The organism is Micromonospora sp. NPDC126480 (genome assembly GCF_040302465.1).
In the GTDB taxonomy this organism is placed as follows: Bacteria; Actinomycetota; Actinomycetes; order Mycobacteriales; family Micromonosporaceae; genus Micromonospora.
The window spans coordinates 54,089-110,688 of record NZ_JBEORU010000018.1 but is presented as its reverse complement, the minus strand read 5'-3'; the positions used below and the strand labels follow the sequence as shown (position 1 = coordinate 110,688).

At 74.0% G+C, this 56,600-nt stretch carries 54 protein-coding genes and 2 riboswitches (2 of these 56 running past the window's edge); of the genes, 32 read left to right on the top strand and 22 right to left on the bottom strand.

Annotated elements, in window-relative coordinates:
* Positions 1–15, bottom strand: partial view of a phosphatase PAP2 family protein gene (locus ABTW87_RS18395; protein WP_350652046.1) — the beginning only. It extends 723 nt beyond the left edge of the window; the window shows 15 of its 738 coding nt (coding positions 1–15); it begins with the start codon at positions 13–15; its stop codon lies beyond the left edge, outside the window.
* Between the two features lie 142 nt (positions 16–157).
* Between ABTW87_RS18395 and ABTW87_RS18390 the strand changes: the two genes are divergently transcribed.
* Entirely contained in the window at positions 158–1,369 is a 1,212-nt protein-coding gene (locus ABTW87_RS18390; RefSeq protein ID WP_350652021.1) for a DUF4032 domain-containing protein, read from the top strand.
* Between the two features lie 345 nt (positions 1,370–1,714).
* On the opposite strand, the gene nagA is transcribed toward ABTW87_RS18390, so the two are convergent.
* Genes nagA through ABTW87_RS18375 form a run of 3 tightly spaced genes read right to left on the bottom strand, consistent with a single transcriptional unit; the run spans position 1,715 to position 4,676 of the window.
* Positions 1,715–2,824 (bottom strand): N-acetylglucosamine-6-phosphate deacetylase, encoded by a 1,110-nt coding sequence (gene nagA / locus ABTW87_RS18385; RefSeq protein WP_350652020.1) that lies wholly within the window; start codon positions 2,822–2,824, stop codon positions 1,715–1,717.
* Positions 2,821–3,750, bottom strand: coding sequence for an ROK family protein (locus tag ABTW87_RS18380; protein ID WP_350652019.1), 930 nt, complete (start codon positions 3,748–3,750; stop codon positions 2,821–2,823). Before ABTW87_RS18380 ends, nagA begins: the two co-directional genes overlap by 4 nt.
* Positions 3,747–4,676: an SIS domain-containing protein gene (locus ABTW87_RS18375; RefSeq protein WP_350652018.1), complete on the bottom strand. Its 930-nt coding sequence runs from the start codon at positions 4,674–4,676 to the stop codon at positions 3,747–3,749. The genes ABTW87_RS18380 and ABTW87_RS18375 overlap by 4 nt, the downstream gene beginning before the upstream one ends.
* A gap of 191 nt (positions 4,677–4,867) precedes the next feature.
* On the opposite strand from ABTW87_RS18375, the gene ABTW87_RS18370 reads away from it, so the two are divergent.
* The 4 genes from ABTW87_RS18370 to ABTW87_RS18355 all read left to right on the top strand — a co-directional run bounded on the left by ABTW87_RS18370 (position 4,868) and on the right by ABTW87_RS18355 (position 8,378).
* Positions 4,868–5,653, top strand: coding sequence for a DeoR/GlpR family DNA-binding transcription regulator (locus tag ABTW87_RS18370; RefSeq protein ID WP_350652017.1), 786 nt, complete (start codon positions 4,868–4,870; stop codon positions 5,651–5,653).
* Positions 5,654–5,832: 179 nt separating this feature from the next.
* Positions 5,833–6,783: an ATP-binding cassette domain-containing protein gene (locus ABTW87_RS18365; RefSeq protein WP_350652045.1), complete on the top strand. Its 951-nt coding sequence runs from the start codon at positions 5,833–5,835 to the stop codon at positions 6,781–6,783.
* Positions 6,780–7,796, top strand: a complete 1,017-nt coding sequence (locus ABTW87_RS18360) for an ABC transporter permease subunit (RefSeq protein WP_350652016.1) — start codon at positions 6,780–6,782, stop codon at positions 7,794–7,796. The genes ABTW87_RS18365 and ABTW87_RS18360 overlap by 4 nt, the downstream gene beginning before the upstream one ends.
* A gap of 171 nt (positions 7,797–7,967) precedes the next feature.
* The gene (locus ABTW87_RS18355; RefSeq protein ID WP_350652015.1) at positions 7,968–8,378 is read left to right on the top strand and encodes a DUF3263 domain-containing protein; all 411 of its coding nucleotides are present in this window, start codon (positions 7,968–7,970) and stop codon (positions 8,376–8,378) included.
* Positions 8,379–8,424: 46 nt separating this feature from the next.
* Here the strand turns inward: ABTW87_RS18355 and ABTW87_RS18350 are convergent, their stop codons facing one another.
* A complete protein-coding gene (locus tag ABTW87_RS18350) occupies positions 8,425–8,640 on the bottom strand; it encodes a hypothetical protein (RefSeq protein ID WP_350652014.1) in 216 nt (71 codons plus the stop codon).
* 208 nt (positions 8,641–8,848) lie between these two features.
* Between ABTW87_RS18350 and ABTW87_RS18345 the strand changes: the two genes are divergently transcribed.
* The 12 genes from ABTW87_RS18345 (at position 8,849) to ABTW87_RS18290 (ending at position 16,190) form a co-directional block, all read left to right on the top strand.
* On the top strand, positions 8,849–9,916 hold the full coding sequence (locus ABTW87_RS18345) for a hypothetical protein (RefSeq protein ID WP_502891606.1): 1,068 nt from the start codon (positions 8,849–8,851) through the stop codon (positions 9,914–9,916).
* Positions 9,917–10,019: 103 nt separating this feature from the next.
* Positions 10,020–10,529: a GNAT family N-acetyltransferase gene (locus ABTW87_RS18340; protein ID WP_350652013.1), complete on the top strand. Its 510-nt coding sequence runs from the start codon at positions 10,020–10,022 to the stop codon at positions 10,527–10,529.
* A gap of 266 nt (positions 10,530–10,795) precedes the next feature.
* Positions 10,796–11,266 carry a hypothetical protein gene (locus tag ABTW87_RS18335; RefSeq protein WP_350652012.1) on the top strand — a complete coding sequence of 157 codons (471 nt, stop codon included), beginning with the start codon at positions 10,796–10,798 and terminating at the stop codon, positions 11,264–11,266.
* 2 nt (positions 11,267–11,268) lie between these two features.
* On the top strand, positions 11,269–12,528 hold the full coding sequence (locus ABTW87_RS18330) for an SRPBCC family protein (RefSeq protein ID WP_350652011.1): 1,260 nt from the start codon (positions 11,269–11,271) through the stop codon (positions 12,526–12,528).
* Positions 12,525–12,950, top strand: a complete 426-nt coding sequence (gene gvpJ, locus ABTW87_RS30240; RefSeq protein ID WP_502891605.1) for a gas vesicle protein GvpJ — start codon at positions 12,525–12,527, stop codon at positions 12,948–12,950. Before ABTW87_RS18330 ends, gvpJ (ABTW87_RS30240) begins: the two co-directional genes overlap by 4 nt.
* Before the next feature lies 1 nt (position 12,951).
* Entirely contained in the window at positions 12,952–13,728 is a 777-nt protein-coding gene (locus ABTW87_RS18320) for a GvpL/GvpF family gas vesicle protein (protein WP_350652010.1), read from the top strand.
* A 3-nt stretch (positions 13,729–13,731) separates the two neighbouring features.
* Positions 13,732–14,085: a gas vesicle protein GvpG gene (locus ABTW87_RS18315; protein WP_350652009.1), complete on the top strand. Its 354-nt coding sequence runs from the start codon at positions 13,732–13,734 to the stop codon at positions 14,083–14,085.
* 1 nt (position 14,086) lies between these two features.
* The gene (locus ABTW87_RS18310) at positions 14,087–14,404 is read left to right on the top strand and encodes a gas vesicle protein GvpO (RefSeq protein WP_350652008.1); all 318 of its coding nucleotides are present in this window, start codon (positions 14,087–14,089) and stop codon (positions 14,402–14,404) included.
* Between the two features lie 5 nt (positions 14,405–14,409).
* Entirely contained in the window at positions 14,410–14,781 is a 372-nt protein-coding gene (gvpJ, locus tag ABTW87_RS18305; protein WP_350652007.1) for a gas vesicle protein GvpJ, read from the top strand.
* Complete coding sequence (locus ABTW87_RS18300; RefSeq protein WP_350652006.1) at positions 14,765–15,592, top strand: GvpL/GvpF family gas vesicle protein; 828 nt, start codon at positions 14,765–14,767, stop codon at positions 15,590–15,592. Before gvpJ (ABTW87_RS18305) ends, ABTW87_RS18300 begins: the two co-directional genes overlap by 17 nt.
* A complete protein-coding gene (locus tag ABTW87_RS18295) occupies positions 15,589–15,840 on the top strand; it encodes a gas vesicle protein (protein WP_350652005.1) in 252 nt (83 codons plus the stop codon). The genes ABTW87_RS18300 and ABTW87_RS18295 overlap by 4 nt, the downstream gene beginning before the upstream one ends.
* Complete coding sequence (locus ABTW87_RS18290) at positions 15,837–16,190, top strand: gas vesicle protein K (RefSeq protein WP_350652004.1); 354 nt, start codon at positions 15,837–15,839, stop codon at positions 16,188–16,190. Before ABTW87_RS18295 ends, ABTW87_RS18290 begins: the two co-directional genes overlap by 4 nt.
* A 6-nt stretch (positions 16,191–16,196) precedes the next feature.
* Here the strand turns inward: ABTW87_RS18290 and ABTW87_RS18285 are convergent, their stop codons facing one another.
* The 7 genes from ABTW87_RS18285 to ABTW87_RS18255 form a co-directional block, all read right to left on the bottom strand.
* Positions 16,197–18,467 (bottom strand): AAA family ATPase, encoded by a 2,271-nt coding sequence (locus tag ABTW87_RS18285; RefSeq protein WP_350652003.1) that lies wholly within the window; start codon positions 18,465–18,467, stop codon positions 16,197–16,199.
* An 84-nt stretch (positions 18,468–18,551) separates the two neighbouring features.
* The gene (locus tag ABTW87_RS18280) at positions 18,552–19,097 is read right to left on the bottom strand and encodes a hypothetical protein (RefSeq protein WP_350652002.1); all 546 of its coding nucleotides are present in this window, start codon (positions 19,095–19,097) and stop codon (positions 18,552–18,554) included.
* A gap of 45 nt (positions 19,098–19,142) precedes the next feature.
* Positions 19,143–19,931, bottom strand: a complete 789-nt coding sequence (locus ABTW87_RS18275; RefSeq protein WP_350652001.1) for a GTP-binding protein — start codon at positions 19,929–19,931, stop codon at positions 19,143–19,145.
* A complete protein-coding gene (locus ABTW87_RS18270; protein ID WP_350652000.1) occupies positions 19,909–20,385 on the bottom strand; it encodes a DUF742 domain-containing protein in 477 nt (158 codons plus the stop codon). Before ABTW87_RS18270 ends, ABTW87_RS18275 begins: the two co-directional genes overlap by 23 nt.
* A complete protein-coding gene (locus ABTW87_RS18265) occupies positions 20,382–20,858 on the bottom strand; it encodes a roadblock/LC7 domain-containing protein (RefSeq protein ID WP_350651999.1) in 477 nt (158 codons plus the stop codon). Before ABTW87_RS18265 ends, ABTW87_RS18270 begins: the two co-directional genes overlap by 4 nt.
* Positions 20,855–23,638 carry a sensor histidine kinase gene (locus ABTW87_RS18260; RefSeq protein WP_350651998.1) on the bottom strand — a complete coding sequence of 928 codons (2,784 nt, stop codon included), beginning with the start codon at positions 23,636–23,638 and terminating at the stop codon, positions 20,855–20,857. Before ABTW87_RS18260 ends, ABTW87_RS18265 begins: the two co-directional genes overlap by 4 nt.
* Positions 23,625–24,791, bottom strand: a complete 1,167-nt coding sequence (locus ABTW87_RS18255; protein ID WP_350651997.1) for a hypothetical protein — start codon at positions 24,789–24,791, stop codon at positions 23,625–23,627. The genes ABTW87_RS18260 and ABTW87_RS18255 overlap by 14 nt, the downstream gene beginning before the upstream one ends.
* Before the next feature lie 374 nt (positions 24,792–25,165).
* On the opposite strand from ABTW87_RS18255, the gene ABTW87_RS18250 reads away from it, so the two are divergent.
* The 6 genes from ABTW87_RS18250 (at position 25,166) to paaN (ending at position 35,141) form a co-directional block, all read left to right on the top strand.
* Positions 25,166–28,033, top strand: coding sequence for an alpha/beta fold hydrolase (locus ABTW87_RS18250; protein WP_350651996.1), 2,868 nt, complete (start codon positions 25,166–25,168; stop codon positions 28,031–28,033).
* Complete coding sequence (locus tag ABTW87_RS18245; protein WP_350651995.1) at positions 28,033–28,926, top strand: DUF2705 family protein; 894 nt, start codon at positions 28,033–28,035, stop codon at positions 28,924–28,926. Before ABTW87_RS18250 ends, ABTW87_RS18245 begins: the two co-directional genes overlap by 1 nt.
* A 443-nt stretch (positions 28,927–29,369) precedes the next feature.
* Positions 29,370–29,505: riboswitch (SAM riboswitch) on the top strand.
* A gap of 10 nt (positions 29,506–29,515) precedes the next feature.
* The gene (thrC, locus tag ABTW87_RS18240) at positions 29,516–30,802 is read left to right on the top strand and encodes a threonine synthase (RefSeq protein ID WP_350651994.1); all 1,287 of its coding nucleotides are present in this window, start codon (positions 29,516–29,518) and stop codon (positions 30,800–30,802) included.
* A gap of 257 nt (positions 30,803–31,059) precedes the next feature.
* Positions 31,060–32,112: an IS110 family RNA-guided transposase gene (locus tag ABTW87_RS18235; RefSeq protein WP_350651993.1), complete on the top strand. Its 1,053-nt coding sequence runs from the start codon at positions 31,060–31,062 to the stop codon at positions 32,110–32,112.
* A 283-nt stretch (positions 32,113–32,395) separates the two neighbouring features.
* Positions 32,396–33,415 (top strand): GNAT family N-acetyltransferase, encoded by a 1,020-nt coding sequence (locus ABTW87_RS18230; protein ID WP_350651992.1) that lies wholly within the window; start codon positions 32,396–32,398, stop codon positions 33,413–33,415.
* A gap of 52 nt (positions 33,416–33,467) precedes the next feature.
* A complete protein-coding gene (gene paaN / locus ABTW87_RS18225; RefSeq protein WP_350651991.1) occupies positions 33,468–35,141 on the top strand; it encodes a phenylacetic acid degradation protein PaaN in 1,674 nt (557 codons plus the stop codon).
* 111 nt (positions 35,142–35,252) lie between these two features.
* Here the strand turns inward: paaN and ABTW87_RS18220 are convergent, their stop codons facing one another.
* Positions 35,253–35,798, bottom strand: coding sequence for a GNAT family N-acetyltransferase (locus ABTW87_RS18220; protein ID WP_350651990.1), 546 nt, complete (start codon positions 35,796–35,798; stop codon positions 35,253–35,255).
* 213 nt (positions 35,799–36,011) lie between these two features.
* On the opposite strand from ABTW87_RS18220, the gene ABTW87_RS18215 reads away from it, so the two are divergent.
* The 3 genes from ABTW87_RS18215 (at position 36,012) to groL (ending at position 39,460) form a co-directional block, all read left to right on the top strand.
* The gene (locus ABTW87_RS18215) at positions 36,012–36,215 is read left to right on the top strand and encodes a cold-shock protein (protein ID WP_013288855.1); all 204 of its coding nucleotides are present in this window, start codon (positions 36,012–36,014) and stop codon (positions 36,213–36,215) included.
* Positions 36,216–36,426: 211 nt separating this feature from the next.
* Positions 36,427–37,563, top strand: a complete 1,137-nt coding sequence (locus ABTW87_RS18210) for a hypothetical protein (RefSeq protein WP_350651989.1) — start codon at positions 36,427–36,429, stop codon at positions 37,561–37,563.
* Between the two features lie 274 nt (positions 37,564–37,837).
* A complete protein-coding gene (gene groL, locus ABTW87_RS18205) occupies positions 37,838–39,460 on the top strand; it encodes a chaperonin GroEL (protein WP_350651988.1) in 1,623 nt (540 codons plus the stop codon).
* Between the two features lie 63 nt (positions 39,461–39,523).
* Here the strand turns inward: groL and ABTW87_RS18200 are convergent, their stop codons facing one another.
* The 3 genes from ABTW87_RS18200 to ABTW87_RS18190 all read right to left on the bottom strand — a co-directional run bounded on the left by ABTW87_RS18200 (position 39,524) and on the right by ABTW87_RS18190 (position 43,220).
* Positions 39,524–39,724, bottom strand: coding sequence for a hypothetical protein (locus ABTW87_RS18200; RefSeq protein ID WP_350651987.1), 201 nt, complete (start codon positions 39,722–39,724; stop codon positions 39,524–39,526).
* A gap of 85 nt (positions 39,725–39,809) precedes the next feature.
* Entirely contained in the window at positions 39,810–40,739 is a 930-nt protein-coding gene (locus ABTW87_RS18195) for a GNAT family N-acetyltransferase (protein WP_350651986.1), read from the bottom strand.
* An 84-nt stretch (positions 40,740–40,823) separates the two neighbouring features.
* Positions 40,824–43,220 carry a S8 family serine peptidase gene (locus tag ABTW87_RS18190; protein WP_502891604.1) on the bottom strand — a complete coding sequence of 799 codons (2,397 nt, stop codon included), beginning with the start codon at positions 43,218–43,220 and terminating at the stop codon, positions 40,824–40,826.
* Positions 43,221–43,347: 127 nt separating this feature from the next.
* On the opposite strand from ABTW87_RS18190, the gene ABTW87_RS18185 reads away from it, so the two are divergent.
* Positions 43,348–45,162, top strand: coding sequence for a glycerol-3-phosphate dehydrogenase/oxidase (locus ABTW87_RS18185; RefSeq protein ID WP_350652042.1), 1,815 nt, complete (start codon positions 43,348–43,350; stop codon positions 45,160–45,162).
* An 86-nt stretch (positions 45,163–45,248) separates the two neighbouring features.
* Complete coding sequence (locus tag ABTW87_RS18180; protein ID WP_350651985.1) at positions 45,249–45,767, top strand: hypothetical protein; 519 nt, start codon at positions 45,249–45,251, stop codon at positions 45,765–45,767.
* Between the two features lie 13 nt (positions 45,768–45,780).
* Here the strand turns inward: ABTW87_RS18180 and ABTW87_RS18175 are convergent, their stop codons facing one another.
* Both ABTW87_RS18175 and ABTW87_RS18170 read right to left on the bottom strand, forming a co-directional pair.
* Positions 45,781–47,175 (bottom strand): FAD-binding oxidoreductase, encoded by a 1,395-nt coding sequence (locus ABTW87_RS18175; protein ID WP_350651984.1) that lies wholly within the window; start codon positions 47,173–47,175, stop codon positions 45,781–45,783.
* Positions 47,176–47,360: 185 nt separating this feature from the next.
* The gene (locus tag ABTW87_RS18170) at positions 47,361–47,798 is read right to left on the bottom strand and encodes an HD domain-containing protein (RefSeq protein WP_350651983.1); all 438 of its coding nucleotides are present in this window, start codon (positions 47,796–47,798) and stop codon (positions 47,361–47,363) included.
* 198 nt (positions 47,799–47,996) lie between these two features.
* Between ABTW87_RS18170 and ABTW87_RS18165 the strand changes: the two genes are divergently transcribed.
* Positions 47,997–49,196 carry an FUSC family protein gene (locus tag ABTW87_RS18165; protein ID WP_350652041.1) on the top strand — a complete coding sequence of 400 codons (1,200 nt, stop codon included), beginning with the start codon at positions 47,997–47,999 and terminating at the stop codon, positions 49,194–49,196.
* Positions 49,197–49,203: 7 nt separating this feature from the next.
* On the opposite strand, the gene ABTW87_RS18160 is transcribed toward ABTW87_RS18165, so the two are convergent.
* A complete protein-coding gene (locus ABTW87_RS18160; RefSeq protein WP_350651982.1) occupies positions 49,204–50,460 on the bottom strand; it encodes an aminotransferase class V-fold PLP-dependent enzyme in 1,257 nt (418 codons plus the stop codon).
* Positions 50,461–50,503: 43 nt separating this feature from the next.
* Positions 50,504–50,625, bottom strand: a riboswitch (SAM riboswitch).
* Positions 50,626–50,645: 20 nt separating this feature from the next.
* Between ABTW87_RS18160 and ABTW87_RS18155 the strand changes: the two genes are divergently transcribed.
* Positions 50,646–52,124 carry a PrsW family intramembrane metalloprotease gene (locus ABTW87_RS18155; RefSeq protein ID WP_350651981.1) on the top strand — a complete coding sequence of 493 codons (1,479 nt, stop codon included), beginning with the start codon at positions 50,646–50,648 and terminating at the stop codon, positions 52,122–52,124.
* Between the two features lies 1 nt (position 52,125).
* Here the strand turns inward: ABTW87_RS18155 and ABTW87_RS18150 are convergent, their stop codons facing one another.
* On the bottom strand, positions 52,126–52,293 hold the full coding sequence (locus ABTW87_RS18150) for a hypothetical protein (protein ID WP_350651980.1): 168 nt from the start codon (positions 52,291–52,293) through the stop codon (positions 52,126–52,128).
* A 61-nt stretch (positions 52,294–52,354) separates the two neighbouring features.
* Entirely contained in the window at positions 52,355–52,693 is a 339-nt protein-coding gene (locus tag ABTW87_RS18145) for a GroES family chaperonin (RefSeq protein ID WP_350651979.1), read from the bottom strand.
* A 158-nt stretch (positions 52,694–52,851) separates the two neighbouring features.
* Between ABTW87_RS18145 and ABTW87_RS18140 the strand changes: the two genes are divergently transcribed.
* Complete coding sequence (locus tag ABTW87_RS18140) at positions 52,852–54,162, top strand: AI-2E family transporter (RefSeq protein WP_350651978.1); 1,311 nt, start codon at positions 52,852–52,854, stop codon at positions 54,160–54,162.
* Between the two features lie 143 nt (positions 54,163–54,305).
* Here the strand turns inward: ABTW87_RS18140 and ABTW87_RS18135 are convergent, their stop codons facing one another.
* Positions 54,306–56,420, bottom strand: a complete 2,115-nt coding sequence (locus ABTW87_RS18135; RefSeq protein ID WP_350651977.1) for an ATP-dependent DNA helicase — start codon at positions 56,418–56,420, stop codon at positions 54,306–54,308.
* A gap of 138 nt (positions 56,421–56,558) precedes the next feature.
* Between ABTW87_RS18135 and ABTW87_RS18130 the strand changes: the two genes are divergently transcribed.
* Positions 56,559–56,600 carry the beginning of a DUF402 domain-containing protein gene (locus ABTW87_RS18130; RefSeq protein WP_350651976.1) on the top strand. Its footprint extends 465 nt past the window's final position, so the window shows 42 of its 507 coding nt (coding positions 1–42); it begins with the start codon at positions 56,559–56,561; its stop codon lies off the right edge, out of view.

Below are 56,600 nucleotides of genomic sequence, written 5' to 3'. Positions count from 1 at the left end.
CGGCCGGAGGCGCAACGTTCGCCGTACCGTCGTGGTCTCCCGCACGCCGGTCACGCTACCGGCCCGTCGTGGTGGCCGGCCGGCACGGTCCGGGGCGGCTGTGTGCCCAGCCACGTGGGGAGGCGCTCCGGCGGGGGTAGGGGTCAGACTTGACCCCGTGCGGATCACCTCGGCCCTCGTCGACCCGGCGCTGCTCGACCTCCCCTGGTCGACCCCACTGGCGGAGTGGCCCGCGCAGCACCTGGTGGCGCTGCCGCAGGGCATCTCCCGGCACATCGTCCGGTTCGTCCGCCTCGGTGACTACGTGTACGCCGTCAAGGAGACCGGCGAGCGCGTCGCCGAGCGGGAGTACGACCTGCTGCGCGCCCTGGAGCGGATCGACTTCCCGGCCGTCGAGGCGGTGGCCATCGTCGCCGACCGGCAGACCGACGATGGTGAGCCGCTGGATCCGGTGCTGATCACCCGGCACCTCCAGTTCTCGTTGCCGTACCGGGCGCTCTTCTCGCGCACGCTACGGCCCGAGACGATGACCCGGTTGCTGGACGCCCTGGCGCTGCTGCTGGTGCGGATGCACCTGACCGGCTTCTTCTGGGGTGACTGCTCGCTGTCGAACACGCTGTTCCGGCGGGACGCGGGTGCGTTCGCGGCGTACCTGGTGGACGCCGAGACCGGCGCGCTGCGCAACTCGCTGTCCAACGGGCAGCGCGGCGAGGACCTGGAGATCGCCCGGGTGAACATCTTCGGCGAGGCGCTGGACCTCCAGGCCGCCGGGCTGCTGCACGAGTCGATCGACCCCGAGGTGGTGTGCGAGGAGGTCGTGCGGCGCTACCAGCGACTGTGGCACGAGATCACCTACGAGCAGCAGGTCGAGCGGGACGCCCGGCACGACATCGAGGGCCGCATCCGGCGCCTCAACGAGCTGGGCTTCGACGTCGCCGAGATCGCCGTGTCGACGATCGACGACGGCCGGTATCTGCTGCGGCCGAAGGTGGTCGACGCCGGCTACCACACCCGGCGGCTGATCCGCCTCACCGGATTGGACGCCGAGGAGAACCAGGCCCGCCGGCTGCTCAACGACCTGGACGCGTACCGGGCCGAGAGCGACCTGACCGACGAGCAGCAGGCGGCGCACCGCTGGCTGACGGAGGTGTTCGAGCCGGTGGTCCGCGCCGTGCCCGCGCACCTACGCCGGAAGCTGGAGCCGCAGGAGATCTTCGCGCAGATCATCGAGCACAAGTGGCTGCTCTCGGAGCAGGCCGGGCGGGACGTGGGCATGGCGCCGGCGGTGCAGTCGTACCTCGCCGACGTGCTGGCGCACCGCCCCGACGAGCAGGCCGTGCTCGGCGTGGCGATCCCGAGCCCGCGCTGACCCGTCCCGCGTGGGGCGGAGGGCACTCTGTGGTTGACCGCCTTTGGAGCTGATGTCGTGGGTGGATCGGCGACGTGGCCGCGGGAGGCCCACCTTGGCGGGCCAGCTCGGCGGGTCACTTCGGCGGGCCATCGTCGGCGGGCCACCTCGGCGGGGGAGGCGGGACGACCCGCTGGGCCGGCTGCGCGTGGGCCGGCTGGCTCCGCAGCGCTGACGACGTGAACGAGTCAAATCCAAAGGCGATCGTTGGTTCCCGTCCACGTCGAAAGGCTGATACTTCGGCTGGCCGCGATCGGCGGGTCCGCCCAGCGACGGTCAGTCCAGTGGCGGTCAGTCCAGCGGCGGTCAGTCCAGCCAGGAGCCGGCGCGCATCACGCGGACCACGTTCAGGTCGTCGTCGAGGACGACCAGGTCGGCGCGGAGCCCGACGTGGAGCGCACCCACCTTGTCGCCGAGGCCGATCGCCCGGGCGGGCGTGGTGGCGACCATCCGGGCCGCGTCCGGCACCGGGATGCCGGCGGCGACCGCGTGCCGCAGCGCGGCGTCCATGGTCAGCGTGCTGCCGGCGATCGCGCCGTCGCGGGCCAGCCGGGCGACGCCGTCGGCCACGACGACCGCCTGGCCGCCCAGCTCGTACTCGCCGTCCGGCATGCCGGCCGCGGCCATCGCGTCGGTGACCAGCGCGGCCCGGTCGGGACCGGCCGTGGTCGCCGCGAACGCGAGCATCCCGTCGTGCAGGTGCACACCGTCGGCGACCAGCTCGCAGACCACGTTCGGCGCGTCCAGCAGCGCGACCACCGGCCCGGGCTCGCGGTGGTGCACCGGCCGCATGCCGTTGAACAGGTGCGTGCCGACGCTCGCTCCCGCCGCGACGGCCGCCCGGGTCTGGTCGTACGTGGCGTCCGTGTGGCCGACCGCCGCCACCACCCCGTGACCGGCGAGCAGCTTCACCGCCGCCACCGCGCCGTCCCGCTCCGGGGCCAGGGTCACCATCCGGACCGCTCCGCCGCCCAGCCCGATCAGCTCGGTCAGCTCCTCGGTGGACGGGTCACGCAGGTACTCCGGGTTCTGCGCGCCGCAGCGGGCCGCCGACAGGTACGGACCCTCGAAGTGGATCCCGGCCAGCACGCCCTCCGCGACCAGCGGTCGGTACGCGCTGGTGGCGGCGCGCATCAACTCGAACGGCGAACTCACCAGGCTGGCCAGCAGCGTGGTGGTGCCGTGCCGCAGGTGGAACGCGGCGGCGGCCCGAGCCGCCTCGGCGTCCCCGGTGGTGAAGGTGTGCCCGCCGCCGCCATGGGTGTGCATGTCCACGAAGCCGGGGAGGATCCAGTGACCGTCCCGCACCGAGGGGTACTCCGCGACCGCAGTGATCCGCTCGCCGCTGATCTCCACGCAGCCCTGACGGATCACCCCGGTCGGGGTCACCACCTTGCCGGTCACCCGTACGGTCATCGCTTCTCCAGACTGTCGAGGGCGAGCAGGGCGGCGCCGAGGCAGCCGGCCTCGTCGCCGAGGGCCGCCGCCACCAGGCGCGGCTCGCGGTGGAACGTCATGCGCTCGTGCAGCGCGGCGCGTACCGGGTCGAGCAGTTGGGCGCCGGCCTGGGCCAGCCCGCCGCCCAGCACGATCGTCTCCACGTCGTACAGGGCCTGACCGGTGGCGAGGCCGTCGGCGAGCGCCTCGACCGCCTCCGTCCAGACCCGCCCGGCCGCCGGCTCACCGGCGGCGGCCCGCGTGGCCACCTCGGCCGCGCTCACCACGGCCGTGCCGGCGGTGACCTCCGCGTAGCGCCGGGCCACCGCCGACGCCGACGCGAGCGCCTCAAGGCAGCCGGGCCGGCCGCAGCCGCAGCGCGGGCCCCCGGGGCGTACCTGGATGTGACCGATCTCCCCGGCGGCGCCGTGGGCGCCGACGGCGGCCGTGCCGTCGACCACGTGCGCGGCGGCGATGCCGGTGCCGATGGCGACGAAGAGGACGTGCCGGGCGTCCCGGCCGGCACCGAGCCGGGCCTCGGCCAGGCCGCCGACGCGCACGTCGTGGCCGAGCGCCGCCGGCAGCCCGAGCCGCGCCTCGGCCAGGGCCCGCAGGGGTACGTCGCGGAAGCCGACGTTCGCCGACCAGACCGCCACGCCCCGCGCCTCGTCGACGACGCCCGGGACGGCGACGCCGAGGGCGACCGGGGTCAGCCCGTCCAGGCGGGCCTTGCCGGCCAGGGCGTCGGCCACGTCCAGGATGGTCTCCACGACCGCGGCGGGTCCCCGCGCGGCGTCGGTGGGGTGGCGCTCGGCGTGCGCGACCGTGCCGTCGCGGTGGACCAGGGCGCACTTCATCCCGGTGCCGCCGACGTCGAGCGCGACGACGACGTGACCCGCGCTCACGCGAGGACCACGGACCGGCTGAGGTGCCGCGGCGCGTCCGGGTCGAGACCCCGGCTGGTGGCCAGCGTGACGGCGAAGCGCTGCGCCAGGATGAGGTCGGCCATCGGGTCCAGCGGTGTGCGGCCGGCCGCCCAGTTTCCGATCACGCTGCGGCACCCGTGCGTGCGGCTGTGCGCGAACGCGGCACCGGTGGCGGCCACGTCCTCGGCGAGCCCGTCGGGCAGGTCGCCGAAGGCCCAGACCAGCCGGCCCGGCGCGGCGACCGAGATCGGGCCGTGCCGGTAGTCCATGGCCGGGTACGCCTCGGCCCAGAAGGTGGCCGCCTCCCGGCACTTCAACGCGGCCTCGTGGGCCAGGCCGACCGTCCAGCCCCGCCCGAGGAAGGTGACCTGCTCGACGCGGGTCGGGTCGATCGGCAGTGGCGCGCGCACCGCCACCTCGGCGTCGGCGGAGAGCGCGGCGACGTTGTCGCCCAGGTGCGCCCGGAGCAGGGCCAGCGCGGTGGTCGCGAACCGGGTCTGCACCACCGCGCGCTCGTCGGCGAAGGGCAGGGGGACCGCCGCGTCGGCCAGGTCGACGGTCGGCGAGGTCGGGTCGCCGACCAGCACGGTGGTGGGCAGCGTTCCGCGTACCGCGGCGAGCAGGTCGGTCACCTCGGTCGTGGTGCCGGAGCGGGTGATCGCGACCAGCCGGTCGTACCGGCGGCCGGTGGGGAACTCGCTGGCCTGGAAGGCGTCGGTCTCGCCCTGGCCGGTGTGCTCGCGGCGGGCCGCGTACGCCATCGCCATGAACCACGACGTGCCGCAGCCGACAACGGCGACCCGCTCGCCGCGGCGGGGCAGGTCATCGGTCCTCGTGGCGGCCAGTTGCGCCGCCTCCCGCCAGCAGTCGGGCTGGCTCGCGATCTCCGCGTCGACGTACGACATGAGAACTCTCCAGAGAGCGGTGCGCAATACGGCTCGTTAGACCCGTCTTTCGCGCGTCATTCTGCGCGAGCCCCGGTCGCCGTGGCAACCGCGACCGCGATCGAGCAGACCGGGGTTTTGCCTCCTCATAGTTTCGCGCACTAGTGTGCACGCAATCAATCACCGACCGCGCAGTAACTGGAGGACCTGGGGTGGACCGGTACGCCAGATGGAACTCCCTGCTCGAGATGCTCACCGAAAGTGGCCGGGTCACCGTCGAGGAGGCCGCCGAGCGCCTGGACGTCTCGCAGGCCACCATTCGCCGTGACTTCGACCAGCTCGCCCAGCAGCAGATGATCACGCGTACGCGGGGCGGCGCGGTCGCCAACGGTGTCTCGTACGACCTCCCGCTGCGGTACAAGACCGCCAAGCACTCGGCCGAGAAGCAGCGCATCGGCGCGGCGGCCGCGGCCCTGGTGTCGCCGGGCACGGTGGTCGGCCTCAACGGCGGGACCACAAGCACCGAGGTGGCCCGGGCGCTTGCGGTCCGGCCGGACTTGAACACCAGCGCCGAGGGCGCACAGCTCACCGTGGTCACCAACGCCCTCAACATCGCCAATGAACTGCTGGTCCGGTCGCGGATGAAGGTGGTGGTGGCCGGCGGCGTCGTGCGGCCGAAGTCGTTCGAGCTGGTCGGCCCGTTGGGTGGTGCCCTGCTGCGCGAGGTCACCCTGGACGTCGCCCTGCTCGGCGTGGACGCGATCGACCCGCAGCTCGGTGCCGCCGCCCATCACGAGGGCGAGGCGGCGATGAACAGCCTCATGGTGGCGCGTGCCAAGCGGGTCGTGGTGATCGCGGACTCGTCCAAGCTGGGCGGTCACGCCTTCGCCCGGATCTGCCCGGTGGACCGGGTGGAGACCCTGGTCACCGACTCAGGCGCGGCGCCCGAGGTGGTCGAGGCCTTCCGCGCCGCCGGCGTCCACGTCATCTGCGCCTGAGGCGTAAGGAAGGGCCCCCTATTAACGCCTGGTGCACTAAAAGGGCCCCTTCCTAACACCTCGTGAGCGTGTCGTATGCATACCGGGTATTGCGACTCGATGCATACCGCGTATGGTGTCCCCGACACGCCCATCATCGGGGGAGGTGCAGCTTGGCAGCTGTCCTTGAGATCGAAGGTCTGCGAAAGACCTACAAGAGTCGACGACGCGGCACCCGCAACGCGCTCGACGGCTTCGACATGCGGGTCGAGGCGGGCCAGGTGCACGGCTTCCTCGGCCCGAACGGGTCGGGCAAGACGACGACCCTCCGTACGCTGCTCGGCCTCATCCGGCCCGACGGCGGGCGGATGACCCTGCTCGGCCACGAGGTGCCGGCCGCCCTGCCGGTGGTCGCCGGCCAGGTCGGCGCGATCGTGGAGAGCCCTCAGTTCTTCCCGCACTTCAGCGCCCGGGACACGCTGTCCCTGCTCGCCGGCGCGGGTGACGTGCCCGGCCGGCGCGTCGACGAGGTGCTGGAGCTGGTCGGGCTGCGCGACCGGGCCGGCGAGCGGGTGAAGACCTACTCGCTCGGCATGAAGCAGCGGTTGGCCGTGGCGTCCGCCCTGCTGAAGAACCCGCAGCTGCTCATTCTGGACGAGCCGGCGAACGGCCTGGACCCAGGTGGCATCCGCGAGATGCGCACGCTCATGCGCGACCTGGCCGGTGCCGGCATGACCGTGGTGCTGTCCAGCCACATCCTCGGCGAGATCCAGCTGATCTGCGACTCGGTCACCATCATCTCGCTGGGCCGGCGGGTCGCGTTCGGTCCGGTCGATCAGGTGCTGGCGGCCCACTCGTCCGGCGCCGTCCGGGTACGCCTGGAGGCGGTCACGGACCTGTCGGCGGCCGCCGAGGCGCTGACCCGGGCCGGGATCCGGGTCACCAGCGAGACCGACCACCTGATGCTCACCGGGGTCGACAAGCCCGCCACCGTGACCCGGCTCCTCGCCGAGCAGGGCCTCTACGTCAGCGAGCTCTCACCGGTCGCCGCCGACCTGGAGAGCGTCTTCCTCGAACTGACCGCCACCGCCCCGGTTCCCGGCCAGCACCGGCAGGTCGACCAGTCCACGAAGGTCGGTGAGGGCGCGTGAGTCTCTACCGTACGGAACTGCGCCGGCTGGCGAAGCGGCGCTTCACCCGCTGGATGACCCTGCTCGGGCTGCTGGTGCTGGCGACCGTGGTCGTCGGGACGTTCCTGTCGAACCAGAAGATCGACGACGCGGCGATGGCGAAGGCCGAGCGCGCCGCGGAGCAGCAGTGGCAGCGGGACGTGCGCAGCACCGAGCAGTTCCGGGCCGAGTGCGAGCGGGTGAAGGCGGCCGGCACGGCCGAGCCCGGCCAGTTCCCCGCGGACTGTTCGGAGATCACGCCCCCGCCGCGCGAGGCGGTCGAGGCGCAGTGGTTCCTGCCGTCAACGTTCGACTTCCGCGAGAACTTCGGCGTCACGCTGTTGACGCTGGCGGCGATCCTGGCGCTTGTCGGGTACGTCGTCGGCGCCTCCTTCGTCGGCGCCGAGTGGAGCACCGGCGGCATGATGAACCTGCTGCTGTGGCGGCCCAAGCGGCTCACCGTACTGCTGACGAAGCTGGCGGCGCTGCTCACCGGCGTACTCGCGCTGGCGGTGACCACGACGGCGCTCTGGTTCGGCAGCTTCTGGCTGATCGCCGTGCTGCGCGGCAGCACGGCGAGGATGACCTCGGGCGCGTGGCAGTCCTTCGCGCTGACCGGGCTGCGCGGGGTGGCGCTGGTCCTGGTCGGTGCCACTCTCGGTTTCGCGCTCGCGTCACTCGGCCGGCACACCGCGATGGCGCTGGGCGGGGCGATCGCCGTGATGGTGGTGGGCCAGTTCGCGGTCGCCGTGCTGCTCGACCTGGCCGGGGTGAAGTTCTTCCAGGCGTGGCTGCTGCCCACGTACATCGCGGCGTGGATGGAGAAGAAGGTCACCCTGGAGAACTGGGAGGCCTGCCAGGCCGTCTACTTCGGCGAGTGCAAGCCGGAGACGCTGGACATCACCTGGCAGCAGTCGTCCGTGCTGCTGGCTGTCTCGCTGGTGGTGATCCTCGGCGGGGCGCTGTGGGCGATGCGCCGGCGGGACGTCTCCTGACGGACGGTGGCGGGCCCGGGAAGCCCTGGGCCCGCCGCCACCCGCACCGCCACCACCCGCACCGCACCGCCGCCACCCGCGGCGGTCGCGCCGTGCGGCCGTCGGAGGCGGCAACTAGGCTGGTCCTCCCGGGCCGGCGCCGCCGGGCCGACCGCCCTCGCGAGGAGTTCCATGTCGCCCGACGCCGCCCCCACCGCCGCCGAGCCGTCCGGGGACGGCCCGGCCGGAGGCCGGACGTCGGGCGAGCCGCGCGGCCGGGGCCCCGTACCGCCGCCGCGGCCCGCGCCCCCGGTGGAGGCCGTCCCGGCGGACGGCGACGAGGCCGACGCCCCGGTGGCCGGAGCGCGTGCGGACGGGCTGACCGAACGCGAGTGGGCGATCCTCGAGTTCGAGCAGCAGTGGTGGCGGCATGCCGGGGCGAAGGAGCAGGCCATCCGGGACCGCTTCGGCCTTTCGACCACCCGGTACTACCAGCTGTTGAACACGCTTCTGGACAACCCCGTCGCGCTGGCCGCCGAGCCGGTGCTGGTCGGTCGGCTGCGCCGGCTGCGCTCCTCCCGAGCCCGCAACCGCCGCCGCTGACGGGCGGTGAACGCCGCCGTCGCGGTCCCCGTCCGGAGGAGCGCCGTCAGTGCTTCTCGTAGGTGCGCAGTCCGTTGCCGATGGCGAAGAACGTCGGAGCCCATTCGCCGATGAAGATCCCCCACCGGTCGGCTCGCGCCACCCCCGCCCTCTCCAGGCTCTTCGAGAGGAACCAACTGGTGAATGCCAGGCCGATGCTGGCGAAGCCCGCCAGATAGGCATGCTCCGCCCGAAGGCCGGCCTCGTGCAAGCGCTCCAACATCTGCGATCCCCCTGTCGCGGACGGGCGGCCGGTGCCGCCGGACGGCCGGAGGCCGACCGATGCTGACGCTACCTGCCATTCGGGTGCTGGGCCGTCGGGTTGGCCGGACGCCGTCCGCACCGGAATGCGGGCGAGCGGTGCGGGTACGCCGGATCGTCGCACCGGACGCCGGTCGGGCCGGAGAAACCGGGGCAGAGGGGAGCGGACCATGGTGGGGACGGATCCGACGGGTCGCGGTCCGGCTGGTCGGCGGGCGCGTCCCGCCACGCCGGCCCCGGCGCCGGCGACCGGCCCGCAGCCGCACGAGTGGGTGGTCGACGCCCCGTACGTCGCCGAGGACCTGCGTACCGGGGAGCGTCGGGTGCGCGACCCGGCCGCCGCAGGGGTGGGTGACCGGGCGCCGGAGGCGTTGGGGGAGCCGCGCCGGTCCGCGGTGGCGCGGACGATGCGGGTCCGTTCGGCGTCGGCCCCGTCGCCCGGCCGGCCCTACAACGAGGACGTGGTGTTCCGGTTCGGGCCGCTGGTCGGCGTCCTGGACGGCGCGACGGTGCCGGAGGGCTTCGACACCGGCTGCGTGCACGGGCCGACGTGGTACGTGCGGCACCTCGCGGCCCGGATCGTCGTGGCCGAGGCGGCCCGGCCGGCGGCGACGCTGATGAGCAACCTCGCGGCGGCGATCCTGGCCGTCCGCGCCGACCACGGCGACCAGTGCGACCTGGACCATCCGGGCACGCCGTCGAGCACGGTGTGCCTGCTGCGGGACGGTGGCGACCAGGTCGACTGGCTTGTGCTCTGCGACAGTCCGCTGGTGTTGGACGTCGGCGGCCGGGTGAGCGTGGTGACCGACGACCGCCTGGACGCCGCACTGGCCGACCTGCGGGTCGCCGCCGAAGGTCTCCCCGCCGGGGTCGACCGGGAGACCCGGTTCCGGCACGCGGTGACCCTGCAACGCGAGCGGATGAACCGGACGCACGGCTACTGGGTGGCGGCGTCGGACCCGGACGCCGCGTACCACGCGCTCGCCGGGACGGTGCCTCTCGGCGGGCCGGACGGGCTGCGCCGCGCGGCGTTGCTCAGCGACGGGGCGTCCGCGGCGGTGGAGCACTTCGGCCTGTTCGACTGGGCGGGGCTGCTGGACATGGTGACCGCCGAGGGCCCGGAGGCGCTTGTCGACCGCGTACGCGCCGCCGAGCGGGATCTCGCCGACCGCCTCCGGCGGCACAAGCCGGCCGACGACGCCTCGGTGGTCCTCTGCGAATTTGGCGACGGAGCGTGAGGAGGAACACGATGGGGGCCGACCGGCCGATACCTGCGTCCAGACCGCCAGTCGGCACCGAACGGGGTGGACTCAGGCCGGTGGGCCCGGCAGACTGCGGCACGTGGCGAGTGCGGTACGGCTGGAGCCGGTGAGCGAACGAAACCTGGAGTCGTTGCTCTCCGTAGCGGCTGCCGAGGCGGAGCCGGCCGACGTCATGCCCCCGGTCGAGGCCCCGGCGGGCTGGTCGCACGCGCGTCGGGAGGCTTTCCGCGAGTTCCACCGGGCGAGCTTCCCGGGGCTGGACGGCCCGACCCGTACCCAGATGTTCGCGATCCTCGCGGGCGGCGAGGTGGTCGGGATGATCCGCATGACCCGGTGCGATGAGCCGGGCACGGTTGAGACCGGCCTGTGGCTGGGGCGCTCGGCGCGGGGTCAGGGGATCGGCCCGGCAGCGTTGCGTGAGTTGCTGAACGTGGCGGCAGCCGCGGGCATGCGCCAGGTCGTCGCCGCCACCACTCCCGACAATTCCGGTGCCCTGTCCGTCCTTTCCAAGTGCGGTGCGAAATTGCGCGAGGAGGGTGGCCGGATGTACGCCGAAATATGTCTCGACTCAACCCCTCCGGCTCTTTGAGGCTTCCTCCTCCGAGTCGCGTACTCCCTGCTCAAGACAGGATCAACGTCCCCTTTGCGACGATGGGATCCGCAATTCTGATTAGCTTTGTGAGGCGCGGCGCCAGCTACCGGACATAGGTTTTGCCGAACGGTCGCCGGGTACTGCCCGCCGGGTCCGCAAAACCGGGCACCTGATCGCGGGCCTTCCACGTGCCAATCCCCGGTGGCTGTACCTCGGCCCACTGTCGATCAGGTGTCTCCGCTCCGGGGAGCGAAGGAGAACTGATGAACAGCGGAGCACGGATCGGGCTCGCGGTGGGGGCCGGCTACCTGCTGGGGCGCCGGCGCAAGCTGCGTAAGGCCCTGATCATCGCGGCCGCCGTCGCCGCCGGCCGCGCCAGCAAGGAGTCCGGCGGGCTGCTCGCGGCGGGCAGCCGACTGCTGCAGTCGTCCCCCCAGTTGAGGAACCTCGGGAAGCTCGGCGGGCCGCTCGCCGCGGCCGGCAAGGCCGCCGCCACGGCCGCCGCCGGGAGCGGCATCGACGCGGTCAGCGGCAAGCTGCGCGGGTCCGCCGACGCCCTGCGCCGCCGTTCGGCCGGTGACGGTGCCGGCGAGGAACCCGCGAAGCCGGTGGCCGGCGCCGGGGACGAGCGGGCCGACGGGGACGAGCGGGCCGGCGGGGACGTGCGGGCCGACGGGAACGAGCGGGCCGGCGAGGACCGGCCGGCGGGCACCCAGCGGCGGCGGGGGCGGTGACCGTGGCGAACGAGACGCAGCCGGGCGGGCTGGGCCGGAAGGCCCGTGACCAGCTCGGTGACGACCTGAGGGACCTGGTGGCCGCGCTCGGCGAGCGGGCCGTCGCGGTGGTGACCGAGCGGGTCACCGGTGCCACCGGCCGGCTCAGCGAGTACGCGAAACAGGGCGGCGGGCCGGGGCTTATCGCTGCCGCGACCGGCGCGCAGCGGCTCGCCGAGGGCAGTTCACCGATGAAGGCGATGGTCCAGGCCGGAGTGGCCGGCGGTAAGGAGAAGATCATGTCGGCCCTCGGCGGTCGCAAGGGCGGCAAGGGTGGCGGCAAGAAGCTGAAGGTCACCAACATCGTCGAGGCGATCGAGGTCGGCGTGCCGGTGCGGGTCGCGTACAACCAGTGGACGCAGTTCGGTGACTTCCCGAGCTTCATGAAGAAGGTCGAGCAGGCCGAGAACGACTCCGACGAGAAGATGACCTGGAAGGCGCAGGTCTTCTGGTCGCACCGTAGCTGGGAGTCCACGATCGTCCGGCAGATCCCGGACAAACTGATCCACTGGCGGTCGAAGGGCGAGAAGGGCTCGGTGGACGGCACCGTCAGCTTCCACGAGCTGACGCCGGACCTGACCCGGATCCTGGTGGTGCTCGAGTACCACCCGCAGGGTCTGTTCGAGCACACCGGCAACCTGTGGCGGGCCCAGGGCCGCCGGGTCCGGCTGGAGTTGAAGCACTTCGTCCGGCACGTGATGACGCAGACCGTGCTCGACCCGGACTCGGTGCAGGGCTGGCGCGGCGAGATCGAGGACTCGCAGGTGGTCAGGGACCACGAAACCGCGCTGCGCGAGGAGCAGGAGCAGCGCGAGCGCGAGCAGCAGGAGCGGGAGCCGGAGGAGGGGCGTGCGCGTGCCGAACGCGGCCCGGGCGGCCCGGAGCCGGAGGAGGAGCCGGAAGAGGCCGAGGAGGAGCCGCGCGAGGAGCGCCAGCCGGTCCAGCGCGGCCGGCGTCGCCCGCCCGCCCGCCGCCGTCCGCCCGAGGAGGAGGAGTACGAGGCCTACGACGAGGGCGAGGACTTCGACGAGGGGTACGACGAGGAGGAGTACGAGGAGGAGCAGCCGCCGCCACGACGCCGGCAGCCCGCCCGTACCCGCCGGACCCAGCCGCGCGAGGAGGCCCGCGAGGAGCCCCCGGCGCGGCCCCGCCCGGTCCGCCGTGCCCCCGAGGCACCCCGTCGGCCGGTGGTCCGCCGTCGCCGTGAGGAGCGTGACGAGTGACGGTCGCGACCAGCACGGCGGGTCAGCAGGGCAGCGCGCTGGAGCGCACCGGCGGTGGCGGCGGCAATCTCGCCGACGTCGTGGAGACGGTGCTCGACAAGGGCGTCGTGATCGACGCGCAGGTGTCGGTCGCGGTGGTCGGCATCCAGCTCCTGGAGATCAACGCGCGGATCGTGATCGCCAGCATCGAGACGTACCTGCGGTTCGCCGAGACGGTGGACCGGCTGGGCATCCTCCCGGAGGGCCAGAAGGGGCTGCCCGACCTGGTGGAGGGCGCCTCCGGCGCGGTCACCAAGGGCACGGCGGTCGGTGGGCTCGGCAAGGCCGCCAGGGAGATCAGCGGCGCCGTCGTGGATTCGCTCAGCGACCGCGGGTCCGAGGAACGGGACCGGCCACGCCGGCGGCGGAACGAGGAGCGGTGAGATGAGCGACGAGAACGTGCCGGCGCGTGGTGAAACCGGCCTGTTCGTCTACGGCATCGTGCCCTCCGACGTGGAGCCGACCCCCGACGCGCAGGGGGTCGGCGACCCGTCCGGCGAGGTGGCCGCGATCCAGCACGACGACCTGGCCGCGCTGGTCAGCGAGGTGGGGTTGGAGAAGCCGCTGGGCCACCCGGCGGACCTGGCCGCGTACGAGACGCTGCTGGACGGCACGGCGGCGGTGGCCCCGGTGCTGCCGGTGCGCTTCGGCACGGTGGTGACCGGCCCGGACGCGGTGCGCGACCTGCTGGAGGCGCACCACGACCGGTTCGCCGCCGCCCTCGACGAGTTCGAGGGCCGGCTCCAGTACACGGTGCACGGCCGCTTCGACGAGCAGGCGGTGATCGGTGACATCCTCGCGGCCGACCGACGTGCGGCCGAGCTGGCCGGGCAGGTACGCGGCCGGCCTGAGGCGGAGACGAGGGAGCAGCGGATCCGGCTCGGTGAGCTGATCAGCCAGGCGGTGGAACTGCGCCGGGAGGCGGCCAACCGGGAGCTGATCGAGGCGCTCGCCCCGTACGCGGTGCTGAACGCACCCCGGCCGCCGAGCCACGAGCTGGACGCGGTGAACGTCGCCTTCCTGGTCGACGTGGAGGACGAGAAGGACTTCGACCGGACGCTTGAGGACTTCGCCGAGCAGCGGCGGGACTTGATGCGGCTGCGTCTTCTCGGGCCGCTCGCCCCGTACGACTTCGTCAGCGCACACCAGTTGGTGGAGTGACCGGTGGACATCCTCTGGGCGCTGCTCACCCTGCCGTACGCACCCGTGCGGGGGCTGACGGCGGTGGTCAAGGTGATCGCCCGGGAGGCGGAGTCCCAGCAGCACAACCCGGTCAACATCCGGCGCGAGCTGGAGGAGTTGGACCGGGCGGCGGCGGCCGGCGAGATCACGCCGGAGCAGCGGGACCGGGGGCAGCAGCAGGTGTTGAACCGGCTGGTGCCACCCGCCGGCGGCGCTGGGGACACGGCTCTCGGCGCCGCCGGCACCGGCCGGCGGCCACCCCCGAGGGGCCGACGGCGGACAGCCGGGCGACCGGTCGAGCGGCGGCGTGGCGACGATCGTGGGCGAGGGGGATGAGATGGCACCAGGACGGATCCGTGCCGACGACGACCGGTACGCCGACGAGGAGGAGTACGAGGAGATCACGGCGGCCGAGGCGGCCCGCGCGGGACTGCGGCAGATCGTCTCACTGACCGGCAAGGACGCGCTCGGCATCACCTCGGTCGAGCCCTCCGACGACGGCTGGCTGGTCGGCGTCGAGTTGGTCGAGGACCACCGGATCCCGGCCTCCACCGACCTTCTCGGCATGTACGAGGTGGAGCTGGATCTGGCCGGCAGCCTGCTGGGCTACCGGCGGACGCGCCGCTACCAGCGCGGCAAGGGGGACGGGGGTTGAATGAGATGACCACTGCGCGGCCACCCTCGGTGGTGCAGAACTCCGGGCAGGTCCTGCCCGCCGGACACGAGCCGGCGAACCTCGGCGACATCCTGGAACGAGTCCTCGACCGGGGCATCGTGATCGCCGGCGACATCCGGGTCAGCCTGCTCGACATCGAGTTGCTGACGCTCAAACTGCGACTGGTCGTCGCCTCGGTCGACACCGCACGGCAGATCGGCATCGACTGGTGGGAGCACGACCCGTGGCTCAGCTCCCGGGCCAGGCCGCCGGTCGAACCCGGCCCCCGTGACCCGGAGGAGGTCGAGGCGGAGCGCCGGCCCCGCGTCGCCCGGCGGGCCGCCCGGAGGGAGGTGTGGGATGAGTTCGACGGCTGAGCGGGTCGGCGCCGGGGCGGAGGTCGGCGTGGGGACGTGGCTGCACGGTGTCGTCCGGGACGTGGGGGCGGCGGTGCTGGCCGCCACCGCGGGCATGGACGGCGCACCGGTCCGCGCCGTGCGGGCCGCCGGGCTGACCGCGGTGGTCAGCACCGCGCCCTTGACCGAGTACGGCGAGGAGGCGCTGCGCCGCAACCTGGAGAACCTGGCCTGGCTGGAGCGGGCGGCCCGGGCGCACCACGCGGTGGTGGCGGCGCTGGCCGAGGCCGGGCCGGTGGTGCCGGCCCGGCTGGCGACCGTGCATCACGGAGACGGCCGCGTCGCCGGGCTGCTCGCCGACCGGCGGGCCGAACTGGCCGCCGTGCTGGACCGGCTGGCGGGTCGCAGCGAGTGGGGCGTCAAGGGGTACCTGGTGCCCGGGGTCATCCCCCGGACGGCGGAGTCGGCCGGGTCGGGCGGGGCCGGGGCGGCGTACCTGCGGCGACGCCGGGCCCAGCTCACCGCCCGGGAGGAGGGGCAGCGGATCTCCGGGGAGGCCGCGGCGGCGGTGCACGCGGCGCTGGACGGGTTGGCCGTGGCCGCCCGCCGGCACCCGCCGCAGGACCGGCGGCTCTCCGGTGCGCCGACCACGATGGTCCTCAACGGCGCGTACCTGGTCGATGCCGGGGCGCTGGCAGACTTCACCGCACTGGTCGGGGCGCTCGGCGAGCGGCACCCGGAGATCCGGTTGGAGCTGACCGGCCCGTGGCCGGCGTACTCCTTCGCCGAGGAAGGGCCGGCAGAGCCGGCCGCTCCGGGGGTGGTCCGGTGACCACCCAGCTCGCGCCGGACAGCGCCGACGGCCTGGACTACCAGCCGGTGGCCCTGGTGGACCTGCTCGACCGGGTGCTCGCCAGCGGTGTGGTGATCAGCGGCGACATCACGATCGCCATCGCCGACATCGACCTGGTACGCGTCTCGCTGCGTGCCCTGGTCGCCTCGGTCGGCGCGCTCGCCCCGCCCGAGCTGCGCGACGCCGTGCCGGAGCCCGGTCCCGTGCTCACCGGGGAGATGGCGTGACCGAACGGGACGAGGCGGCCGAGCTTGCGGCCGCGCTGGACGGGTCGACCTGGCAGCCGCCCCGGGTGACGCCCCTGGACCGGCGGCTCGCCGTCGACCGGGACTCCGTCGAGCGGGGACTGGCCAGCCTCGTGCTCACCGTGATCGAGCTGCTCCGGCAGCTGATGGAACGGCAGGCGCTGCGCCGGGTCGACCTCGGCGACCTCACCGAGGAGCAGGTCGAGCGGGTCGGGACGACGCTGATGGCCCTGGAGGAGCAGATGGCGGCGCTGCGGACCTACTTCGGTCTCGCCCCGGAGGACCTCAATCTCGACCTCGGCCCGCTCGGGCCGCTGCTCCCGACCGACTGAACCCGGTCAGGGGGCGTGCTTCTCGGCGTACGCGGCCAGCCAGGCGACCTGGACCGGGTCCAGCGAGGGGCGCACCCGGGCACGGGCCGTCGCGACGTGGTCGGCGGTGACCGTGGCGGCGGCCAGCGACTCACGCATCGCGGCGAGGGCCGCCTCCCGGACCAGCGCCGCGCAGTCCGCCGCCGAGAAACCGTCCAGATCCTCGGCCAGCCCGGCGAGGTCCACGTCCGGCGCGAGCGGCACCGTGCGGGAGGCGGCCCGCAGGATCTCCGCCCTCGCCGGCCCGTCCGGTGGCGGGACGTGGACCAGCCGCTCCAGCCGTCCGGGGCGCAGCAGGGCCGGGTCGACCAGGTCCGGCCGGTTGGTCGCGCCGACCACCACCACGTTGCGCAGCGCCTCCACGCCGTCCAGTTCGGTGAGCAGGGCGGCCACCACCCGGTCGGTCGTGCCGCCGTCGCTGGCCTGGCCGCGTACCGGGGCGAGGGCGTCCACCTCGTCGAGGAAGACCAGGGTCGGCGCGGCCTGCCGGGCGCGGCGGAACAGTTCCCGCACCGCGCGCTCGCTCTCGCCCACCCACTTCGACAGCAGCTCGGCACCCTTCACCGAGAGCACGTTCGCGCGGCCGGAGCCGGCCAGCGCCGTCACCAGGAAGGTCTTGCCGCAGCCCGGCGGGCCGTAGAGCAGGACCCCGCGCGGCGGCTGCACGCCCAGCCGCGCGAACGTGTCCGGGTAGGTGAGTGGCCACAGCACGGACTCGGTCAACGTCTGCTTGACCTCGACCAGGTCCCCTACGTCGTCGAGGGTGACCGACGCCAGCTCCAGGGTGGACGACGCCATCGTGGTCGGGCGGACCACTTCCAACGCGGCGGCGAAGTCGGCCATCGCGACGCTCGGGCGCTCCGCCGTCTTCTGCCGCAGCGCCGCCCGCACCCCGGCCTCGCGGACCAGCGCCGCCAGATCGGCGGCGACGAAACCGGGGGTACGCGCGGCGACCTCGTCGAGCCGTACGTCCTCGTCGAGCGGCACCTGCCGGGTCAGCACGGTCAGCTGCTCCCGCCGCAGGGCGGTGTCCGGCAGCGGCACCGTGATCCGTAGCGCGAGCAGGTCGGGGCCACGCAGGGCCGGGTCCACCGACTCGGGGCGGCCGGTGGTGCACACCACGGCGGCACCCGCCGCGACGGTCTCGGCGATCACCTGACGGAACACGGTGGCCACCGGGCCGGGCGCCTCGGCGGGTGCGAGCGCCTCGACGTCCGTGACCAGCAGGACGGACGGGCCGTCAGCGCGTACCGCTGCCGCGGCCGTACGCAGCCGCTCCGCAGCCGCCGAGTTGGTCAGCGCGGCCAGCTCGGGCCCCCACAGCGGGCGTACCCGCGCTCCGACCCGGGCGGCGACCGCGCGGACCAGTGCCGACTTGCCGGAACCGGCCGGGCCGTCGAGCAGGACGCCGAGCGCGACCGTGGTGCCGAGCCGGCGGAGCACCTCACGATGGTGGAAGCCGAGGTCGAGCAGCTCGGTCAGCTCCTCCGCCTGGGCCCGCAGCCCGGGCAGCTCCTCGACGGACGGCCCCTCCCCGCCGGCCTCGTCCACCTCCCGCAACTTCGGGGAAGATGCTGCCTCCCGTGTCCTGGAGGCAGCACCTTCCGGGAAAGTGCGCAGATCTTGGGCGGTGGCGGTGGCGGTGGCGGTGAGCGTCGAGCCGTGCGTGGCGCCGCCGTGCTCCCAGGCGACGACCGTGTCCATCGTGACCATCGCCGCCGTCTCCGGGTCTGCGGCGACGACGGTGAGCAGAGTGCTGGTCCAGGCGAAGCCGACCCGGTTGGAGAGGCTGTGCCGGGCCGCCTCCACGAGGCTGCGCACCGACGCGTCCGGCACCACGTCCTGGGGCAGCAGCGACACGTCGTCCCCGGCGGTGACGACCTTGCCGAGCAGCGCGAGCCGCAGCATCTCCGGGGAGACGGCCGCGACCACCTGCGGCGGGCCGGTCAGCACCACCCGCGCCGCGGCGGCGACCGGCACCGGGCCGACGGTGACCTGCCCACCGTCACGGACGCCGAGGTTGCCCAGCGTCAGGTCGTCGGCGTACAGCAGGCCGGGGCCCGCGCCCGGTTCGGCCGCCGCGGCGATCCCGGCGGTGACCCGGCGGCCGGCGAGCCGCACCGGGTCGCCGGGGCGCAGCCCTAGCGCCGTGAGCACCTCCGGGTGCAGGCGCACGATCCCCCGCCGGGCGTCCAGCGCCGCCGGCCGCAGGCTGGCGGTGAGTGTCAGCTCCCCCACCTGAGGAACCCTAGCCGGTGCAAGGAAGGGCCCCCTCTTAACGCCTGCGGTAGAGGAAGGGTCCCTTCTTAACAGCCGCGCCGGCTACCACGAGGGCTCGCCGTCGAGCAGGGACGGATCGTGCCGGATCAGCTCGGCGAGTCGGGCCGCCGGGTCCGGGTCCAGGCCGTCCCGGTCCGACCAGGCGGGCACGGTGTGCGCCGACAGCGGCCACGGCGGCGGTACGGCCGAGGGCTCCGCGGTGACCGTCACGTCCCCGCCCGACCGGGCCACCCGCAGCGGGAACACCCGGCCCCCGTGCTCCACCCGCAGCGCGACGGCCAGCTCGGGGTACCGCTCCACCACCCGGCGTACCGCCTCGACGACCTCCTCCACCGGGTCACGCCCGGGCGGATCCGCCCGGTGCTGGCCGGCCGACCTGGCGGGCCCGCCGTCGTGGCTGTCCGGCCACGCCGGTCCGGCGTTGCGGGCCGGCTCCCCGCGCCCGGGCTCCCCGTCGCGGCGCCCGGCCGCGTCGGTACCTGGCAGCGGAACCGTGTCCCCCTCCGCCGCCGGGTCGGTGCCCCGCCGCCGCATCGCCTCCTCGCGACGCGCCAGCCGGGCCAGCGTCTCGTCCAGACCACCCCTCATCACGACCACCCCTCTTCGATGAAACGGGTCCGACCGTCCGTCGGTTCAGGTCCTCCTCGCCTGCGTGGCCCGGTCCAGCGCCCGGTCCAGAACGACCAGCAGGGCGTCCCGTACGGAGAGCCGGTCCCGGGCGTCGAACTGCACAAGCGGCACGTGGTCCCCGATCGCCAGGGCCCACCGGATCGCGCCGAGGTCGTGGGCCAGCCGCCCGTCGAACGCGTTGACCCCGACCACGAACGGCAACCCCGACCGCTCGAAGAAGTCGATCGCCGGGTAGCAGTCGTCCATCCGGCTGCTGTCCACGACGACGAGCGCGCCGAGCGCGCCTCGGGCCAGGTCGTCCCACATGAAGCCGAACCGGGCCTGGCCGGGGGTTCCGAACAGGTACAGCTTCAGGCTGCGGTCGATGGTGACGCAGCCGAAGTCCATGGCCACGGTGGTGGTCGTCTTCCCGGAACGGCCGCCGGGGTCGTCGACGCCGATTCCGGCGGTGGTCATCTCCGCCTCGGTCGTCAGCGGCGCGATCTCGGAGATCGAGCCGACCGTGGTGGTCTTGCCGACACCGAAGCCGCCGGCGATGAGGATCTTGACCGGGATCGGCGGTGCGGCCGGGGACGCCACCCGCGGCCGTACCGCGGCGTCCGGCGCGGCCGGTGGGTGGTACGGCGGCGGGGGCACCGCGGCCTGTCCTCGGGCGTCGGCCGGGTGTGCGGCCGGCCCGCGGGTGTCGGCCGGGTGGGGCGCCGGCGTGCCGCCGTACCGGTTCGCGGCGCTGTTGGCGGCGAGCCCGCCCAGCGGGGCGACCGGCCAGTCAGGAGATCGCACGGAGTCCATCCATCACTCGCAGGATGAGGTCGGGGTCGAGGGCGTCGTCGTCGCTGGTGACGTGCACGTCGAGGTGGCCGGCGGCCCGGAGGTCACCGACCAGCACGCGAGTCACGTTGAAGTGCATCCGGGTCCGGGCGGAGATCTCCGCGACGGAGATGGGTGTGGCGCACAGCGCGACGATGGCCTGGAGTTCGGGTGCCAGCCGGGCGACCGGCGCCGTCCAGTCGTTGGGCGGGCGGGCGGTCACCTGCGTCTCCAGCCCGATCGCCGGGTCACCGCCGGTGACCCGGCCGGAGGTGAGAATGAAGGGACGCGGCCCGGCCGGCTCGTCCGGCTCCGGCTCGGGCGTCGCCGCCGGTACGCCCGCCGCGTCCCCGGCCGGGCTGGGCCCCCGCAGGTAGGGGCGGATCCGGATCCCGGGCTCCGGGTCCGGATCCTCGCCGGCGACGTCGGGTCTCACTGCTGGACGGCGTTCTTCAGTTCGGCGATCAGCTTGGGCGTGAGCGCCCCGCCGGCACGCCCGGCGAACAGCGTCATCTCGTACGCGACGGTGCCCAGGTTCGCCGACCGGTCGGCGACCACGCCCAGCACCGACCCGCTGCTGATGGCGCTGATCAGCAGGTACCCCTCGGCCATGTCGACCACCACCCGGTTCAACCCGCCGAGGGCGTACCAGCTCGCCGCGCCGCCGGCCAGGCTGGTCATGCCGGAGACCACGGCGGCGAGGCGCTCGGCGTTGGACCGGTCCTTGATCGCGGACATGGCCATCAGCAGGCCGTCCGAGGAGACGGCGATGGCCTCCAGCACCCCGGCCGTGCTGGAGGTGAACGAGTCCAGCAGCCAGTTGAAGGTGCGGGCCTCCGGGCTGAGGTCCGTACCCGTCGCCGGGCCGGCCTGGTTTTCGACGTTGTCGTGCAGGAAGGGGCTGGTCACCGTGATGATTCCTCTTCGTCGCGGCGGTCTGGACTGGCTTCACGCAGGGCGCGGGCGACGCCCGCCTCGAACTCGGTGAGGAGGTCGCGGACCTCGGCGGGATCACCGGGGCGGGTGTCCCCCGCCGGCGGGGACGGGGTGGCGGCCAGGTTCGCCCCGGGCACCCGGCGGGTCAGCCCGGGCGGGGTGCCCGCCGCGTTGACGGCGTCGGTGCCGCCGAAGGTGGGCGGCGGGGCGCCGGGCCGGGTCGCCTCGGCGCGGCGTACCCCGGACTCGACGGCCTCGACAAGTGCCCGCGCGGCGGCCGGGTCCGCGCCGACGGCGTCGACCGGCCCGACCCTTGGCCCGGGCGGCGGCAGATTCGCTCCCGGCACCCGCTGCCGGATGCCCGGCACCAAGGGCCCGGCCGGACGAGCCGGCGCTCCCGCCGGCTCGTGCCGGGTCGCCGGCGGCGGTCCACCGGGGTTCGCGGCGCCGCCGGGTGGGACCACGGGGCCGGGCGGGGGAGCGCCCGGCCCCGCGGGGATCGGCCGGCGGGGCAGCCCCTTGACCGTGGTCCCCGGCGCGGCGGCCGCGGCACCGCCCGGCGGCTGCGCGGTGGCCGGCGGCGCGAGGAGGGCCGGCGGGTGCCCGGCGGTCGGCAGATCGACCCGGCCGGCCGGGACCGGAGCGGTGATCTCCAGGTACGCGGTGGCGCCGCTCGGTTGGGCCTCGGGGAGGTTGAACGCGTCCCATGACCCGCCCGACTCCACCGTGTGGCTGGCCCGGCTGAGCAGCGCCGGGTCGAAGCCGGACGGCTCGCCGGCGACGGCCGCGGGCGCGTCGGTGGCCGCCGCCACCACGGCGGGGACGGCGGGACCGGCGGGGGAGCGCCGGTCCCGGTCCGGCACGGCCGCCCGGGCCACCGCCACGCCGGCCCGCTCCAGTCGCCGCACCAGCAGGTGCGACTGCGGAACGTCCAGTTGAGCGGTCACCCCGCCGCCCGCGGTGGCGGCGAGCCGTACCGTCCAGCCGTGCCGCCGCGCCAGCCGGCCCACCACGAAGAGCCCGAGCACCTCGGTGGGGGCGAGGTCCAGCCGTTCCCGCCGGGTGAGTCGGGCGTTCTCCTCGGCCAGCCGTTCCTCGGTCATGCCGATGCCCCGGTCCACCACACTCAGCCGGGCGCCGGCGCCGGTCAGCTCACCGGCAACGACGACCCGGGTGTGCGGCGGGGAGAAGACGGTCGCGTTCTCCATCAGCTCGGCCAGCGCCAGCACCAGGTCGCCGACCGTGCCCGGCGCGACCGAGACGTCCGTCGGGACCTGCACGTCCACCCGGGTGTAGTCCTCGATCTCGCCGAGCGCGAGCCGCACCACGTCACCCAACGGCACCGGTGCCACGTGGGGGTCGTCGCCGGCCGACCCGGAGAGCACCACCAGGCTGCTCGCGTTGCGGCGCAGCCGGCTGGAGATGTGGTCCAGCCGGTACAGGTGCTCCAGTCGGGACGGGTCGGTTTCCTGGCGCTCCAGCCGGTCGATGAGCGCGAGCTGCCGGCCGACCAGGTTCTGCGTACGGCGGCCGACGTGGCCGAACATCTGGGCCACGTTGCGCCGGCCGGCCACCTGGCGCTCCACCAGCCGCGCCGCGGTGCTCTGCACCCGCTCGAAGGCCCGGGCGAGGTCCCCGATCTCGTCGCGGGCCCGCACGTCCACCGGGTCGAGCCGGACGGCATGGACGCTCTCGGACTCGTCGTCGGAGACCCGGATCAGCTCGGCCTCGGCGACCCGGGCGACCCGGTCGGCCGAGCGGGTGAGCCGGGTCAGCGGCCGGGCGACCATGCGGGCGACCACCGCACTGAGCAGCACCACCACGGTCAGCACCAGCAGCGCCGCGCCACCGACCAGGTACGCGGCGGTGAGCGCCCGGCGCTGCTCGTCGGTCACCTCCGCGATGACGTCCGCGACGATTTTCTTCTCCACGAACTGCCCGAGGGTGATCATCGATCGGGCGGACGGGAAGAGCGCGTCGAGCGGGACGTCCCGCACCGCGCCCGCCGGGTCGAGCGGGCTGGCGATGAGGAAGTCGGGGCTGGTCCGCGCCGCCACCGCCGCGTCGTTGAGCTGTGCCACGGCGAGCTGCTCGGGGGTGATGAGACTCCGGAACCGCCGGTTGTCCACCCCCAGCGAGGCCATGCAGGCGACGAAGCGGGCGATCACCCTCGGGTCGTCCGTCGCCTTCACCAGCACGATGAGCGTGGCGCAGGCACCCAGTCCCTCGTCGGAGCGGAGCAGCCCGTCCAGCGCGAGCACCTGGCGGCCGGCCGCGGTGTCGGTGTCCACGTCGAACGGCAACCGCAGCGACTCGATCAGGCCCATGTTGACCGGCCCGTACGCGTCCATGACCTGGGCGGGCGTCGCGGTGCCGGCGAGCACCGCGGTGCGCAGGTCGGTGAGTTCGCGTACCCGGTCGAGGGCGGCGGCGACCCCGGACGGCAGTGCGTCGCCGCGGGTGAGGCGCAGGTCGGCGACCCGGTCGTCCACCGCGGCCGACCTCTGCACCAGCTCGCCCCGGGCGACCCGGCCGAGCAGCAGGCCGACCGACAGGATGCGTTCCTGTTGCAGGTCCTGGACGAGGCTGCCGACGCGGCTGGCCACGCGTACCCGGTCGGCGATGTCGGCCGCGCGCTGCGCCGCGGCCACCCGGTCGAGCACCACCGGCACCGCCAGGACCACCATGCTGAGCAGCGGGAGGACCACCAGCAGCGCGAGCTTGGCCCGGATCCGGAGCCTACCGAGCAGCATCGAACGGCCCCCAGGTCGTCTCCGCGGCGCGTGCCGGTCCGACCGGCTGGAGCACGAGCGGCTCGCCGGGCGGCTGCCAGTCGGCGGGAGCCACCGGTACGACCTGCCCGCCCGGCGTGGCGGGGGCACGGGCGGCCCGGCGGGACCGGTGGCGGTGGGCGGCGAGCAGCGCCAGCGCCGCCATCAGGAGTACGGCCGTCGCGCCGGCACCCACGGTGAGCCAGCGGTCCCGGTCGAGCCGGTCGAGCCGGTCGGCGAGCAGGGCGTCCAGCTCGGCGAGGATGACCGGCTGCAGCTGGCGGGCGGCGGCCTGGGCGGCCGACCGGGCGGCGGCGAGCCGGATCGGGTTCACGGTTCCGTCGGCGCCGGCGGGCGTGGAGTACGCCGCGAGCGCCTCCACCGCCCGCTGGTAGGTGTCCAGCGGGTCGAGCACGGTGGCGCCCAGGTTGGTGCTCTCCGAGCGGTCGACCGCCGCGCGCAGGTTCGCCACCAGGGTGTCGGCGGCGGCGATGGCGGCGTACCGGAGGGCGGCGAGCTCGGCCGAGGTCCGGGGCTGCTGGTCCTCGGGCCGGCGGGTGGCGAGCACGGTCAGGTCGGCGAGCCGCCCGGCGGCCACGACCGCCTCGGGCAACTCCTCGCCGATGCCGTCCTGGAGGAAGTACGAGTCCGTCTCCGGGGTGTGGATCAGCCCGGACGTCTCGCGCACCTTGCGTTGCAGGGCCAGCAGCAGGTCGGCGACCTCCCCGTACGCGGAGTACGCCGTCTCCGGGTCGGCGGGTTTCCGGTCGCGCAGCCCTTCGATCTTGGCCCGTAGGCCGGCCCACCGTTCCTGGGTGCGCAGTTCGCCGCCGATCCGGGCGTCGACCGTGGCGACCGTCTCGACCGACCGGGTGAGCGCGTCGCCGGAGACCGGCCGGCCGGTGACCGCCGCCGTCTGGGCGTCCACAAGCGCGTCGGTGACCGGGGCTAGGGCACGCAGGTACTCGACGCCGAGGCGTTCGGCGGCGACCTGTTCGCGGGCGTCCGAGGTGGATCGCCAGGACTGGCCGAAGAGGACGGCGAGCGGTACGAGGAGTGCCGGCACGAGCAGCATCGGCAGCAGGCGGCCCGCCGTGGAGGGTCGCCGACGGGCCCGCGACGCGGGGACGGTCATGGTGGTGTGCTCCTCCGACACGGGCGGGGTGGATCGGTGCGCGTGATCGACGTCGGTCCCGTGCACCGGACCCGGAACGTAACCGACCGGCTGTGGGGTCTTCCTCTCGTCAATCAGTCAGTTTTTGGTCACTTAGCGCAAAGTCACGCCTGGTTCACACGATCGGCACCCTGCGTGTGAGACGCCGGGACGGTCTGGACCGATCGGGGCGGTTTCTGATGAAGGTTCGGAATTTACGTGATACGAATTCATCTCGCTGGATGGGTCGGCCGGGATCGCCGTCGCCCCGACCACCGTTCGCCGACCGGACCAACCGGACGGACGTACGGCGGATCTCAGGTAACGCTCAGGATCCGGGCCGTACCGTGTGCCGCATGAAATCGCCGTCGCCGGCCGCGTGGATCCGGCGTGCCCTGCCCGACCGTCGGCGGGCGCTGGCCGCCGCGACCGCCGTCGTCCTGCTCGCCGCCGCCCTGGCCTGGGCGGTCCGGCCGCAGGGGCCGGACCTGCGCACCGAATCGGCGATGCTCACCGTCCGGTCCGGGCCGGCCGGCGACGAGCCGGTCGATCTGGACACCACGCTCTACCTGCCGGCGGGCGCCTCGGCCGCCGCCAAGGTGCCGGCGGTGCTGCTCGCGCACGGCTTCGGCGGCACCAAGGACTCGGTGCGCGCCGACGCCGAGGAGATCACCGGCCAGGGGTACGCCGTGCTGACCTGGACGGCGCGCGGTTTCGGCCGCAGCGGCGGGCAGATCCACCTGGACCACCCGGACTACGAGGTCCGTGACGCGCAGCGCCTGCTGGACTGGCTGGCGGCCCGACCGGAGGTCGCCACGGACGCGGCCGGCGACCCGAAGGTGGGTGTGGTCGGCGGCTCGTACGGCGGCGGGCTGGCGCTGCTGCTCGCGGCACAGGACCGGCGGGTCGACGCGATCGTGCCGATGATCACCTGGAACGACCTGTCCCGCGCGTTCCTCCCGGAGAGCACCGGCCGGGAGCCGGTCGACGGGGTGTTCAAGAAGGGCTGGGCGGGGCTCTTCTTCGGCGGCGGCGGCAACGTCGGCTCCGGCCCGGCCGGCATCTCCGGCGCGACCGGCGCCCAGCCGGAGGGCGCTCCCGCCTCGGCCGGCCCGCCGAGCCCCGGCCCGGGCGCCGGTCCCGGCACCGGCCCGGGCCGCGCGCCGGGCGGCGCGGCGGACCCGGCGTGCGGGCGGTTCGCCGCCGACGTCTGCGCCGCGTACCTGCGCATCGCCACCACGGGCCGGGCCGACCAGGCGGCCGTCGACCTGCTGAGGCGGTCCAGTCCGGCCGGCGTGCTCGACCGGATCGAGGCACCGACCCTGCTGGTGCAGGGCGCGGCGGACACCCTCTTCCCGCTCGCCGAGGCGGACGCCAACGCGCGCGGGATCGCCGCGAACGGCACCCCCGTGCGGGTGGCCTGGTTCACCGGCGGTCACGACGGCGGCGAGGGGCCGACGACCGACTCGGACCGGGTGAAGTTCCTGACCGTGCAGTGGCTCGACCACTACGTCAAGGGCGAGGGCCGGGCGCCGGGCGACGACTTCACCTTCTCCCGGATCGCCGGCTTCGACGCGCTCGACCGGGGCCTGGTCGCCACCGGCTACCGCACCACCGACTATCCGGGCGTCAGCGGCGCCGGCCGCCGGGTGGTGGCGGTGGCCGGTCCGGCGCAGCCGATCGCCAACCCGCCGGCCGGCAACCCGGCCGCGATCTCCTCGGTGCCGTTCGCCGGGGAGCTCTCCGCGCTGCTCGGCGGTGTCGCCGGGGACATTCCCGGCCAGCACGCCCGCTTCGAGTCCGCGCCGCTGCCGGAGGCGGTGGACGTGGTCGGCTCGCCGAGCGTCGCCATCCGCGCCGCGTCCCCGACGGGTGAGGCGGTGCTCTTCGTCAAGCTCTACGACGTCGACGGCAACGGCGCGGCCACCCTGCCGAACGGGCTGGTCGCCCCGGTCCGGCTCACCGGCCTGCCGCGGGCGGTTCAGGAGGCCGCGCCGGTCACGGTCACCCTGCCGGCGATCGTCCGCCGGATCGAGGCCGGGCACCGGCTGCGGGTCGTCGTGGCGACCTCCGACCAGGCGTACGCGACCCCGGTCGAGCCGGCCGTGCACACCGTGGCGCTCGGCGACGGCTCGGTCGTGCTGCCGACCGTGGCCAGCGAGCCGATTCCCACCACGGCTACCGTCTGGCGCTGGGCGCTCGTCGTCCTGCTCGCCGCGATCGCGGTGGGGCTCGTCGTGCTCGTCGCCGTCGTCCGCCGCCGGCACCGCCGCCAGGAGAGCAGCGTCCATCCCGCGTACGCGGACGTCCCGCTTGTGGTCCGGGAGCTCCGCAAGGAGTACGCGGACGGCTTCGTCGCGGTGTCCAACGTGGACTTCGAGGTGCACCCGGGCCAGGTGGTGGGTCTGCTCGGGCCGAACGGCGCCGGCAAGACCACCACGCTGCGGGTGCTGATGGGGCTGACCCAGCCCACCGCGGGCGAGATCTACGTCTTCGGGCACCGGCTGGTGCCGGGTTCGCCGGTGCTCTCGCGGATCGGGGCGCTTGTGGAGGGTCCCGGCTTCCTGCCGCACCTCTCCGGCCTGGACAACCTGAAGGCGTACTGGCGGGCGACCGGCCGGCCCTGGGCGGACGCGCACTTCGACGAGGCGCTGGAGATCGCCGGGCTGGGCACCTCCGTCCACCGGAAGATCAAGACGTACAGCCACGGCATGAAGCAACGCCTGGCGATCGCGCAGGCCATGCTCGGCCTGCCGGAGCTGCTGGTGCTCGACGAGCCGACGGACGGCTTGGACCCGCCGCAGATCGCCGAGATGCGCCGGGTCCTCCAGCGGTACGCCACCGGCGGCCGCGCGGTCCTGGTCTCCAGCCACCTGCTCGCCGAGGTGGAGCAGACCTGCACGCACGCCGTGGTGGTCAACAAGGGCCGGATCGTGGCGGCCGGCCCGGTCGAGGAGATCGTCGGCGAGTCGCCGAGCGTCCTCGTCGAGGTCACCGACCCGGCGGCCGCGCGCGAGGTGCTGGACCGCCTGGCGGGTGTCCGGGTGCTGCCCGACGGCGACGGCCAGTTGGTCGTGGACACCAACGGCACCGCCCGCAGCGAGGTGGTGGCCGAACTGGTCCGGGCGGGCATCGGAGTGGACCGGGTGGTGCCCCGGCGTCGCCTGGAGGACGCGTTCCTCGCCCTGGTCGGCGAGAACTCTCGGGGAAGCGGGGACCGGTGATGGTCGGTACGTCGTCCAGGAGCGGTGCCGGCGGCGCGCCCTCCGGCGCCGCGGCGGGTTACCGCCCGTCCGCCACGCTGCCGTTCGCCGCCGAGTTCCGACGGCAGGCGGCCCGGCGGCGGACCCAGCTCGCGCTCGCCTTCATGGTGCTGCTGCCGCTGATCATCCTGATCGCGTTCCAGTTCGACTCGGGGGACGACGACGACAACGGGCGGGGCGAGTTCGGCAGTTTGATCGAGTTCGCCACCACGGGCGGGCTGAACTTCACGCTGTTCACCATCTTCGTCTCCGCGTCCTTCCTGCTGGTCGTCGTGGTGGCGCTGTTCTGCGGCGACACGGTGGCCAGCGAGGCGAGCTGGGGCAGCCTGCGGTACCTGCTGGCGGTGCCGGTGCCCCGGGCCCGGCTGCTCGCGGTGAAGCTGCTGGTGGCGCTCGCGTACTCGGCTCTGGCGCTGCTGACGCTCGCCGGAACCGCACTGCTGCTGGGCACCCTGCGGTACGGGTGGGCGCCGCTGCGCAGCACGGTCGCCGCCCAACTGGAACCGGGCGAGGGGTTGTTGCGGCTGTTGGCGGTGCTCGGGTACCTGGCCGTCGTACTCCTGGTGGTGGCCGGCCTGGCGTTCCTGCTCTCCGTCACGACGGACGCCGCGTTGGGCGCGGTCGGCGGTGCCGTTCTGCTCTGGATCCTGTCCAGCATCCTCGACCAGATCACGGCCCTTGGCGTGCTGCGCGACTTCCTGCCGACGCACTACAGCACGGCCTGGCTCGGTCTGCTGTCCACGCCGGTGCAGTCCGACGACGTGGTCCGCGGGACGATCTCGGCGGTCTGCTACGCGACCCTGTTCTGGGGGCTGGCCTTCTGGCGCTTCACGCGGAAGGACGTCGTGTCGTAGCAGCGCCCGTTCCGTCGCCTGTCGAGCTGCCTGATGGTGAGACCAGCCGAAAGTGGCCCCGTGCGCGGTCGGGTGGGGCGGGACCGGCGGCGAACCGGAGAGGTGGGTCGCGGATCGGTGGGTTTGGAGCTGAGCCGGATATGTCATCAGGGCGCCGAGCAGTCGCCTGGATGGTCGGCGCGGCGGGTGCAGCGGAGGCCCGCCGCTCCGCGATGCTGATTCTGCGAGCCGAGGGCTTGGTGGAGGGCCACCAAGGGCGGGGCGTCTACGTTCGCGAGCGCGCCAAGTAGCTTCGAGGCTCGGCTGATCGCACAGATGGATCAGTTCCAAAGCGCGCCAGCCGCGGTCTTCGTTCCTGCGGAGTAGGTCACATCTGGCCACAGGATGGGAATGCGAGTTCGGCAGCGCGCGGCCTCTGCCTAGACTCGGCGGCACAACTGAATACCTCATCCAGAGGGGCTGAGGGATACGGCCCGACGACGCCCCGGCAACCACCCCGCGCGCTCACCGCAGAGCGACCGGCGGGGCAGGTGCCAATTCCGTCCCCGCCGCAGAGTGCGACGCGGGGGAAGATGAGAGGACTTCCGACATGACGTCGACGCTCGTCCCGTCCGGCATCGACACCGCCACCAGCCCCGCCCGCGCCCTGGTCTGCCGCGCCTGTTCGGCCCGGTACCCGCTGGCCGCGCAGCACGCCTGTTACGAGTGCTTCGGCCCGCTCGAGGTCGACTACGACACCGCCGCCCTCGCCGCCGTCACCCGTGAGCAGATCGAGGCGGGCCCGAAGAACATCTGGCGGTACGCGGCGCTGCTGCCCGCCGGCCAGGACCCGGCCGCCCGCGTCACCCTCGACCCGGGCCTCACCCCGCTGGTCGCCGCCCCGCACCTCGCCGCCGAGCTGGGCATCACCGCCCCGCTCTGGGTCAAGGACGACAGCGCCAACCCGACCCACTCCTTCAAGGACCGGGTGGTCTCGGTGGCGCTGACCGCAGCCCGGGCCCTCGGCTTCACCCGGTTCGCCTGCGCCTCGACCGGCAACCTGGCCAACTCCGTCGCCGCGCACGCCGCCCGCGCGGGCACGCCGTCGGTGGTCTTCATCCCCAGCGACCTGGAGCAGGGCAAGGTGGTCACCACCGCCGTGTACGGCGGCGACCTGGTCGCCATCGACGGGTCGTACGACGACGTGAACCGGCTCTGCGGTGAGCTGGTGGAGACCGACGAGTTCGAGGACACCGCGTTCGTCAACGTGAACGTCCGCCCCTACTACGCGGAGGGGTCGAAGACGCTCGGTTACGAGGTCGCCGAGCAGCTCGGCTGGCGGATCCCCGCCCAGGTGGTGATCCCGATGGCCTCCGGTGAGCTGCTGACGAAGATCGACAAGGCGTTCAGCGAGCTGGTCGAGATCGGCCTGGTCGAGGCGCCGGCGGACGGCTGGAAGGTGTTCGGCGCCCAGTCCGCCGGCTGCAACCCCATCGCCACCGCCCTGCACGACGGCACCGACACCATCACCCCGGTCAAGCCGACCGGCATCGCGAAGTCGCTGAACATCGGCGACCCCGCCGCCGGCCTGTACGCCCTCGAAGCGGTCCGCCGCACCGGCGGTTGGATGGAGTACGTGGACGACGAGGAGATCCGCGCCGGCATCCGGCTGCTGGCCCGTACCACCGGGGTGTTCGCCGAGACCGCCGGTGGCGTGACCGTCGCGGTGCTGCGCAAGCTCGTCGAGTCCGGGCGTCTCGACCCGGCCGCCGAGACGGTCGTGTTCAACACCGGCGAGGGCCTGAAGACGCTGGACGCCGTCGCGAGCGAGGTCGGCCCCACCCACCGCATCAAGCCCTCCCTCCGCGCCGCCCGCGACGCCGGCCTCCTGACCTGACTGTGAGGCTGGCCGGGTCGGCCCGAGGGTGATGGGCTGATGGCTGGTAGCAGCGGACGTGACTCTTGCCCTGACTGGCTTCGTGCCTTTGGCGGGACTTGTCCGTCCGCTGCTGCCGGCGCCGGCCCGGCGGGAGACGTTTGGCCTGATCAGGAGCTTGACCGCCAGTTAGTGGCTGGCGTGTCTCATCACAGTCCTGCCATCTCCGCACCGGACCGGACCTGTGCGTCCCCACGGTGAGGAGAGAACGCATGTCCATGCTGGCAGATCTGGTCGAGGTCGTCATCGGCGTCGACACCCACAAAGACACCCATACCGCCGCGTTACTCGACACCCGCACCGGCGGGGTCCTGGCCCGAGCCACGGTGAGCGCCGATCCGGACGGCTATGCGGAGCTGCTGGTAATGGCCGGGCAACACTCAGGGCTGCGGGCGTGGGCGCTGGAAGGCTCCGGCGGCTACGGCGCCGGCCTGGCCCGGCACCTGGCCGACGCCGGTGAGCTGGTCGTCGAACTCGACCGGCCGGTGCGCCCGGCCCGCCGTGCCGGGGCGAAGTCCGACTCGATCGACGCCGAACGCGCCGCCCGCGATGCCCTGGCCCGTACACGGCTGGCGCAGCCCAAGACCGGCGCGCAACGAGCAGCGCTGCAGGTGCGGCTGACCGCCCGCCGCGCGGCCGTGGAAGCCAGCGCAGACGCCCAACGACAGCTGCACGCCTTGGTGATCACCGCCCCCGAGGTGGTGCGGGCCCGCTTCCGCGGCCAGAGCACCCGAATCATGCTCACCACCGCCACCCGACTACGCCCCACCACCAACACGGACGTTGAGGTATTCACCTGCCTGACCGTGTTGCGCGACCTCGCCCGCCGCGTCCGCTTCCTCGAAGCCGAAGCCGCCGAACACGAGAACGCGATCCGCACAATCGTCCGCGCCTGGCGACCGGACCTGCTGCAGCTGACCGGCGTCGGGCCGATCGTCGCCGCCACCGTGCTCACCGCCTGGTCCCATCCCGGACGATGCCGCGACGACGCCGCGTTCGCCATGCTCGCCGGCACCGCCCCGATCCCAGCGTCCTCCGGCAAAACCGTCCGCTACCGCCTCAACCGCTCCGGCGACCGCCAACTCAACCGGGCCTTGCACACCATCGTCCTGACCCGCCTGCAACGCGACGAACGCACCCGCACCTACGCCGACCGCCGCCGCGCCCAAGGCAAGACCGACCGCGAAATCAAACGCTGCCTCAAACGCTACGTCGCCCGCGAACTCTACCGACGCCTCGAAACCCCACCCCAACCACTTGACGCGGCATAGGAGCGTCCGACCCGCCCACCCACCCGTGCATCGTTGGCGGGTTGGGGGGAATCGGACGGTAGTCGGGGTTTCGCGCTCAGTGCGGAAAACGCGCCGTGAAGGACTTGACGTCGGCAATTGAGCGGCGCAAGATGCTCCGTGCGGGAGGGCGTGTCGCCGAAGACCTTGTTCTTACGACCCAACGCCGGAGGCGTTGTGCGATCGTCCCTCCCGACCAACGTCCGATCGGGGCCAGCGGAAAAACCGCTGGCCCCGATCGTGTTTTCCGCGCACGCTCGGACCCATGAGCATCGCCGTCACGCCGTACGACGCCGCCGACCCGGCCGCGATCGACGAGGCGCACCGGATCGCGTTCGCGGCCACCGCCGCCGACGAGCCCGACTTCCCGAACCAGACGCGGGACGAGTTCGCGGCGTACGCGGCCAACCCGATGCCCGGGTACGTGTTGGTCCGCGCCCTCGGCCGGCTCGACGGTGTCGCCGCCGGCCACCTCGAACTGCGGCTGCCGCAACTGGACAACACCGACAACGCAAGCGTCACCCTGGCCGTCCACCCCGAGCACCGGCGCCGGGGCGTGGGCCGGGCGCTGCTCGCGTACGCCGTGGAGGTGGCCAGGGAGCACGGCCGCAAGCGGCTGTTCGGCGACACGGTGGTGGCGCTGCCGGGTGGGCCGGCCCGTCCGGAGGCCGGCGGCGCCTTCGCCGCGGCCGCCGGCGCGCACGCGGCGCTGACCGAGATCCGCCGCCGGCTCGACGTGGCGGCCGTCGACCACGCCGTCCTGGACGCGCTGCTCGCCGCCGCCCGCGAGGGCGCCACCGGCTATCGGGTGGTGGGCTGGCCGGGCCCGGTTCCGGAGGAGCACGTCGCCGACGTGGCCCGGCTGGAGAGCCGGATGAACACCGACGCGCCGATCGGGGACCTGGAGCTGGAGGCGGAGAACATCGACGCCGGGCGGATCCGGGCGGTCGAGGAGGTCCTCGAGGCGCGGGGCCGGCGCCACTACCACTACGGCGCGGTGCACGAGGCGACCGGCCGGCTGGTCGCCTGGACCATGCTCGACGTCAGCTCCCGCTCGCCCTGGCACGCCTGGCAGCAGACCACGATCGTCGACCCGGACCACCGCGGTCACCGGCTGGGGCTGCTCGTCAAGATCGAGAATCTGCGGTACGCGATGGCGCACGAGCCCGAGCTGCGCGCGGTGGACACCTGGAACGCGGCGGTCAACGAGCACATGATCGCAATCAACGAGCAGCTGGGTTTCCGCCCGGTCGACGGCTGGACGGACTGGCAGTTGACGATTTGAGTTGTGACACGGGCCTACTGATCGTGCGGTCCGGTGTTGCATGATGGCGGGCATGACGGAGACCCCGCACCCCCTGTACGACCGGCACGCCGACACCCTCACCCGTGCGCTGAAGGCCATCTCGGAGCGCGGTTACTGGTCCGCCTATCCCGAGTCGCCCAGCCCACGGGTGTACGGCGAGACCGCCGCCGCCGACGGCAAGGCGGCCTTCGAGGCGTACCTGGGTCGCGATTTCCCCCTCGACCAGCCCGGTGACGGGAGCACCGTCGCCACCGAGGCCAGCCCGTTCGGGGTTGACCTGGGCGTCCGCTACCCGCACGCGGCGGCCGACCAGCTCGTGGCCGCCGCCACCGCCGCGCTGCCGGCCTGGCGGGACGCCGGCCCGCAGGCCCGCGCCGGCGTCTGCCTGGAGATCCTGGACCGGCTGCACAAGAACGTCTTCGAGCTGGCCAACGCGGTGCAGTTCACAAGCGGCCAGGCGTTCGTGATGGCCTTCCAGGCCGGCGGGGCGCACGCCCTGGACCGGGCGCTGGAGGCGCTCGCCTACGCGTACGCGGAGATGACCCGGCACCCGGGGACGGCCGGCTGGGAAAAGGCGGCGGGCAAGGGCGACCCGCTGCGGATGACCAAGACCTTCCACGTGGTGCCGCGCGGCGTCGCGCTGGTCATCGGCTGCAACACCTTCCCGACCTGGAACTCGTACCCGGGGCTCTTCGCCTCGCTGGTCACCGGAAACCCGGTGGTGGTCAAGCCGCACCCGCGTGCCGTCCTGCCGCTGGCGGTCACCGTCAGGTACGCCCGCCAGGTGCTCGCCGAAGCCGGCTTCGACCCGAACCTGGTGCAGCTCGCCGCGGAGGCCCCGGGCGAGAAGCTCGCCTCGACGCTTGCCCTGCACCCGTCCGTGAAGATCGTCGACTTCACCGGCTCCACCGAGTACGGCGACTGGCTGGAGGCCAACGCCCGGCAGGCGCAGGTCTACACCGAGAAGGCCGGCTTGAACACGGTGGTGGTCGACTCGACCGACGACTTCGCCGGAATGTGCCGCAACCTGGGCTTCACGCTGACCCTGTACAGCGGCCAGATGTGCACCACCTCGCAGAACATCCTGATTCCCCGCAACGGCATCGAGACCGACCAGGGGCACAAGAGCTTCGACGAGGTGGCCGGCGGCATCGCCGCGGCGGTCGGCAAGCTCACCGCCGACCCGGCGCGCGGGGTCGAGCTGACCGGCGCGATCGTCAACGACGGGGTGCTGGAGCGGCTGGACGAGGTGACCAAGGTCGGCGAGCCGGTGCTGGAGTCCCGTACCGTCGAGCACCCGGCCTTCCCCGGCGCGGTGGTGCGGACGCCGACAATCGTCAAGCTGGGCGCCGGCGACGCCGCCACCTACTCGCGCGAGTGGTTCGGGCCGATCTCGTTCGCGATCGCGACCGACTCGACCGAGCACAGCCTGGAGATCCTGCGCTCCACGGTCGGCGAGATGGGCGCGCTGACCGCGGCCGTCTACGCCACCGACGAGGCGGTGCTGGACGCGGCCGAGGCGGCGGCGATCGAGGTCGGGGTGCACCTGTCGGCCAACCTGACCGGCGGGGTGTTCGTCAACCAGTCGGCGGCCTTCTCGGACTTCCACGGCAGCGGCGCCAACGCGGCGGCCAACGCCGCTCTGACCGACGGCGCGTACGTCGCGAACCGCTTCCGGGTCGTCCAGAGCCGCCGCCACGCCTGAGGTGTAAGGAAGGGCCCCTTCTTAACGCCTGGTGCATAGGAAGGGGCCCCTCTTAACAGAGGCTCGAGTTAACAGGGGCTCGAGTTAACAGGGGCTCGAGACAGCGGCGCGTCACGCCGGGCGGCGCATCTGAAGTTCGGTGAGCGTGGGGATCGTCGGATGCGGGACGCGTACGCCGGTGTCGACGAAGCCCAGCCGCTGGTACGCCCGGTAGGCCCGGTCGTTGCCGACCACGACCTCCAGCATCAGCTCCGCCCGGCCGCAGGCACGCGACCAGCCCGCAACCGCGTCGACCAGATCGGCGAGCAGCCCGGTGCCCCGCCAGGACGGCGTGACGTAGACCGCGTACACGACGGTGAGGCCCGGCTCCTCCGGGGTCACCGTGCCGCCGGCGTGCCCGACCAGCCGGCCGCCCGGATCCGCGACGAACTGCGCCATGCGGGTGCCGGACGAGACGTGCGCGACGCGCGCGGCGAACTCGGCGTGCGGACGGGCGGCCGCGTCGGCGATGGTCTCCAGGAACGCCAGCGGTGCGTCGGCGAGCATCTCCAGCCGCAGGGCCCGCATCCGCGCGGCGTCCGCCGGCCGGACCCGCCGGACCTGTGCCCGCCGCACCGCGACCTGCCCCGGGTCGGGCGCGCCCGGGTTGCTCGTCATCCCGCATGCCTACCACAGCGATGAACAGCGATGCGGATCCCCCGGAATATGCCCGATTTGTGGTCGTGCGCCGCCGTCACGCCTCGTGTAGCGTGCGATTTCGGTCACCGATTCAGCGGCCGTCGCCGATCGCCGAACCGGTGCCGCCCCGCGGGCCGGCGCGCCGGTCGCGGCGGGGTGAGTGGAACGCCGCGCAGAGTGAGGAAGTGCACCGTGGCACAGGGCACCGTTAAGTGGTTCAACGCCGAAAAGGGCTACGGCTTCATCGCCGTCGACGGCGGCCAGGACGTCTTCGTCCACTTCTCCGCCATCGAGATGGACGGCTACAAGGCGCTGGACGACGGCCAGCGGGTGGAGTTCGAGATCGCCCAGGGCCAGAAGGGTCCCCAGGCCGAGCGGGTGCGCGTCATCGCCTGAGCGGCCCTCGGCTCCGCTCCGCCGGGAGCCGACCGACGACGCCCGTGATCCGCCACCGCGGACCGTGGCCGGCCGGGGTGCGGCACCGACACCGCACCAGGGAAGATCGTGAACCGTTCCAGCCGTCGCTGAGGAGGGTTCATTGTCCGACCAGCCACCCCCGACCGTGCCGTCACCGCCACCGGATGATCGAGATTCGACGTCCGGTGCCGTGCCGCCTCAGGCGGCCCCGCAGCCCGGCACGCCCGGAGCCGAGGCGGCCCCGGGCCGCGACCTGCCGGGAGCCGAGCCGGCCCCGGGCCACGGCATGCCGACAGCCGAGCCGGGCCAGCCGCCGGCCGTCCCTCCGTACCCGATGGATCCGACCACGCCGGCGTACGTCTGGGGTCCGGCCGCGCCTGCGCCCGGCACGGGCGACGCGACGTGGGCGGCCTCCGGTCCGTGGCAGCCGGGCGCTCCGGTCTGGCCGGGGCAACCCTTCGCCGGCTGGTCCGCGGCCGGGCTCGATCCCGCCGACCCGCTCGTCACACCACCCGGTGCCGGCCTGACCGGCTGGTTCGACCGGTGCGTCGGCGCGGTCCGGCGCGGCTGGCGGCTGCTCCTGCCGATCCTGCTGTTGACCCAGGTGCTGCCGGCGATCCTGGTCGGGCTCCTGACGTACGCGGTCGACCCGACAGCGAAGTGGGAGACGGCCACGGCCGACGACCCGGCCGCGCTGCCCGACGGGTTCGTGGGGGACCTGGCCACCCTCTTCGCCGTCGCGGTCGGCGGCGCGGTGGTCTTCGGCCTGGTGCAGAGCGTGGGCTGGGCGGCGGGCACCTGGGTGATCGCCCGCCAGGCGGCCGGTGAGCCGGTCGACCTGGCCGGCGCGTTCCGCCACGGTCTGCGCCGCGCGCCGGGTCTGTGGGGCTGGACGCTGCTGATCGGCCTGCTGATCGCCGTCGGCGTGTGTTTCTGCGTGCTGCCCGGTGTCTACCTCGCGTTCGCCCTGAGCCTGGCCGGCCCGGTCTACCTCTTCGAGCGGCAGGCCCCGATCGCCCGGTCGTTCCGGATGTTCCACGACCGTCTCGGCCTGGTGCTCGGCCGGGTGGCGCTGATCGCCGCCGTGGTGATCGTCGTCTCCGGGGCGGCCGGCGTGCTGGAGGGCATGGCCACGATGCCGTTCGGCGCGGCGCCGCTGGAGTCCCCGGGCACGGCTGTCGGGCTCCTCGTCGTGCTGACGATCACCGCGCTGCTGGCGCTCCCGGCCCACCTGGCGCAGCAGGTCGGGCTGGTCGTCACGTACGCCGAGCAGCGGGCCCACGAGGCCCCGGTGAACGCCGCGCGGCTGGCGGCCGAACTCGGCTGACCGGGGTGATCGTGCTTGCACTCGGCAAGGGAGAGTGCTAAACAGGTCATTGGCACTCGCAGACCGTGAGTGCCAATGGTCGGGGCGGTAGGGCCACGGCCGCACAAGTGTCCCGAGACACGGGTGCGGCACATGGCCGGTCGTCGCGGGCTATCCGGCCCGGCCTGCGGACGTCGTCGTCGCCAGGTGGCGACGTCCCAAGGTGCGTACACCAGGCGGCCCATCCGGGGCACACCCTCGGGTGGCCCGTGAGTGTCCAGGAGGACAACGCCGTATGGCCAAGATGATCGCGTTCGACGAGGAGGCTCGCCGCGGCCTCGAGCGGGGCATGAACCAGCTCGCCGACGCCGTGAAGGTGACCCTCGGCCCCAAGGGCCGCAACGTCGTGCTCGAGAAGAAGTGGGGTGCCCCCACCATCACCAACGATGGTGTGAGCATCGCCAAGGAGATCGAGCTCGAGGACCCGTACGAGAAGATCGGCGCCGAGCTGGTCAAGGAGGTCGCGAAGAAGACCGACGACGTCGCCGGTGACGGCACGACGACGGCGACCGTCCTGGCCCAGGCCCTGGTTCGTGAGGGCCTGCGCAACGTGGCCGCCGGCGCCAACCCGATGGCCCTGAAGCGGGGCATCGAGGCCGCGGTCACGAGCGTCTCGGAGGAGCTGCTGAAGCTCGCCAAGGACGTCGAGACCAAGGAGCAGATCGCCTCCACCGCCTCCATCTCCGCCGGTGACACAAGCGTCGGCGAGATCATCGCCGAGGCGATGGACAAGGTCGGCAAGGAAGGCGTCATCACCGTCGAGGAGAGCAACACCTTCGGCCTGGAGCTGGAGCTCACCGAGGGTATGCGCTTCGACAAGGGCTACATCTCCGCGTACTTCATGACCGACCCGGAGCGTATGGAGGCCGTCTTCGACGACCCGTACATCCTGATCGTCAACAGCAAGATCTCGTCGGTGAAGGACCTGCTCCCGATCCTCGAGAAGGTCATGCAGGGCGGCAAGCCGCTGCTGATCATCGCCGAGGACCTGGAGGGCGAGGCCCTCGCCACCCTGGTGGTCAACAAGGTCCGGGGCACCTTCAAGTCGGTCGCCGTCAAGGCGCCGGGCTTCGGTGACCGCCGCAAGGCCATGCTGACCGACATCGCCATCCTCACCGGTGGCCAGGTCATCAGCGAGGAGGTCGGCCTCAAGCTGGACGCCGTCGGCCTCGACATGCTGGGCCGCGCCCGCAAGGTCGTGGTGACCAAGGACGAGACCACCATCGTCGACGGTGCCGGTGACGCCGAGCAGATCCAGGGCCGGGTCAACCAGATCCGGGCCGAGATCGACAAGAGCGACTCCGACTACGACCGCGAGAAGCTGCAGGAGCGGCTGGCCAAGCTGGCCGGTGGCGTCGCGGTGATCAAGGTCGGCGCGGCCACCGAGGTCGAGCTGAAGGAGCGCAAGCACCGCATCGAGGACGCCGTCCGGAACGCGAAGGCCGCCGTCGAGGAGGGCATCGTCCCGGGTGGTGGCGTCGCGCTGGTGCAGGCGGGCAAGACCGCCTTCGACAAGCTGGACCTGGCCGGCGACGAGGCGACCGGCGCCCAGATCGTCAAGATCGCGCTGGACGCCCCGCTGCGGCAGATCGCCGTCAACGCCGGCCTCGAGGGTGGCGTCGTCGTCGAGCACGTCCGCAACATCGAGGCGGGTCACGGCCTGAACGCCGCGACCGGCGAGTACGTGGACCTGATGGCCGCGGGCATCATCGACCCGGCCAAGGTGACCCGGTCGGCGCTGCAGAACGCGTCGTCGATCGCGGCGCTCTTCCTCACCACCGAGGCCGTCGTGGCGGACAAGCCGGAGAAGACCCCGGCCGCCCCGGCTGGCCCGGGTGGCGGGGACATGGACTTCTGAGTCCAGCTCCACGACACCGGGAGGGGCGGGCCGCGTCAGCGGTCCGCCCCTTTCGCGTATCTCCTACGTCGGCAGCGGCCGTTGGTTGCGCCGCTTCTGCGTCCGGTCGTACGGCTGCCGTACCTGGACCGGCTCGTCCACCACCGCCACCGGTTCGTCGGCCGGCGGCTCGTCGGTGCCGTCCATCTCCGCCCGCTGCTCGGCGTCGCCGAAGTCGATTCGGTCGAAGGGCAACGGCCCGGGCCGTTCGTCGTCCGTGGTCATGCTGCCTCCTCTACCGAAACGGTAGGGGGCGTCGATGGGCGACGCGGGCGAATGACGCTATCAGGTGATCTATCCTATTCGCCCGTTATCGATCCGCGAGGGTCCTCCGGTACAGGAAGAACACCCGCTCGATCCGGGCGCCCGCGCTGCCCGAGTAGAACCGGACCGGGCCCACCCAGCCGATCTGCGCCGCCGTGACCCCGGCGGCCCGCTGGTCGGCCAGGCAGCGACGGAGCAGCACGCCCCCGATCCCCGACCCCTCGGCCGCCGGCGCCGTACCCATCGGGCCGAACCAGCTCGGCCGCGACGAGCCCCAGGCGGCGAACCCCAGCACCTCGCCGGCACGCTCGGCGAGATGGCAGCCGGCCAGGTCACGGCCGACCGAGCCGGCCAGCTCCGCGTCCCAGGCACCGCCGAACACCGACCGGGCGAAGGCCGCAAGCGCCGGCAGGTCCGCCAGCTCCGCGCGGCGTACCGCCACGCCCTGGCCGGCCAGCCGCTGCTCCGCCGGCGCCGTCGTGCGCAGGGCCGGGCTCCCGTCGTACGACAGGTCGGCGGTCATGTTCCAGGCCGTACGGTCCTGGCTGTAGCCGAGCGCCTGCGCCGCGCAGACCGCCGGCGTGTACCGCACGTCAATGCCCGGCCAGGCATAGTACGGCGGGTTGCCGGCCAGCAGCACCTCCGTCGCCCCGAGCGCGGCGAGCCTCGTCTCGGCGTACGACAGCAGCGCCCGGCCGACGCCGCGGCGCCGGTGCGCCGGGTCCACGGCGACCAGGTCCACGTGCCCCTGCGCGCCGTCGCGGCCGGAGACCGAACCGATGAGTACGCCGACGAGGAGACCGTCCCGGTACGCGCCCAGCGGGACCACCGGCCGGTCGGCGGCGGCCCGGGACCAGAGCACGTCCACGATGGCCGGCGCCTCGGCCGCGTCCTCCGGCAGGTCCAGCGCCCGGCCGCACAGCTCCAGAACGGCGGAGAGGCGGTCCGGGGTCAGCTCGACGATCTCCACGCCCATGGACGCCGACCCTAGATCACCGGGGCGCTTCTGTTAAGAAGGGGCCCTTTTACTACCCCAGGCGTTAACAGGGGGCCCTTCCTTTCACCCCGTTGCGGCGCGGACGGCCGCGTACGCGTCGACGAGGCCGGCGCCGGCGACGTTGCGCTCGCCGCCGCACGCACCCGCGGCCACCGGGACCGCGTTGGCGGTCTCGGTCAGGATCCGTCGCGTCCTCGCCAGGTCACCGACCAGCGCCGGGTTCGCCGACCACATCAGCGCCGCCACGCCCGCCACCTGCGGGGTCGCCATCGACGTGCCGCTGAGTTCGCCGTACCCGCCGCCGGGCATCGCGCTGAGCACGTCGGCACCGGGTGCCACCAGGTCGGGCTTGGCCTCGCCACCGGGCGTCGGGCCGCGGGAGGAGAAGTCCGTCACCCGCCGCTGCCGGTCCACCGCGCCGACGGTCAGCACGTCCGGGTAGGGCGCCGGCGGGTCGTCGACCGAACCGCAGTGCGGCCCGGTGTTGCCGGCGGCCGCCACGACCAGGATGCCGGCGGCGTCCAGCGCGTCGGTGGCCGGTCGCAGCACCCGCGGGTCGCAGCCTTCGAGCGCCGGGCAGCCCCACGAGTTGGTGAGGATGTCCGGCGCGCGCTGCGGGCGGCCGTCAGTGAACGGGTCCCCGCCGGGCGGGAAGGGCGCCAGCATGAACTGGAGGCAGTCCAGGTAGTAGGCCGGGTTGCCGAGGTTGCGGTCCAGGTTGACGCAGCCGGTCCAGGAGGCGCCGGGTGCCACCCCGATGCCGCCGCGCCCGACGGCGCTGCCGAGCGTGTGGGTGCCGTGCCCGCCCTCGTCGTCGGGGACCGAGGTGCCGTCCCAGGGGTCGTGCCACGAGTCGTCGCCGCCCCGGAAACCGGCGGCCAGCGCCGGGTGGGCGCCGTCCACCCCCGAGTCGGAGCTGCCGACCGTCACGCCGGCGCCGGTGACGCCCAGCTCCGACCAGACCCGGTCGGCGCCGAGCAACCGGACGTTCCACTCCGGACCGCGTGGCGGTGGCGCCTCGCCGCGGGTCGGGGCGGCCGGTGCCGGCAGCGGCCGGATCCGCTGGCTGACCAGCACCCGGTCCACCTCGGGGCGGCCGGCGAGCCACGCCCGCACCAGCGGCCCGCCGTCCACCTCGATCGCGTTGACCAGGTAGTACGGCGTGTGGTCCAGCCCGAACCGGCGCAGTTCCCCGCTCAGGTCGGCCTGTGTGCGTCGGGCCGTCTCCACCAGCCGCCGGTAGACCTCGGTGGTCCGGGCGTCGCGGCCCGCCCGGCCGGTCGTGGTGGGGATCCCGCCGAGGTCGGCCTGCTCACGCAGCACCACGAACAGCCGCTCGCCGTGCAGGCCCGGCTGCCCCGGCCCGGCGGCCACCACGCCCACGGCGGCCAGCAGGATCGCGGCGGTCACGCCGGCGACCGCCCGCCCGGGCCGCGCGCCGTGCCGCCGGCCGAGCAGCACCCCGTACGCCACCGCGAGCACGACCGCGACGGCGAGCCCGGTGCCGGTGGCGACCGCCACCCAGTACGGCACGTCGCGGCTGCCGACCAGCGCCAGGTTGATCTCCTCGGCGTCCGTCCACGCGAGCGGGCCGAACACACCGAGCCCGACCAGCCAGCCGGTCCCCGGGCCGCCACCGGCCGCCGTGCGCCGGGCTGCCGCGGCGAGGCCCGCCAGCGCGAAGCCGGTCGGCGGCAGGGTGAACAGCAGCGGCAGGTGCGCGCCGGACTGCCCGACGGCCGCGCCGACCGGCAGCAGGGCCACGCCGGCGACCAGACCGCCGACGAGCACCAGGCGGGCGGGCCGGGGCGGTGTGCCGACCGCGAAGCGGGACCAGAGGGCGTCGCCCAGGAGCGCGGCCGTCAACGCGCCGACGGCCGCCGCGGCGAGCGCGGCGAGCAGTGTCTCCAGCAGCCCGCCGAGCGCGCCCACCCACACCCAGGGCAGCAGCAGGACCAGTCCACCCGCGAGCCCGAGCAGCGTGACCGGGGCGGGACGCGGCACCGGGCCGGATCCGTCGGGCGGCGTGGTCCGGGCGGCGACCAGCCGGCGCACCACGAGCGCGGCCAGGCCGGCCGTGACGGCGAGCGCCGCGAGGTACGCCTCGTGGTGCACCGGCGGCAGCGCCCGCAGCAGACCCAGCGCGGCGAAGGCGAGCAGCCCGGTCAGCCAGACCCGGCCGGCGGCACGGACCGTCGCGGACCGGGGTGCCAGGGCCAGCGCCAGGGTGGGCGTACCGGCCAGGAGCAGCACGCCGACGGTGGTGACCGGCCAGAGCCAGGTCGCCCGGTCGAGCCCGGAGACGAGCAGGATCTGATCGGCCAGCCATCCGCCGAGCTGCGCGACCACGGTGAGCCCGACGATCCACAGGCCGACGGCGACGGCGGCCACCACCGCCCAGGGGCTTCCCCGCTCCGCCGGTGCCGGGGTGACGTGATCCGCGGGGCGTTGAGGCTGCATCGGCAAACAGTACGACGCCGGCACGACGTCGGCGGCGCCCGGCCCGAACCGTCGGGCCACGGCGGGCCCGCGTGCGTGCCACGGGTGGGGCGGCGGCGGTTACGGTGGAGACGTGCGTGACCCCAACGTGTCCCGAGCGACCGCCAGCCAGCTCTCCCCGCAACGGCGCGCCGCCGACCTGCGCCGCCTCGCCGCCGAGCGATTCGACGTCCTGGTCATCGGCGGTGGCGTGACCGGCGCGGGGGCCGCGCTGGACGCCGCCTCACGCGGCCTCAAGGTCGCCCTGGTCGAGGCCCGCGACTACGCCGCCGGCACGTCCAGCCGGTCCAGCAAGCTGATCCACGGTGGCCTGCGCTACCTGGAGCAGCTCGAGTTCCACCTGGTTCACGAGGCGCTCACCGAGCGGGGCCTGCTCGCCACCCGGCTCGCCCCGCACCTGGTCCGGCCGGTGCCGTTCCTGGTCCCGCTGCCCGGCGGCGGCCTGCGGGATCTGCCGGCCCGGCTGTTCCGCCGCTCCTACTACGGGGCCGGCGTGGCGACGTACGACGCGTTCGCCGGGGTGTTCGGCGGCGGCCGGGGGATGCCGCTGCACCGGCACCTGACCCGCGAGGGCGCCCGCCGGGTCTTCCCCAGCCTGAAGGCGGAGGGGCTGGCCGGCGCCATCCGCTACTACGACGGGCAGGTCGACGACGCCCGCCTGGTGGTCACCCTCGCCCGGACGGCGGCCAGCCTCGGTGCGACCGTGGTGACCAGCGCACGCGCCGTCGGCCTGATCCGGCAGGCCCGGGAGGTGACCGGGGTCCGCGTCCGCGACCTGGAGGCGCCGGCCGGCTCCCCGGACGCCGAGTTCGAGGTACGCGCCCGCACCGTCATCGCGGCCACCGGCGTCTGGAGCGACGACATGTCCCGGATGCTCAACGACGTCGGGCTGCGCCCCGGCATCCGGGTCCGGGCGTCCAAGGGCGTGCACCTGGTGGTGCCCCGGTCGGCGATCACGGGTGAGACCGGGCTGATCCTGCGTACGGCGACGAGCGTGCTCTTCGTCATCCCGTGGGGCGGGCACTGGATCATCGGCACCACCGACACCGACTGGCAACTGGACCGCTCCCACCCGGCGGCCTCCGCCCGGGACATCGAGTACCTGCTGGCGCAGGTCAACAGCGTCCTGGACCGGCCGCTCACCACGGCCGACATCGAGGGCGTGTACGCGGGCCTGCGGCCGCTGCTCGCCGGCGAGGCGGACTCCACCTCGAAGCTGTCCCGCGAGCACGCGGTGTTCGAACCGATGCTCGGTCTGCTGCTGGTCGCCGGGGGGAAGTACACGACGTACCGGGTGATGGCCTCGGACGTGGTCGACCGGGCGGCGCACCGGCTCGGCTCGGTGCGCCCGTCCCGGACCGCCGACCTGCCGCTGCTCGGCGCCGACGGGTACGCGGCGCTGTGGCGGGACCGCGCCGACCTGGCCCGCCGGCACGGGGTGCCGGTCGGCGTCGTCGAGCATCTGCTGGAGCGGTACGGCAACCTGACCCTGGACCTGCTGGCCCTGATCGACGCCGATCCGCTGCTCGCCTCGCCGCTGGCCGGCGCACCCGAGTACCTGGCCGCCGAGGTGACGTACGCGGCCAGCGCCGAGGGGGCGCTGCACCTGGAGGACGTGCTCACCCGTCGTACCCGGATCTCCATCGAGACCACGCACCGCGGCCTGGAGTCCGCGGAGCACACCGCCGAGTTGATGGGGGCGGTGCTCGGATGGGACGCCGAGGTCCGCGCGCGGGAGGTCGCGCACTACCGGGCGCGCGTGGCGGCGGAGCGGAACTCGCAGCTGATGCCGGACGACGCGACGGCCGACGCGGCCCGGGTCGGCGCACCCGACGTCCGGGGCTTCGCCGCGGACCGGGGCGCCGACGGTGATCCGGTCGAACTCCCCTCCTCCTCCCGGTGACCGATCCACTGCGGAACGTCCATCATCGATGGACGGGCCGACCGGTGGGTTACGCGCGCTACCTACGGTGGGGTAGGTTGCGGCGCGTGGTTGCCGCATCCTGGTCGCGTCCGGTCTCACTGTCCGTCGCCGCCGTGCTGGCGGCCGTGCTCGCCGGCTGCGGCGGCGCCGACGCGGGTGGCTCGCCCCGCCCGGAGCAGTCGGCGGCTGCGCCCCAGCTGGGCAACGCGACGACCGTCGGCGAGGGCCGCGTCACGCTGTTGCAGAAGGTCGGCGCGAACGGCCCGCTGCGGACGCTGAACGTCGAGGTCGACGGCCGGTGGGAGTGCGTGGACTGCGCCGGTGACGGCGTGACGTCGACCGGCGCGCTCAACCCGGAGCAGCTCAGCCGCCTGCAGGCCCTGCTCGCCGACCCCGGCCTGGTCAAGGAGACCGACCAGGCGCGGCAGTACCGGGTCACCTGCATCGACGCGCTGACGTCCAGCCTGCTGACCTCGTCGGGCACGATCACCTCCCAGGACTGCCCGGGCGAGGTGCAGCCGAAGATCGCCAACGAGATCCTGCTGCTGCTGACCCAGGCGACCCCGGCCGAACCCACCGCCTGAGCGCCTCCGCCGGTCAGAGCACCTTGCCCGGGTTGAACAGCCCGCCCGGGTCCAGCGCCGCCTTGATCGCCTCGTGCACCCGTACGCCGACCGGGCCGATCTCCCGGGCCAGCCAGTCGCGCTTGAGCAGGCCGACCCCGTGCTCGCCGGTGCAGGTGCCGCCCATCTCCAGGCCCAGCCGCATGATCTCGTCGAAGGCGCGCCGCCCCCGGCCCAGGCTCGCCGGGTCGGCCCGGTCCACCACGATGTTCGGGTGCAGGTTGCCGTCCCCGGCGTGCCCCACCACACCGATCGGCACGTCACACTCGGCCGCGATCCGGGCGACGCCGTCGAGCATGGCGGCCAGCGAGCCGCGGGGCACGGCCACGTCATCGATGATCAGCCCACCGTTGCCGGCCGGGTACGCGTCAGCGGCGAACTTCTCCATCGCCGGGTGCGCCAGCCGCCGGGCCTGCAGCAGCGCCGCCGCCTCCACCGCGTCGGTGGCGGCGTACACCTCGTCGGCGCCGGCCGCCTCGCAGACCGCCGCGAGGCCGGCCAAATCGTCGGCGGCCCGGGTGCCGGTGTCCACGGCCGCCAGCAGCAGCGCCTCCGCGTCCGTCCGCAGCCCCATCGGCCGGTACGCCTCGATCGCCCGCAGGTGCGTCTGGTCGAGCAGCTCCAGCAGGCTGGGCGAGAGGCCCTGGGCGGCGATCTCGGCCACGGCCACGCCGGCGGCGGCCGTCGACGGGAAGACCGCCACCATGGTCAGCGACTCGGCCGGGGCGGGGCGCAACGCGACGGTCACCTCCGTGATCACGCCGAGGGTGCCCTCGGAGCCGACGAAGAGCCGGGTCAGGTCGTACCCCGCCACGCCCTTGGCGGTCCGCCGGCCGGTGCGCAGCACCTCGCCGGAGGCGAGCACCACCTCGAGACCGAGCACGTACTCGGTGGTCACGCCGTACTTCACGCAGCACATGCCACCGGCGTTTGTCGAGACGTTCCCGCCGATCGTGGAGGACTCCCAGGACCCCGGGTCGGGCGGGTACCAGAGGCCGTGCTTGGCGACGGCGGCGGCGAGCGTCGCGTTGACCACGCCGGGCTGCACCACGGCGATCCGGCTGACCGGATCGATCTCCAGGATCGCGTCCAGGGCCGCGGTGCTGATCACCACGGCGCCCTCGACCGCGTTCGCCGCGCCGGCCAGCCCGGTCCGCGCGCCCTGGGGCACCACGGGTACGCCGTGCCGGGCCGCCGCGCGTACCACCGCCGCCACCTGTCCGGTGTCCCGGGGACGGGTGACCACGAGTGGCGTACCCGAGGCGCAGAGATCCGCCTCGTCCCGCTCGTGCATCCGCAGCAGATCCGGATCCGTCAGCACGGCGTCGTCGCCGAGCGCGGCACGCAGTTCGTCGAGGAGGGGACGCATGCGCCGAGGCTACGACCCCGCAACCTGATCATCAAACCCCCGCCCCCGCTTCCGCGATCTTGCACTTTTCGCCCCGGCATTCCGGGCGAATGACGTATACCGAGGGCCGAAAGTGCAAGATCGGCGGGCGAGGCTGGGCCGGGCCGGGCCGGGCCGGGGGCGGGGCGGGGTGGGGTGGGGGTGGGTCAGGGGGGTGGGGTCGTTAGTTCGCGGGTCAGGTTGGCTCGGGCGGGTTGTTCCCAGCGGGTGGACAGTGCGGGGTGGTGGTAGAGCGTGGGCCGGGCCAGCAGGGTGGCCAGGACGCGGGCCCGGCCGGCGCGGAACTGCGGCTCCGGCACGTGCGCGTACTCCCGGCGGATCGCGGCGGCGTACCGGTCGTACGCCTCGGGGCTGGCGGCCAGGACGGCGAGGTCGGCGTCGCAGAGCAGCCCGCCGTCTGCGTCGGCCGGGTCGGCCGGTGGGCCAGCGGGGCGTACGCGTCGATCACGTCCAGCACCGCGATCAGGTGCGTGGGCGTGTGGTAATGCCGGTGCGGCTCCCGCCAGCGCCGGACCAACTCGGCGCCGGCGGCGCTCACCTGCCCGCCGTCGGTCGCGCCGGCGTCCCGGGCCGCGGCCCGCCACCGGTCGAGGAGGTCGACCACGCGGTCGAGTCTGCCGGGTCGACGCGGAACTGTTAATAAGGGGCCCCTCCTCTACCGCAGGCGTTAACAAGGGGCCCTTCCTTTCAAGGATTCGGCGGGGCTGGTGCGGGTAGTACCGGCCGTGGCCCGGGACGAACGACCATCGCTGGCGCAGCGGTTCGCGTTGCGGGACGGCGGTGTGGACATCGACGGGGCCCGGATCGCCGAGTCGGTGCAGCAGCTCCACGTGCGGAGCAAGGCCACCCTGCACGACCGCCTGCACCGGGTACGCATGTCGCTGGGCCTCGCCTTGCAGGCCGGACTCGCCGCCGGCCTCTCCTGGCTGGCGGCCCACGAGCTGCTCGGCAATCCGCAGCCGGTCTTCGCGCCCATCTCGGCGGTCGGCACGCTGGCCGCCTCGGTCGGCCAGCGGTTCCGGCGGACCGTCGAGCTGATCGTCGGGGTGGCGATCGGTGTGGCGGTCGGCGACCTCATCATCTACTTCCTGGGCACCGGTCCCTGGCAGCTCGGCCTCGTGGTGACCGCCGCGATCGTCCTGACCGTCTTCGCCGGCGCCAGCGTCGCCATCGTGATCCAGGCGGCGGCGACCGCGGTGCTGATCGTGACCCTCAGCCCGTCGACGGAGAACCTCGAGATACCCCGGTTCGTCGACGCATTCGTCGGCGGCGGAATCGCGCTGCTGGTCACCGCGGTCCTGCTGCCGCTCAACCCGCTGCGGGTGCTCAACCGTGCCGCCCGCCCGGCGCTGGACCTGCTCGCCGCCCAGCTCGACGCCGCCGCGGACGGGCTGCGGGAACGCGACCGCGACAAGGTCCAGGGCGCACTGGAGCGGCTGCGCGACAACAAGGAGGTACTGGCCGCGTTCACCGAGGCGATCGAGGGCGCCAAGGAGACCGTGACGCTGTCGCCGGCGCGCTGGCACCGCCGCAACGAGCTCGCCCACTACGCGGAGGCAGTCGACCCGATCGACCGCGCCATGCGCAACAGCGGCACCCTGATCCGGCGGGCCGTCACCCTCATCGAGGACGAGGAGGCCGTCCCGGACCCGATGCCGGATGCGGTGGCCCACCTCGCCGAGTCGGTTCGCCTGCTCAAGCACGAGTTCGCCGTGGGGGAGGAGCCGGACAAGGCCCGCGAGCGGTCGCTGCGCGCGGTCAGCGAGGCCGGCCGGGCGTACGCCGAGGGGGTCGGCTTCTCCGGCAGCGTGGTGATCGCGCAGGTGCGTACCACCGCGAGCGACCTGCTGGTCGCGTCCGGCATCAACCAGGAGGAGGCCAACCGCTGGGTGCGCCGGTCCTTCGGCGAGCAGGACGAGGCCGGGAAACCGGCCGGGCAGGGCAGCGCCCCCCGGCCGCCCACCGCCCCGCCGGTCGGCTGACCGGCCCTCAGGCGAGCGCGGCGAGGGCGGCCAGCAGCCGGTCCACGTGCTGCGCCGTGCTGCCCAGCCCGATGCTGGCGCGCAGCGCCGTCGGCGGCAGGTCCCGCCGCCCGGTCCGCGCGGCCGCCTCGGCGAGCAGCCGCCGGGCCAGCGGGTGGGCGCAGAACAGGCCGTCGCGTACGCCGATGTCGTGGTGCCGGGCCAGGTGGGCCGCCACCTCGTCCGACTCCCGGCCGGCCACCACGAACGAGACGATCCCCACCCGCGGCGCGTCCGGGCCGAAGGTACGCAGCTCGACCACGTGCGGCAGCGCCCCGATGCCGTCCCGCAGCCGGGCCAGCAGCGCCTGCTCGGCGTCGTGCAGGGCACCGCGGTCGGCGGCGGCCAGGGCGTCGCAGACCGCCGCGAGGGCCACCGCGCCGAGCAGGTTCGGCGTTCCGGCCTCGTGCCGGGCCGGCCCGGTCGTCCACCGGACGTCGTGGGTGGCGGCGCCGACGTGGCTGGTCGCCCCGCCACCGGCGAGGTAGGGCGGGGCGGCGTCCAGCCAGTCGGCCCGCCCGACGAGCACGCCGGCGCCGAACGGCGCGTACAGCTTGTGCCCGGAGACGGCCAGGTAGTCGATGTCGAGGGCGCGCACGTCGACGGGAGCGTGCGGGGCGAGCTGCGCGGCGTCCACCGCGATCCGGGCCCGGTGTCGCCGGGCGACCCGGGCCAGCTCGGCAACCGGCCAGCGCTCGCCGGTCACGTTGCTGGCACCCGTCACGGCGACCAGCACCGGCAGCTCGCGCCCGGGACCGTTGCCGCGGCGCAGCTCGCCGAGTGCGGCGTCGAGCGCGCGGACGGCCCCGGCCGCGTCGGCCGGCACGGGCAACCGGACCGAGCCGCGCGGCCAGGGCAGCAGGTTGGCGTGGTGCTCCCCGCCGAACGTCACCACCGTGGCACCGGCCGGCAGGGCCCGGGCCAGCAGGTTCAGCGCGTCCGTCGTGTTCCGGGTGAAGACCACGTGATCGTCGGGCCGGGTGCCGAGGAAGTCGCCGACCGTCTGCCGGGCCCGCTCGTAAGCGAGCGTGCAGCGCCGCGACAGCGCCCCCGCGCCGCGGTGCACGCTGGCGTACCAGGGGAGCAGCGCGGCCACCGCGTCGGCCGCGGCCCGCGCGCACGGCGCGCTGGCCGCGTAGTCCAGGTTGATCTGACCGGGTACGCCGAGCACGTCGAGCGGTCCGGCGGGGGCGAGGGTCGTCGGGGGTGTGAGGGTGAGGGTCATCGCGGCGCCTCCGGGTCCAGGGACCCCGGCGGGCACAGGGCGGGGTCCGCGCTTGCCCGGCGCGCGGATCGGGCCGGGCCCGGTCATCACCCGGGGCACCCCACCGCGAACCTCGACGAGGGTTGCCGGCCAGCAAGCCGGGGCTTGACGCTGGCGCTCGTGACCTGCCGGCAGCATAGCGGGCCGTGGTGCGGCCGTCCCGGCGGGCCGGCGGTGACTACGCTGACGACATGGCCGACACCCCGCCCGGCGTTTCCCTGCCGCCGTCGCCGACCGCCGCCGATCCCTCGGCCGGCCCCAGGATGCCGGCGCGCCGCCCGGGCTGGCGTCGCTACCTGGTGCTCGGTGGGGTCGTCCTGCTGATCGCGGCCTGCGCCGTCTTCATGGTGTGGACGCTCGGCGAGAGCCTCGGCGGCGAGGCGTTGCTGATCGGGGTGATCGCCGCGATCCTTCCGGTCCCGGTGCTGGTGGCCTGCTTCCTCTGGCTCGACCGGTACGAGCCGGAGCCGCTGAAGTATCTGATCTTCTGTTTCGCCTGGGGCGCGTTCGTCTCGACCGCCGCCTCCCTGACGGTGAACACCTTCGCCGCCGACCGGTTCGAGGCGCTGCGCCTGCCCACCGCGCTCACGGCTGTGCTGGTGGCGCCGTTCATCGAGGAGTTGACCAAGGCGCTCGGGCCGATCCTGCTGCTGATCTTCCGGCGCCGGGAGATCTCCGGCATCACCGACGCCCTGGTCTACTGCGGGCTCTCCGCGATCGGCTTCGCCATGGTGGAGAACATCCTCTACCTGGGCGGCTACGGCTACCGGACCGGTGTCGAGGAGTACGGCCCGGCCACCGGAACACAGCAGGTGATCGCCATCTTCATCGTGCGCATCCTGCTCTTCGGGTTCGCGCACCCGCTGTTCACCTCGATGACCGGGGTGGGGCTGGGCATCGCCGCCCGTGCGGCCGACCGCCGGGTACGGGTGCTCGCGCCGATCGCCGGCCTGCTGCTGGCGATGATGCTGCACGGCACGTGGAACCTGCTGCCGACGCTCACGCAGGCCACCGGTCAGCCCCTGATCCTGCTCTACGGGTTCCTGGGTGTCATGGTGCCGATCTTCTTCGGCATGGTCGGGCTGGCCGTCTGGCTGCGGTCCTGGGAGGGCCGGCTGACCGAGCGCACCCTTCCCGACTACGTCCACGCCGGGTGGCTCACCCCGCCGGAGGTGGCGGCCCTGAGCAGCCTCGGGCGGCGGCACGCGGCCCGGGTGTGGGCCAAGCGGGTCGGCGGCGACGCCGGGCTGAAGGCGATGCGCGGGTACCAGTTCGCCGCGACCCGGCTCGCCCTGCTGCGCGACGGGATGCGCCGCGGCCTGGACAGCCGCCCCGCCGACCGCGAGCGGGCCGTCGCCGAGGAGCGATACCTGCTGGAGATGATCAGTGGCTACCGGGCGTTCTTCGTCGGCCGGGACCCGTACGCCCCGGTCGGCGTCTGGGACGGGCGCCGCTACCACCTGCGGTTCCCGGACGGCTCCCAGCGCCCGGTGGAGGCGCCGGACGAACCGGTCGTCCCGATTCCGGTCGTGCTCGCCCCGCCGCCGCCCGCCTTCCCGCCCGGCTACCGCCCCGGTTGGTACGGTGTCCGCCCGCCGGCTCCGTGGCCGCCGCCCCGGTACTGAGTCAGGCCGTCAGGCCGGTCAGGAAGTCACCGAATCCCTGGAAGACCGCTACCAGGCCGGCCCCGATCGCCTTGAACATCTCGGCCGCGCCCTCGGGACGGAACGCCATGAAGTAGATCAGGAACGCGATGAAGCCCCAGAACAGCAACTTCTTGATCAACTCCGGCATCGTCCCCTCCCCAGGGCCGCTGGTGCGGCTGGCTTCCCGGGACGGCGCAGTGCAAACGGCTCTACAGGTAGAGACCGGTCGAGTCGGGCTCCACCCGCTCGGCGGCGACGGCGTGCACGTCCCGCTCGCGGAGCAGCACGTACCCCCGGCCGTGCAGCTCGACCTCCGAGCGGTCGTCCGGGTCGAAGAGCACCCGGTCCCCGGAGACGATCGAGCGGACGTTCGGCCCCACCCCGACCGCGGTGGCCCAGGCCAGCCGCTTGCCGACAGCGGCGGTCGCCGGGATCACGATGCCAGCGGTGGAGCGACGCTCACCCTCGCTGCCCTCCACGCGCACCAGCACCCGGTCGTGCAGCAGCCGGATCGGCAGGCCGGAGTCGAGATTCTTGTCGGCGGTCACGGCGACGACGCTACCGTGTGCCGCTCCGCCGGCCGGGTCGTGGTTACCCGGTGCAGCTCGGGGGCACATGTGTGGCGGATCTGGCCTACGGTGGCTGCGGCGGGCGTATCCTGTCCGCCCTGGCCGTACCGGTCCGCTTCTTCGTCAGGAGGTTCCGCTTGAGCCGCTTCGAGCGGGTGCGTGGACGGCTGCGCCGCGCGTACGAGTCGGGTCGTGAGTCGGTCCGGGCCCGGCGCGAGTCAGCCGCCGCCCACCGCGACCGGGACGAGCCGGAGGCCGGCACCGCCTCGCCGTCGGCGCCGGGGCCGGTGGCGCCCCGATCGGCGACGGTGGTCGGCGCGGAGCCGCCCGCCGCGATGCACAACTCCACCACCAGCCGCGACGACGCGGACGTGCCGCACGGGCTGCGGATCGCCGCCGCCTGGTCGTGGCGTCTGATCGTGATCGGCCTGGTCGCCTGGGCACTGTTGCGGATCGTCGGCCAGATCCGCATCGTGATCATCCCGCTGGCCGTCGCGCTGCTGCTCTCCGCGCTGCTCGCCCCCGCGGTGGGCTGGCTGCTGCGGGCCCGGCTGCCACGCTCGCTGGCGACCGCCGTGGTGCTGGTCGGCGGGCTCGCCGGGGTGATCGGCACGCTGACCCTGGTGGTCAACGAGTTCATCCAGGGCGTGCCGGAGCTGAGCGAGAAGTCCTCCCAGGGCGTACGCCAGATCCAGGACTGGCTGAAGACCGGCCCGCTGCACCTCTCCGACGGTCAGCTCGACCGTTACATCAACGAGGGCGAGAAGTGGGTCAACGAGAACACGGACCGGTTCACCAGCGGCGCGGTCTCGACCGCGGCCACCCTCGCCGAGGTGCTGACCGGCACGATCCTGGTGCTCTTCGCGACGTTCTTCTTCCTCCGCGACGGCAACAAGATCTGGCGGTTCCTGGTCCGGCTGCTCCCGGTCAACGCCCGCTGGAAGGTCGATGACGCCGGCCGGGCATCGTGGCAGACGCTTGGCGCGTACGTGCGGGCCACCGTGCTGGTCGCGTTCATCGACGCGGTCGGTATCGGCATCTTCCTGGTGATCTTCGACATCCCGTTCGCGTTCCCGCTCGCCGCGCTGGTCTTCCTCGGGGCGTTCATCCCGATCGTCGGCGCGACGCTGTCCGGCGTGGTGGCGGTGCTCGTCGCCCTGGTGGACAGCGGCCTGGTCACCGCGCTGATCATCCTCGGCGCGGTGATCGGGGTGCAGCAGGTCGAGGGGCACATCCTCCAGCCGCTGATCATGGGTCGGGCGGTGGCCATCCACCCGCTCGCCGTGATCGTCGGCATCGCCGCCGGGGTGGTCCTCGCCGGGATCACCGGGGCGCTGGTCGCGGTGCCGCTGATCGCCGTGCTCAACACGGCCGTCCGCCGCCTGGCGGCCCGTACCGTGCCGGAAACCCCACCCGACGCGGTGGTGGTGGCGAGCAAGGCCCCCTGACCCCCGCGACCGGCCACGGCGTTCGGGTGCCCGGGACAGCTCAAGATCGCACTTGTTCGACGAAGTAGTGGCCTCACCTTCTCACGGAGGCCACTACTTCGACGTTGCAGCACCATGTTGGCGTGCGGCGCTGGCCCCCCGGGTCAGGTCCTGGCGAGGCGTTGCAGGGCGCCGCGGGCCACGTCGGGGCGGGTCGTGTACCAGAACGGGGGCAGCGAGCGGCGCAGGAACGGGCCGTACCCCCGGGCGGTCTCCAACCGGGAGTCCAGCACCGCGACCACGCCCCGGTCACCGGTGGCGCGGATCAGCCGGCCCACCCCCTGCGCGAGCCGGACGGCGGCGATCGGCACGCTGACCGCGGCGAACCCCGAACCGCCGGTCGCGTCGACGGCCGCGGCGCGGGCGGCGGCGAGCGGCTCGTCCGGCCGGGGGAACGGCAGCCGGTCGATGACCACCAGCTGGCACGAGTCGCCCGGCACGTCGACCCCCTGCCAGAGCGACATCACCCCGAACAGGCAGCTCGACCGCTCCTCGCGGAAGCGGCGTACCAGCAGCGGCAGCGCCTCCTCCCCCTGGAGCAGCACGGGCAGGTCGGTCCGCTCGCGGAGCAGCTCCGCCGCCTGCTGCGCGGCCCGCCGGGACGAGAAGAGCCCGAGCGTACGCCCGCCGAGCGACTCGACAAGCCCGAGCAGCTCCTCGCCGGCCGGGTCCGGCAGCCCGGAGGTGCTGGGCCGGGGCAGGTGCGCGGCGACGTACAGGATGCCCTGCCGGGCGTAGTCGAACGGGGAGCCGACGTCGAGCGAGCGCCACCCGGGGCCGGAGCTGACGGGGGCCGCCTCGGTCGGGCCGGCGGGGCGACCGCCGCGGGCGGCGGTGGCGAGTGCCGCCGCGGCCGGGGACGGCGGGGTGGCGGGAACCTCCAGCCCGAGCGCCCGGGCCACCGTGTCGAACCGGCCGCCCAGGGTCAGGGTCGCCGAGGTGGCGACGACGGTGCGCTCCTCGTACAGGTGGGCGGCGAGGGTGCCGGCAACCGACAGCGGGGCCACGACCAGCGCCCGCCGCCCGGTGGCGTCGTTGCGCTCGACCCAGGCCACGTCGTGGTCGGCCTCCTCCAGCAGCCGCTGGGCGGTGCTGGACAGCTCGTCGAGCACCGCCTTGGCCTGCTGTTTGCGGACCGGGTCCGGGTCGTCGGCCTTCACGTCCCCGATGGCCTCCAGCGCCGTACGGGTCGCCCCGTCGAGCAGCGTGCAGGCCTCGCGCAGCGGGGCCGGCAGCCCGGCGGTGATCCGCCCCACCGGCGCCTCGGCGAGCCCGATGGCGAGGGCGTCCCCGGCGGCGGTGAGCGCCTCGGCGGTCTCCGGACGCAGCAGGGGACGGGCCCGGCGGGCGGAACGGTCGATCAGCTCCGGCACCAGCTCCGCCTGGGCCGCCGAGGAGACCCGGTCGGCCAGCTCGTGCGCCTCGTCCACGACGAGCAGCTTGTGCGGCGGCACGATGTGCCGCCCGGCCAGCATGTCCACCGCGAGCAGGCTGTGGTTGGTCACCACGACGTCGGCCTCGCGGGCACGGGCCCGGGACGCCTCGGCGAAGCACTCCGCGCCGAAGGGGCAGCGGGCCGCGCCGACGCACTCGCGGGCCGGCATGGACACCATCCGCCAGGCCTGGTCGTCGACGCCCGGGTCCAGCTCGTCGCGGTCGCCGGTGTCGGTCTTCTCGGCCCAGTCGCGCAGCCGCTGGATCTGCTTGCCGAGCCGGCCCGCCTCGCCGAGCCACTTCGTGCCCCCGGGACGGGGGGCGTCGAAGAGCGCGTCCCCGGGCTCCTCCTCGGTGGAGTTGTCGAGCCGGGCGAGGCACAAATAGTGGTGCCGTCCCTTGAGGACGGCGAAGGTGGGGCGCCGGCCGAGCAGCGGCTCCACGGCGTCGGCCAGCCGGGGCAGGTCGTGGTCGACGAGCTGGGACTGGAGTGCGAGGGTTGCCGTCGAGACCACGACCGGGCCGTCGACGGTGAGCGCGGGCGCCAGGTAGGCCAGGGACTTGCCGGTGCCGGTGCCGGCCTGCACCAGCAGGTGCTCGCGGCCCGCCACGGCCGCCTCGATCGCCGCCGTCATCTCCTGCTGGCCGGGGCGCGCCGCGCCGCCGGGCACCGCGCCGACCGCCGCGGCGAGCAGCTCGGCCCCGCTCGCCCGGCCGCCGGAGCGCCGGCTCCCGGCTCGGGACTGCGGGCTGGCGGAACCGGTGGCGGTGCGGGGCGGGGTCACCGTGCGACGGTACCCGTCGGCGCCGACAGCGGGTGTCCGGCGGGCGGCGTGGCGTCCTTCCGGTACGGGCTCCACCCGGGGGGCGTCCGGTTCTTTCCCTGCCGCGTGGGTTCAACCGAATCGGTTAGGGTGCCAGTCATGCCGAGCGACGTGGTCCGCGTGATCTACCGCAAGTACGAC

Bases quoted from the DNA above. Each gene is read 5' to 3' on its own strand.
- ABTW87_RS18250 (WP_350651996.1), top strand. From the start codon at position 25,166: ATGAAATCGCCGTCGCCGGCCGCGTGGATCCGGCGTGCCCTGCCCGAC.
- nagA (WP_350652020.1), bottom strand. From the start codon at position 2,824: ATGACCGTACGGGTGACCGGCAAGGTGGTGACCCCGACCGGGGTGATC.
- thrC (WP_350651994.1), top strand. From the start codon at position 29,516: ATGACGTCGACGCTCGTCCCGTCCGGCATCGACACCGCCACCAGCCCC.
- groL (WP_350651988.1), top strand. From the start codon at position 37,838: ATGGCCAAGATGATCGCGTTCGACGAGGAGGCTCGCCGCGGCCTCGAG.
- ABTW87_RS18230 (WP_350651992.1), top strand. From the start codon at position 32,396: ATGAGCATCGCCGTCACGCCGTACGACGCCGCCGACCCGGCCGCGATC.
- ABTW87_RS18175 (WP_350651984.1), bottom strand. From the start codon at position 47,175: ATGCGTCCCCTCCTCGACGAACTGCGTGCCGCGCTCGGCGACGACGCC.
- paaN (WP_350651991.1), top strand. From the start codon at position 33,468: ATGACGGAGACCCCGCACCCCCTGTACGACCGGCACGCCGACACCCTC.
- ABTW87_RS18260 (WP_350651998.1), bottom strand. From the start codon at position 23,638: ATGCTGCTCGGTAGGCTCCGGATCCGGGCCAAGCTCGCGCTGCTGGTG.
- ABTW87_RS18200 (WP_350651987.1), bottom strand. From the start codon at position 39,724: ATGACCACGGACGACGAACGGCCCGGGCCGTTGCCCTTCGACCGAATC.
- ABTW87_RS18280 (WP_350652002.1), bottom strand. From the start codon at position 19,097: ATGAGGGGTGGTCTGGACGAGACGCTGGCCCGGCTGGCGCGTCGCGAG.
- ABTW87_RS18345 (WP_502891606.1), top strand. From the start codon at position 8,849: ATGGTGGGGACGGATCCGACGGGTCGCGGTCCGGCTGGTCGGCGGGCG.
- gvpJ (WP_350652007.1), top strand. From the start codon at position 14,410: ATGACCACTGCGCGGCCACCCTCGGTGGTGCAGAACTCCGGGCAGGTC.
- ABTW87_RS18150 (WP_350651980.1), bottom strand. From the start codon at position 52,293: ATGCCGGAGTTGATCAAGAAGTTGCTGTTCTGGGGCTTCATCGCGTTC.
- ABTW87_RS18220 (WP_350651990.1), bottom strand. From the start codon at position 35,798: ATGACGAGCAACCCGGGCGCGCCCGACCCGGGGCAGGTCGCGGTGCGG.
- ABTW87_RS18160 (WP_350651982.1), bottom strand. From the start codon at position 50,460: ATGACCCTCACCCTCACACCCCCGACGACCCTCGCCCCCGCCGGACCG.
- ABTW87_RS18355 (WP_350652015.1), top strand. From the start codon at position 7,968: ATGTCGCCCGACGCCGCCCCCACCGCCGCCGAGCCGTCCGGGGACGGC.
- ABTW87_RS18190 (WP_502891604.1), bottom strand. From the start codon at position 43,220: ATGCAGCCTCAACGCCCCGCGGATCACGTCACCCCGGCACCGGCGGAG.
- ABTW87_RS18195 (WP_350651986.1), bottom strand. From the start codon at position 40,739: ATGGGCGTGGAGATCGTCGAGCTGACCCCGGACCGCCTCTCCGCCGTT.
- ABTW87_RS18235 (WP_350651993.1), top strand. From the start codon at position 31,060: ATGCTGGCAGATCTGGTCGAGGTCGTCATCGGCGTCGACACCCACAAA.
- ABTW87_RS18375 (WP_350652018.1), bottom strand. From the start codon at position 4,676: ATGTCGTACGTCGACGCGGAGATCGCGAGCCAGCCCGACTGCTGGCGG.
- ABTW87_RS18300 (WP_350652006.1), top strand. From the start codon at position 14,765: ATGAGTTCGACGGCTGAGCGGGTCGGCGCCGGGGCGGAGGTCGGCGTG.
- ABTW87_RS18350 (WP_350652014.1), bottom strand. From the start codon at position 8,640: ATGTTGGAGCGCTTGCACGAGGCCGGCCTTCGGGCGGAGCATGCCTAT.
- ABTW87_RS18310 (WP_350652008.1), top strand. From the start codon at position 14,087: ATGGCACCAGGACGGATCCGTGCCGACGACGACCGGTACGCCGACGAG.
- ABTW87_RS18320 (WP_350652010.1), top strand. From the start codon at position 12,952: ATGAGCGACGAGAACGTGCCGGCGCGTGGTGAAACCGGCCTGTTCGTC.
- ABTW87_RS18275 (WP_350652001.1), bottom strand. From the start codon at position 19,931: ATGGACTCCGTGCGATCTCCTGACTGGCCGGTCGCCCCGCTGGGCGGG.
- ABTW87_RS18335 (WP_350652012.1), top strand. From the start codon at position 10,796: ATGAACAGCGGAGCACGGATCGGGCTCGCGGTGGGGGCCGGCTACCTG.
- ABTW87_RS18255 (WP_350651997.1), bottom strand. From the start codon at position 24,791: ATGACCGTCCCCGCGTCGCGGGCCCGTCGGCGACCCTCCACGGCGGGC.
- ABTW87_RS18245 (WP_350651995.1), top strand. From the start codon at position 28,033: ATGGTCGGTACGTCGTCCAGGAGCGGTGCCGGCGGCGCGCCCTCCGGC.